This window comes from Paenibacillus sp. FSL R7-0302, from assembly GCF_038006885.1.
Lineage (GTDB): Bacteria > Bacillota > Bacilli > Paenibacillales > Paenibacillaceae > Paenibacillus_AQ.
Genome location: NZ_JBBOWB010000001.1, coordinates 1,152,667 through 1,210,337, shown reverse-complemented (window position 1 = coordinate 1,210,337; position 57,671 = coordinate 1,152,667). Strand labels below are relative to the sequence as shown.

Here is a 57,671-nt window from a genome sequence, read left to right as displayed (position 1 = left end):
TTTTTCGAGCCAATGTTCCCCACTGAAAGCAGGACAGCTTCCTAATGCTTCAGCTTCAACCATCTAAATACATAAAAAGCCGCCAATCCGGCAGCTTTTTATGCACTTATTCTAACATCATTCAACCACTACCTTACCTTTGAGCGTGAATCGAATGCTTGTACTCCCAGTGCTAATGCCCCGCACAAGCCAGCATTATCGCCGAGCATAGGTGCTACAATATAATGTCCGATATCCGATACAATCGGCTTGGCACTCACGTATCCATTTAGAAGGCTGCCTACTTGCTCCCGGATCATCGGGAATAAGTGGATTTGTTTCATCACGCCCCCGCCGAGAATGACTTTCTTAGGGGATAACGTCAGGATGACATTCGATATGGCCTGCGCGATGTAGAACACCTCCATCTCCCATGCCGGGTGGTCTTCCGGCAGGGTATCGCCCTTAGCCTTCCATCTTGCTTCTAGCGCCGGGCCGGCGGCCATACCTTCCAGACAATCGCCATGATAGGGACAATTGCCACCAAAGTCATCGTTCGGATGCCGCCTTGTGAGGATATGTCCACCTTCTGGATGAACAAGTCCATGTACCAGGTTACCCTCGGTATAGACGCCGACTCCTACGCCAGTCCCGATCGTATAGTAGACGCAGCTATCCAATCCTTGTGCTGCACCCCATGTGGCTTCGCCCAACGCGGCAGCATTGACGTCCGTATCCCAACCAACCGGAACATCGAAGACCGATTTTAGCGTACCCACGAAATTATATCCGGACCAGCCAGGTTTTGGCGTTGTCGTCACATAACCGTAAGTCGGACTGGAGAGTTCGAGGTCAATCGGACCAAATGATCCAATCCCTATGCTATCGACTCTCTTCTCCCGGAAGTAGGCGATGACATTCTCCATCGTCTCTTCGGGTCGACGGGTCGGAAAGTGAATCCGATCCTCAATCTCCCCTTCTTCGTTCCCGACACCGCAGACAAACTTTGTTCCGCCTGCTTCAATTGCCCCGATACGCATGAGCTTCCTCCTTGACCTCATCTCTCCATATGCTTCCCAGCTCATTGATTTGGAGCGACACCAGCTTTACGTCTCCGCCAACCGCGTAGAGCTCAAGTCCGTTGCTCTCGGAAGCGGGGAAAATCATGTCCGAGATGACCGCTAGACCCTCACCACCGAACACTTCAATCGAAGACCAATCCATGAAGATGGACATGCGTACACGGTTATTCACAGGCGTCAGCGGTGCCTGGTGCTTAGCTGCGAAGTCCGGATGGAAATTCGTAGTGCCTGAATTCGTGCGATCGACAAACAACTCCATCTTGAGGGTATCGTACCCGACCACCGTTTCTTCATCTGCAGACTTTCTAACCTTCATTCCGAACTCCGTTGCGGTTCCAATTTCGAATTCCGCGGTCAATTCCGCTCTATCAGTGGTGATGTCCGCCAGCGGATTCATATCCGGAACCAAGGTTACATTCTCCAGAGCCATAAGCGGTGAACCTATCCTTCTCAATTCTTCTACCGGTTCTTGCACCAGACGAAGGCCTTCCCCATAGGTTCTCAACTTCAACTCCCGTGGAATGGATGCATTTCCCCGCCACTTGTCAGTCGGAAGCGTCCCGGCATACCGCCAGTTGTTCATCCAGCCGATCCAGAGCTTGCGGCCGTCTCCTTCCGGTATATCGCTCCAGGTGACGGCTGCATAGAAATCGGACCCGAAATCAATCCATTTCACATCATGAACCGAAAGAATAGGCTCGTCAGGTGTAAATGTCTTACCATCGAAGCTGCCGACGAAGTACATCATACCGGAGCCGCCTGCCGGTGGTTCAGGTTCGTTCGGGTTCACTCCATTACAATCGCCCACACTTAGAATGAGCACCCACTTCTTCTGATTGGGATCACCATCGACATGAATCGAGAATAGATCCGGACATTCATAAACGCCGCGATGTGTTCCGATGACGTCAGCGCCAAATGCACTAGCAAATGCCCATTCCTTCAAATTCGGAGAAGTGTAGAACTCCACACGGTCTTGAACAGCCAGAGTCATAATCCAACTAGATGTATCCTCATGCCAGAATACCTTCGGATCGCGGAAATCAAGCGTCGTCTCCGGAAACAAGACCGGGTTTCCTTCATATTTTGTCCAAGTCCGTCCCTTGTCTCTGCTGTAGGCGATGCTTTGAACCTGCGGCTTACCTGGCTGCACCTTGTTGTCGTTATTCGTATAGATCGCCACAAGCCCTGACCCGTACTCATCAAAAAAACCACTAGTGTTTTGTGTATCGACTACCGCGCTTCCAGAGAAAATCGCACCGTCCTCACCTGGCGGCAAGGATGCTTCAAGCTCCTCCCAATGGACCAGATCGGTGCTTACCGCGTGCCCCCAATGCATTCTTCCGAAATCGGGCTGGCTTGCGAACGGCGTGTGCTGATAAAAGAGGTGGTACTCATTCTCGTAATACACCATTCCGTTCGGATCGTTCATCCAGTTTTGTTGTGGCGAATAATGATACTGCGGACGGAACTTCTCTGTATAATTCATGTTTCTCCCACTCCTCCAGAATAATAATAGTCGGAGCATGGCCTGCTATAGCATGAACTCACACTCCGACGGTATGCATTATAATGTAACTGGCTATTTCCCCGCTCTGTCGTAACCTGTTTGTTTGATTTTCAGCCAATCCTGCATGCCAAGACGATCAAGCTCTTTGATGAATGCGTCCCACTCTTTGTCCACGTTCGCGCCTTGCATCCATTCCGTACGCTTCTTCAGAATATATGGCCACAGGTCGGCTTCGGTTTGGGTCAGGCGCTCTGATTCCTCTTTGGAGAAAAACACTCTCGGATATATATGCTCAGCTTTCATATCCGGCACATAGATCTTCTTCAAAATATCAATGCGATAGGCCGCATCGTCCGGCATCGTCGTTACCTTACCGTAATAGGAATCGAGAATAGCTAACGGTCCGCCAGCGCTCGTTTTGACGCGCAGCTCGTTCGGTGAAGCACCGTTCAGCGGCAAGTGCTTCAGCATTTTAGTAGCTTCGTCCATTTCAAAAATATTCTGTTGCGTTTCGTCGCCATAAGTTCCCCAATTGTTCTGTACAGACTGGGACGGATCATACATTGCGTCTATCCATTTAATCGTCGCTTCGATGTTCTTGTTATCGGCTGTGATTACCATTCTGCCGCGGTCAAATCCCATACCGTTCGCACGGGCTACATTCTTCCAGCCGTTCGGCCCTTCCAGTGCCGGCATCGGTTCAAACGGACTGTCCATGCCGCTCACATTCGCCTTGTCCCAGGTGAAGTACAAGCCGTAGCGATCATCTTTTGCTTTGGCTATAAATTTGTTCCAGTCTTGGGTAATGAATTCCGGATCGATCAGACCCGCTGCGTACAGCTCCTGAAAGTACTTCATGCCTTCCTTATAGCCCGGCGCCAATACGGCATTGTTCACCTTGCCGTCATTGTCGACCAGCGTTAGATCCCCGTTAAAGCCAGCTCCGAAGGAACCGAGAAGGAAACTTAAATCCTCGTTGGCCCCGTCATCATTAATAAAAGAAACCGGAATCTCGTCGGCTTTGCCATTGCCATTCGGATCCTTCGTTTTGAACGCGATCAACACTTGTTTCAGTTCCTCCGTCGTCTTTGGCATTTGCAGGCCAAGCTTATCCAGCCATGCCTTGTTAATCCATGGAATATTGTTGACAGAGTGAATACTCTCCTTGCCTTCACCAAGCTCCTCAATCCAAGGGAATGCGAGGATGTGCCCGTCCGGTGAAGTCATCATACCTTTGTATTGGGGTGCCTGTTCCAGCACCTTACTGAGGTTCGGCATTTTCTCAGGCGTAATGTATTCCTCGACAGGAATGATTGTGCCGTCATTGGCCAATTTCAACAAATCGAAATCACTGAGGCCGGCGTTGAAAAGCGCATCCGGAAGCTCACCTGTGGCCAAAGCGAGATTCCGCTTCTCGACGTACACATCTTCCGAATAGACTTTCCAGTCGATATGAATGCCGGTCTTTTCTTCCAGGCGTTTGAAGATCAGCTTCTCATTCGGGTCTTGAGGAGCAAGCGGCGAGTTCGGCGTCATGAAGGTTAGGGTTTGATCACCGGAATTCCCCTTTTCTTTGTCGCCTTCTTTATCGCTGCTGCATCCCGTAATTGCCATAACAGCCCCCAGGGAAATAATGGATACTGTTTTCTTAAAATGTTTCATACTAATTCTCCCCTTTTAAATGTCTTCATTTATATAACTGTAGGCTCTCTACTTGAGGGAACCGACCATGACACCTTTTTCGAAGTATTTCTGGAAGAAAGGATACATTACAAGAAGCGGAAGACTGGAGACTACGATGGCCGCATACTTCATCAATTCGGACAATCGTGCTAACTCAGCCTGTTCCTTAATTGAAGAGACAATATTCGGATCAACCTTGTTCAGAATCAGAATACGCCGAAGTACGAGCTGTAGCGGATATTTATCTTGATTCTCCAAGTAGATCAGAGATTGAAAGAAATCATTCCAGTGACCAACGAAAGCATATAACGCAAGGACAAACACGATAGGCTTGGAGAGCGGAATGATAATGCTAAAGAAGATTGTGAAATCTGAGGCACCGTCAATCTTAGCCGCTTCGTTCATTTCCTTTGGCAAGCCCCGGAAGAACGTACGGGCCAGAATAATGTTCCAGACACTCACTGCACCCGGGATCACGAGCGCCCAGATGGTATCAAGCATGCCCAGACTCTTCACCACGAGATAAGTCGGGATCAGACCCCCGCCAAAGAACATGGTGATAATGAAAAGCGTCATAATTATTTTTCTTCCGACGAAGTCGTCGAGCGCCAATGGATATCCTGCAAAGACGCAGACAGAAACCGTTATCACTGTGAAAACGGAGGAATATAGCAACGCGTTCAGAAATCCACCAATGATTTTGTCATCCGATAAAATCATTCTATATCCCTCAAGGCTATAATCTGAGAAGTCGAAGGATAACCCCTTATTCAGAAGTGCCGTCGGTTCCATGAACGAAGCCACGACCATATAAATCAGCGGACCAATAATCGCTACAACGAGGAGAACCAGCAGGGTGAAGATAACACCGAGCACGACCTTGTCCATCTTAGTTGGTTTAATACTGTCCATGATGATCTCCTTTCCTATACAATTCCATCGCCATCGTTAACCCGTTTCACGATAAAATTCACCGTAAACAGCATAATGAGGTTAATGACGGTATTAAACAATTCCACGGCAGCGGAGAACGAATAGTTCGCCTGCTGGAAGCCGATCCGATAGACATAAGTACTGATTACATCCGATTTCTCCATGTTCATTTCGTTCCACATCAGAATGGCTTTGTCACCGCCACCGGCCATAATGCCGCCTGCCGCGAGAATGATCATGATCGCAATAACCGGCCTGATGGTTGGTATATCAATATGCCTTATACGCTGAAGCAGGCTTGCACCGTCAAGTGTCGCCGCATTATGCAGCTCCGGATCCACATTGGCCAATGCAGCCACATATATAATGGACGACCATCCAGCCCCCTGCCAGATTCCGGAGAGGATGTACATCGGACGGAAATATTCCGGTTCTGACATGAACGAGAGCGGCATTCCGCCAAAGGCCACAACTAATTTATTTACCGGGCCTGTTGGAGAGAATAAGACAAAGAGCATACCCACAACAACAACAACAGAAATGAAGTTCGGCGCATATAAGAACAATTGAATGTTCTTTTTCATCGCGGCCTTGCGTACCTGATTCAACATTAATGCCAGAATAATCGGCACCGGGAATCCCAGCAACAGACCGTAAATGTTCAACTGAAGGGTATTGAATAACAATTGCTCAAAATTGGGTGCATTAAAGAATCGTTCGAAGTGATGAAACCCAACCCAGTCACTCCCCAAAATACCTTTGCGAAAGCTGTAGTCTTTAAAAGCGATCAGAACACCATACATAGGGAGATATTTAAAAATAATAGTCAATACGACTGCCGGAAGGACAAAAAGGTAAAGCCAATAGTTGTTCTTGATATACCTGAGTTTCTCCATAAGTCCTGTGCGATTCCTAGCTTCCGGTCTTTTATTTTGTGTGATTCCAGAAGTTTGTTGCAACTTCTCCTCCCCCTCAATACTCATTTGCAAAACATAAATGTGATTTTGGATACTTCTCGCGCGAAAGTAAGTGCTTCCATAAGTCACTGTCAACAGCTTAGCAAATTCAATTTACAACATCACGATTACTTCGTCAAGACTTTTTACGACTACAAAAGTAAACATATGCACACTTAAAAAGCACTCTTTCATTTTAATAACGTAAAATTCATTAATTTCCCTGCTTAAAACAACGAAATAATAGTTTTCTATTCCGAAAAAGCCATAACGAGGTGAATGCACACCATCCACCTTCTTTGTGCATTTGTTTACTTTTGCACAAAATGTAAACCTTAACACTCGTTCTTTTTCCTTTTTCTCCATTTGTTCATTTGTAACAATTAAGTTGACAATTACATTATTTTATACTACGATTATTTTGGTCGAGAACGCACTACTTCTGCTAAAGGAGCCATTCTCTTTGAACAAAGAAAAAGTAACCATTCAAGATATAGCCGATTCGCTTGGACTATCTAGGAATACTGTATCCAAAGCATTAAATAATAATCCTTCTATACCGGATGAGACACGCAGCAAAGTGGTCAGAAAAGCTATTGATATGAATTACAAGCAGTTCGCCTTGTTCGAACAAGAAGTCACACCTGCCAAAAAAACCGGCAATATCGCCCTGCTTACAGCAAATATGCCGAACAATTCACATTTTGGCACATCACTGCTAAGCGGTCTCGAACAAAAAATCAGCTCCGAAGGCTTTAATTTGTCGATACATATCGTTCGAGAGAATGAACTCGATTCGTCGGCTCTTCCTGTCAATTTCGACAAAAGTAAAGTAGATGGCATTGTCTGTATCGAATTGTTCGACAAGAGCTACTCGGAGTTTATTACGTCATTTGAGATCCCGACATTATTCATTGACGCTTCAGCAGAGCTGACGTTTTCTGAGATGAAGGCAGATCTGCTGCTGATGGAGAACATTCACAGTTCTTTCAGTATAACGAAGAAGCTCATTGATGAAGGAATTACGGAGATCGGGTTTATCGGCGATTCCCGCCACTGCATGAGCTTCAACGAGCGTTGGGACGGGTTCACCAAAGCCATGTATGCCGCCCGGATTGATCTTGATGAATCCTTCTGCATTCTCGAAGACGACCGGCGCATCGCTGACTATAAGTGGCTTAAGCAGCGACTAGCCAGCATGACTAATCTTCCGCCTGCGTTCGTATGCGCCAATGACTACATCGCGATTAATGTCATTCGTATCTTAAAGGACCTTAATATTCAAATTCCTGGTGAGGTTAAGGTCTGCGGATTCGATAATTCCCCGGAGTCGCGAATCGTGGAACCCCACTTGACCACCGTTCATATCCACCGGTCCGAAATGGGCTTTCTTGCGGCCGAGATGCTTCTGTCCAAAATCGAAAATCCCGGTAGACCTCCGCTGGTTACGCATGTGAAGACGATGCCGCTTTTCCGTCAATCGACGGGTCATGAGGAGTAGAGTGTAGAACCATGCCGTGGACTGCGCGTTGGCAGAAGTTGATTGTTGCGCGTGTCGCGAAGCTTACAATAAGGAACCCTTTCAGCAAACGTTATGCTGAAAGGGTTCCTTGTTTTTTATTTCATGCAGCAATTATCCGTAGCAATCAACGGACGCTTAAGCAATTCCCATCCGGTCTTGGCGGATATAAAAGAGGCAAGCTCCCACCCCATCCGGTAATGCGTCTGATAGCCGGGATGGTAACGGCCTCCCCAGCCTTCTACCTCTGGATGAATCAGCCCTAAATCAACCAAGAATATTTTTCCGTTTCCAGTTTGATTACAATAAGCCACGACCTTATCTACACTGGCCAGATAGTTGTTGTTCATGGTTCCAACACAGCAAAAAACATAGGGATCATTGTATTGATCCAGGATAACCTGAATGAATTTTAAATAAGCGGCTATATACTTCTCATCATCAATTGGCGTTGAATAATCGTTTTGACCCAAATTAATGATAATTCCATCAGGAATATATCTGGAGAAGTCCCATGGCGCCGTCTCTTTGCCAAGGGTCCCGAAAAAATGCTCCGGCAATCCATGCTTATTCCCTACCGCATCCTGCCAAACGCCAATGCCGCAAATGGCCATCGTATGATATTCCGCGTTCAACATTCTGGCACTGATCCCGGCATAGGACATATAGCCGTCGTCAAGATGCGGGGCTTCAGCGAGCTCATGCGGATGACCGATCCCTGCTCCATCTGTAATGGAATCCCCAAAGTATTCAAGCCGGATAGGTTTGGCCGCAGGCGGGGCAAGGAAGCTTCCGCCGTCAGGAAGAGAAAAATGATGAAAAGCGATGTTTCCGGTCAAAATCCCTGTCCGCTTGTGAATTTCCAAAGTATGCTCACCATCCGGGAGTCCCTGTTCGATTATGTATGCATGAACCCCCTTCTTCAGATTAATCCAATTACGGGCGATCCCGTCCAATACGATTTCAACGTAATCCTGGCCGCCGGAATCCTCCGCTGTCATAGAGATGGCCGTACCCCGGAAGGCAAGATGAACAGCACTGTTGACCCATCCGCATATCGGATTCCCTTTGTCCGTTAGATCAAATCGCCCCATCAGCCTGGTGTACTTGGTAAAGTCAAAATCCAAAGTAACTCCTCCCCTAAAGGACTCCTCCGGAAAACCTACAGCACTTCCGGAAGAGTCCTTATTCAGTTAATGCATATGACCAGGCTCGCTATTGACCAGTCTTCCCCTGAACCGGAGTAAGCCCTAGCTCCGGATTCCCCAGATCAAGTTTATACATGATTTGATTATAGTTATACCGTGGTGTCGCGACATGATTCGTGAACGTATTCGTATAAGTCCCCTCGAAGTAGATTACCCGGCCGCCATACTTATTGAAGTTCTTATGCTGGGCAACGTTATAGAAAGTATAATTATCGTGCGTAACGATCTTTTTGGCATTAGTCCATGGACCTTGAGGCGCCGGAGCTTCCGCGTACCAGATTTCTCCGAGCACCGATGTCTTCCCCTGCAGCTGCTGCCCGATCATCACATAACGCTGCCGGTAAGCGTTCCATTCGACGGAGCTTGAGGAGATTTGAACCTCTTCGCCGGTATCGGCATCCTTCAATTGATAGTATTGCAGGTCGGACGCTTGGATCACGCCTAAATGGATCAGCTCCTTCTCTTGATCCTGCTTAAGCGGCGGAGTATTCTTTTTCCACCCCCATACAAGCTGGCCGTTTGCGTCGCGTTCCAACGACGTTTGAGCTCCGTTGTACGTCGTTCCCGGTGTTAAAGCTGTAAACGATTCATATTGAGTATAGTCGATGATAGCGTCATAGCTTGCGGGAACGCGCAAATTCGGCATCCGGTGTTCGGTAAAGAGCCAATACCCCAGGCCGTTCTCCTCATAATAGGTCGCCTGGCCGCCCGGATGACGCCAATCGTCTATGGAAGGGAACTGGACGACCTGCTCGAATTCCTTAATATTGTCATTAAAAGCAAGAATGCCGAAAGCATTGAGTCCGGGATTGTGAGTACTATATCCGGCGAGCAGGCGTTCATGTCCTGTACTGTCCTTGGCAGTCATCAAACCGAACACCCAAGCTATGCCGGCACCGTCTGGCAGCTGCGGCACCAGGCTTTTGACGAAACCGTCCGGTGAAGTGAAATAGTCCAGATTCACACCAGCATCAGGATCCAATCCGCCGTTTTGCAGCAGCTGAGAAGTTGCTCCCGTCACCCGGAAGTTCCCCAGCGGATACGCCGGTCTGTCGGTGTCGCCCCAGAACCAGTACAGCTTATCGTTGTACGTGATCGTCTGTACGGAATCCTGTCCCATGACCAGACCGTTTATCAGAGGCTCCTGAATCGGCGCCCCCAGACCAAGGAGCATACTGTCTCGATAAATGCCTTGACCCGTAATCCGGTACAGCCGTTCAGCGATGTTGACCCGGTTCATCTCGATTGTAATCGTGCCCCCGGACGTAATCTGCACAGCCTGCCCGCGATTGCCAAACATATCGGCGGGGATATCATAACCGTGGCTCGACAGATGGAAAAAGACCGACTGATCCATCAATCCGGGTTCACTGAACGCCACTACACCAGCACTATCCGTGTAATACAGAATGTTGTTCGTCGTCTTCAGCTCAACCAGCGGAATGCCCCGGCCCGTCTCGGCATCCACGATCTTGATCTTGAACGGCTCCTGGACCCCTTTCTTTGTGCTGCTCAGATTTTGCCGGGCGCCGCTTTCATCCGCCTGCGCTGCAAACGCGCCGCCCGGCGCCGTCATCATCAGCAGCAGCAGCAGCACAAGGCAAGTCCATATTCCCGCACTTTTCCACTGTTTCATTGTCATTTTGTTGGCCTCCCGATCTTAGTCAATTGGATAGAATGAAATCCCCTGTTTATTCATATCACGCCTTGCGTAGCGCCAATCGAAGGGTCTTCACCCCGAACGGACGAAGCCTAAGCATAACTTCTCCGCCTTCGTGCGGCACTTCTGCAATCTTCTCCTCCAGCATATTGGTTTCACTAACCTCCGCCACGGACAGCCCGATGTGAAGCTTGCAGACTACAGAGGCCCCTTTACTCTCGTACAGACGCACCACCCAATCACCCGATCCGTCTTCGGCAAGCTTGACCGTCTCCGCAATCACATTGGCTTGATCAATGCAGAGTACAGAGTGTGTCCCGCCCCCTCCTCCAGGCACAAGGCTGACAGGATAGTTCAGCTCATATGCTTCGCGCACGACAGGACTATCAAGAAACGCACCGTTCCAGAACGTAAATGCATAAGTAAAATGATGCACCCCTTGATCGGACGTTTCATCCGGCCAGGTCGGAGCCCGAAGCAGCGTCAGGCTCATCGTGTTATCATTGACGGAAATGCCGTATTTGCAGTCGTTCAGCAGTGCGAAGCCGCGGTTGGCCTCAGCAAGGGCAGACCACTTATGCTGAACCACTTCGTAACGATCCGCATCATGCGGACGCGAAGCATGATTCGGCCTCTTGACGTGACCGAACTGAATTTCCTGCAGGGACTCGTTCGTATGAATGCGAACCGGGAAATCGACTTTCAGCAGCTTATTCTTCTCGCGCCACTGAATCGTTGTATGGAACTCCACCCGGCGGCTGCCCGCAAGCAACCGGATATCCTGAATCATAGTCGAATGATTCAATTCCCGCTCCACCCGAATATTCGCGAAGAGCGGTCCATTCGCAGTAACGGAAATCTTGGCGTTGGCGTTTAGCTCAACGGGTGCCAAGCGGTAGCGCCGGTCAATCTCCCAGGCATCGAAATCCGAATTTTGATCCCGGTACATCCGCATGACATTACAGCAGTCTGCTGCCCATTCCGTACCGGTCTCCTTATCGACAACCCGTGTAATCTCACCCTTTTCGTTAATTCCAAGGTCAATCCATTCATTCTCCATATGCGATTCACTTGCAAAGACTGTGGACAGAACAGGAACGGCCGGAACTTCCGGTTCAGTCTTGTAGGTGGACCAGCCCATGGAAGGAGCCTCCAGCTGGACATAGCTGACTCCTTCGTGCAATTGCACTGGTAGAACGGCTCCATTGCTATTCGCAATTCCGTGAACGCCATTAGGTAGTGCAACCAGTTCCTGTCTTCTCCAGGACAGCGAGTTAAATACGGTAACACTGGATGACTCGCCGTCCGTGATGGCATCTCTTGCTTCAGACGCCATGTTGTACATGTCCTTATTCAATTCCATCAGCTCAAGCTGCGCCTCTTCATGGACGCGGTGGATAGACGAGCCTGGCAGAATATCGTGGAATTGGTGCAGCAGCAATACCTTCCACAGACGGTCCATCTCCCCGTACGGATAGACCCGGCTGTTCAAGTGATCCGCTGCAGCCCCCCACAACTCCGCCTCACGGAAGCCAATTTCCGCCTTCCTGTTCAGCTTTTTGATGACCGCTTGTGTTGTATACGTCCCCCGGTGAGCGGGGTAATAGAGCTCTCCCACATACTTGGCATCAGGGATGCCCTTTTCGATCTGATCCCGGAAAAATTCGATTGGCGAGCCGTGCTTCGTCTTGGGAACGCCCTCCAAATTGCCGAGCCTGCGCATAAACTCAAGATCGTCCCGGCTCGAGCCTCCGCCTCCGTCGCCATGCCCGAACTGCGTGAGCCGTGTAGAAATCCCTTCAAGCTGGACGCGGTCTTTCCACTGATTGATCAAGAATGACGGACTGATCCGAATCGGGTAGTAATCCCCATAGTTAAGCAGATGCGACAAGATTTGCGAACCGTCGATCCCTTCCCACAGAAACGTATTATGCGGGAACGGATCTGCCACATTATCATAAGTACCGAACAATTTAACGGTACCGAAATACTTTATCCCGCAACCCTTCATGATTTGCGGCAGGTTCCCGGAATAGCCGAACACGTCAGGCAGCCACAGCATTTCATTGTCTACGCCGAATTCTTCCTTGAAGAAGCGTTTGCCGTGCATCGCCTGGCGGATCAGGCTTTCGCCGCCAGTAAGATTCGTATCAGGCTCTATCCACATGGAGCCTTCGGGAATGATTCTGCCTTCCTTCACCGCTTGTTTGATCCGCGTATACAGTTCTGGATACAGCCTCTTGACCAACTGGAACAAATAGGGCTGGCTCTGCATGTAGGTATATTCCGGATATTCATCCATGAGCGCAAGCTGATTGGACAGGGTCCGTGCAATCTTACGCTTCGTCTCGGCAATCGGCCACAGCCAGGCCACATCCAGGTGGGACTGTCCCATAAGGTACAGGGTAGGCGCCGTAGAACCGTTGACACAGGATAAAAGCGGTTTCATGATCTCCCTGCACTCTTTTACGTTCTCTCCCAGCAATTCCTGACGCAGGGTTAGGTCCAACGCCGCAAATACCTGGGTCAGACAACGGTCTATCTCCGCAACGCGGAGAGATTTGACATCAAGATGATTGCGAAGATCATACAGGCATTCCAAATCAATGAAAAACTGGTACACCTCCTCTTCAAAAATACAGAGCTGTGACTCTCCGAACACCGGCTGGGAATTGGAATGGCCGGCGTACGCCTCTGCGACAATCTCGAATGGTTCGCCGCTTTTTGCCGAACGGGTTAAGGTTATATAATGATGGTTAAGATCCTTTGCGCCACTCACGATGCCGTCAACATACACCGTCGCTTCGGATCCAAAATCAAGCATGGCCACCAGCCGTTTGCCTTCGGCCTCCTTAGGGACGATAATCGTGGAGCGGAACCAGCCGTACCCCCAATTCTCCCCCCACTGTTGTCCCCTGGGAATGCTCTGGAACGGTTGTTCATCCATTTCATGAATGAACAGCTGTTCCTTTGTCGTAAAACCTGAAAACTCTATTGAAGAAACCTTTGTAATCATAAATTGATTTCTTTTATTCAGAAGCTTTTCGACATGGAATAAAATCTCCTTTTTCTCATTCAAAGCTCTTCTCACATCCTAGTTATCTTAATTTGCTGTTACTCTTTGCGCAGCATCGTTATAAATTTTCAGAGCTTCATCAATGGCGCCCATTTCTTGGACCTTATCTATGAATTCCTGCCAATCATCGAAGCTGCTCTTGCCGGCCACGAATTTAGCCTGTTCTTCCGTAACAAACGTTTTAACCGGGTTCATAATCTCCGAGATCCGTTGGTTCTCATCGCCTGTGAGCTGAATCGAAGGTTCGCTCAGCCAGGAAGGAACGTATTCGTTCTCAGGCATGGGTAAGCTTGTCAGGAAGGGCGACTTCTCAATCGGCACCTCTTCATACTTGCCGTTGAACACGGTATAGTCTGTCGCGGCAAAATCTACAAACGCTCTTGCATCACTAACCATTTGCAGGCCAGGATTATGATTCCGGCTTGCCCGCATGCCATATTTATCACCTTCCAGCCATGGATCTTTGGCATTTTTCAACGAGTCTACAAAGGTCGGAATACCATTCTCCCCCATCGTATAGGTCGTGCCCTCAATTCCCCAGGTGATGAGTCTGATCATGTCCTCCGAATATTGATAATCAATGAATTTGATCAACTCCTCGGGGTTTTTCACTTTTGAACTTAGGCCATAAGCTGCCCAGCCCAAATCAGGAGTATTGCCATTCACCACTTCCTGCCAGGCTTTCCCGTACTTCGGATTGTCAGGATACAGGGAAACTGCAAAAATCTTGCCATCGTTGGCCGTTCTTGTGTATTCCGCCGGAGTGGTGAACCACTGCGTCAGCCACATGAGGTTGTCGCCGTTCAGCGCCTTTCTTTTCAGCGTATCATCTGTATCAATCGTATACTCCGGATCTAACAGCTTATCCGCATACAGCTTATTTGCAAATTGGAGCGCATCTTTAAACCCTTCTTCCAGAACCCCATATACATATTTCTCACCGTTCCAGAAAATTTCATCCTTGATATGGTTCGCAGAGAACAGCGATCTCAGGCTATTCCATTTGGTTGCGACGGGATATTTGTCGGGATAGAGTTTTTTAAGACTTTTGGCTGCCTCATAAAATTCATCAAGCGTCTTTGGAATTTCGATATGATTCGCTTTGAACACGTCATAGCGGTAAGAGGACGTATTCTGAATGAGCATGCCGCGATCCTCAGGGAACCTCGGAGTGGAAGTTTCCATAAAGGTATACATCTCGCCGTCAGCATTCGTTACCCGCGTCATTCCATTTTTCACCTTGCTAATGTAGTTCATATAATTCGGCATTAACTCTTTATATTGGGCTAATTCGAGGAGCTGGCCCTGAGCAGCCATTTCACTCGTATCATAAAATAACGGCGTCACGAAGAAGTCTGTCAGGTCGTCGCTCGCAATCATGAGTTTGACCTTCTCGTCATACTCGGAAGACGGAATATAGTTATAATCAATCTCCACCTTTTTACCCATGTATGCTTCCATACGTTTGTGCCATTCCTTGCCTACGAGACTATTCGGATTATCCACACCATACGTAGGCAGAGTCACCGAAAAGCGCATCACTTCCTGATTCCCACCATCAGTGGCAGAATTTTTGGATTCATTCGAACATCCTGAAACAATCATCAGTGCGGCCAACCCGAGGACAAGTATTTTCGCCAGCTTGTTCATTTCATTCCCCCCTAATTTGTACGATAAATCTCAGCCTTTGACGGAGCCTACGAATAATCCCTTGGTGAAATGCTTCTGAAAGAAGGGATATATGCACATAATCGGAAACATGGTTATAATAATGACACTCATTCGTACCGCCTTCGGATCAAGTGTTTCTCCCGGGGCATTGACAGCAACAGCACCGCCTCCTACCCGGCCTTGAATCGCAGTCGTATCCAAAGTGAACAGATAGTTTCTTAATACCATCTGCAAAGGGTACTTATCCTGATCCCGCAAGTATATCAGGGCTTCGAACCAGCTGTTCCAGCTTCCGACCAGACCGAACAGAGCAAAGGTTGCAAAAAGCGCTTTCGACAACGGGAGTATAATTCTGAATAGGACCACTAAATCATTCGCCCCGTCGATATAAGCAGAGTCCTTCAGCTCAGAAGGGATATTTAGAAAGAAGGTACGAAATAAAAATACGTTATAAGCGCTGATTGCGCCCGGGAGAATCATGACCCATACCGTGTCTAACAGGTTCAGACTGCGCATAAGCAGATAGGTCGGAATCAAACCGCCGCCGAAAAACATCGTTATCATAAGGAAGAAGGTCAAAAATTTCTTACCTGCAAATCCAGGGATCGTGAGCGGGTACGCCATCATTGCCGTAAAAAACAGCATGATCCCCGTCGAGCCTGTCGCATAAATAATTGAGTTCAGATACCCTTTAAAAATGTACGGATCATGAAATACCGTCGTGTAGGCTTCCAGATTAAATCCCTTAGGCCAAATCGTTACGCTCCCGGAAGAGATGTAACTTGCACCGCTTAGCGATGTCGCGACAATGTGCAGAATCGGATACAGTACAACAACCAGAATCAACAGCATGATCACAACATTTATTACATCGAAAGCTCTGGAGCCTAAGCTATCCCTTTTCAACTTCCCACCACCTAGAACAGACTTGTCTCTGACACTTTGCGGCTAATCCAATTGGCCAAGTAAAGAACAATAAAGGAAATAAGCGACATAAACATTCCGATTGCTGTGGTGTACTCATATTGCGCACCCAGTATACCTTGACGATAAACATAAGACCCAATGACATCCGCTACTTCATATGTCTCAGGGGAATAGAGCAGAATGATCTTCTGAAAATCACTCCCAAGAACTCCTCCTACGGCGAAAATCAGCAAAATGATTGTGGTCGGCTTGAGCGAGGGCCATGTAATGTGCACAACCTTCTTCCACCGGCCTGCCCCGTCTACTTCAGCCACATCATAAAGCGTTGGATCTATTCCGCTTAATGCGGCAAGGTAGATGATCGTGCCGAACCCGACGCCTTGCCATATACCGGAGGAAATGAAGATGGACCGGAAAAAATCCGACTCCAGAAGAAACATAACCGGCTCTCCGCCGAAAAAGGCGACAATATTATTAAACAAGCCGTCTCTTGCCGTAAATTCCTTCAGCATTCCCGCAACAATGACGACGGAAATAAAATGCGGGAAATAAGATACCGTCTGAACCATCTTCTTAAATCTTTTATTCCTTAGTTCATTGAACAGCAGAGCCAATATAATCGGCGCCGGAAACGACCAGAATAAAGTATACAAACCAAGAAGCAACGTGTTCTTCAACACTCTAAACGCCATGGGATCATTAAAAAAAGAAAGGAAATACTTGAATCCCACCCACTCGCTCCCCCATATCCCCTTAGAAGCGTTAAAATCCTTGAAAGCGATTAGAATTCCGTACATCGGAAAATAATGAAAAATTAACAGCGTCAGGAAGCCGGGAAGCACCATAAGGTAGAGATAGCGGTGCCTGATCATTCTGGCTATGAACCTGTTATTACTTGTCTTCACATTAACGCCTCCTGACTGTCAACGTGTTGTAGTCTGATACGGCTGGTACTAGGCTCACAGACACCTGAACTCCACGATTCAGCCGTTTGCAAGCGCATTCATTTTCACCTCCAGATCAGAACCCAGTTCGTCGAAACCGGGTTGTTCGTGCTTTCCGTTTCATCAGATTAGACCATCATGATGCCAAATGTTATTATGCTAAATAGAAAATATCACATACCTTTTGATGCGTCAATATATAAAACCTAAACAGAAATAATATTAATTTGGTATACTATCTGTGAATTTTGCCGAATTGCCGGTACCGATGAGGCGTCAAATTATGTCTCCGTTTAAACAAGTCGTAGAAGTAGCTAACATTCTCAAGTCCAATCTCCAAACTGATATCTACGATTTCCATATCCGTATTCAGCAGCAAATTCCCGGCGTAGGAAATCCTTAATTCATTGATATATTGGGTCGGAGACATCCCGAGATGCTCCCTGAACATTCTGCATACGTAAGCATGCGATTTGCCGGACAGCTGAACAAGCGCGGCCGTTCCCCGCGTAAATTGTTCTTTCTTATTCACCTCTTTGCATAGGGCCTTTAACCATTCCGGCTGTCCCGCTAGTTCGAACGGCTCCGCTTCAGCCGTTATATAACGGGAGAACAGGTCGGTCAAGATGGCTCTTACCTCTGCTTTGATAGCCAGCTTCTTCTCCTGCGGGATCAGATTGAGCTGCTCCAGCCGATACCGCACATATTCTTTTTCCGTTTTGGACAGCAAAGCCGACGGCGGCATGGCCGGCTCAAGAAGCCTCCCACTCGGGAATCCCTCTCCCAAAAAAGCAATCATGTCATCCAGAACCTCCCGGTTAAACGACAAATTGATGAACTGGCAATCACTATCTGCCGTCTGCTCATAGCAATGCACATCCCGGTCCCGTATGAACACGAGCGTATTTTCCTGCAACAACTGACGATTGCTGTTAATAACATGCACAACGCTTCCCTTCAGAATGAGAAACAATTCAAAAAAGTCATGACAATGCAAACCGATCGTCTCGCGCACCGAAGCGATCAGCCGGTAATGGGCCTGAATTTCAGAATCAATGCCGTCCGCCGCGAGAAGCTTCAACATTGGCGATATTCCTCCTTGTTCGTAAATGTACTTTGATAAAGACAAGCCTTGCAATGTCAAACCACCATAATACATCCAAAAATGGAGCAAGAATTGGGATATAGCTATCCATTAGGATAGAATTGTTATTGAAGCCTGAAAGGAGATTGCGCAAATGAACTTATTGCAGCTGCGTCAGCAATTTGAAGCAAACAAGCGGATCTATGAAAGCGCTAAGCTTGTCTTCCACGGGGTGGAAGACTTCGATGTCTACAATCCTACGATCCCGTTTGAATGGAACGGCAAGCGCTACATTTATGGACGCCTGGAAAGACGCCAGGAGTGGGCACGGTCTTGGGTTCGCCTGTTCGAGCAGAGCGGTCCGGATGACTGGACAGCCGTGCCGGACACCATGATTTACCAGCTTGAAGACCCTTATATTAGCATCATCCACAAACAACTTGTATTGGGCGGTACACATGTCCGTTATAAGCAGGGGCAGCTTGATACTTTCTACGGGTACTTCTACAAAGGCCGTGATATTCATGATCTCTTCTACTTCACGACCGGTCCGGATTATATGAAAGACATTCGGCTCGTAGAGCTTCAGGATGGCAGAATCGGCGTCTTCTCACGACCACGCGGAGAAGGAATACGCAAGGAATTCGGAAGTGAATCTTTAGTTGGATTCACGATCATCAACAGTCTCGACGACCTGTCTCCGGAGGTTATCGGGAACGCCCCTAACATCCGAGGCCTGTTCCACGAGGATGAGTGGGGGGGCTGCAATCAGGCCTACTTGCTTGAGAGCGGGAAGATCGGCGTCATTGGTCATATCTGTTATGCCGAAAGAGATATATCGACCTATATGAACATGGCTTTCGTATTGGACCCGCAGACGAATCAATTCTCCGGGTTGAGAATCATCGGCACACGTCCATGTTATCCGGAGGGTCCCGCCAAGAAACCGCATCTGACGGACTGCACATTCACCGCCGGCATAGAAATGCGTCCCGACGGCAAGGTCAATCTGTATAGCGGCATCGGCGATTGCGAAGTTGCTCGTATTGTCATCGACTACCCGTTCGAGAAGGAAGGCGCCATTGTTACTCTCTAAATCAAACACTCAAGCGTCGGGCTGCTGGATTTGCCAGCAGCTCTTTGGGTTGTCCGTTAACGGCGTAGCTGACTGCAGTAAAGATGTTATGTTAAGTTAATGAAACAGCATACTTTATTTGACCCCATAGTAATACATACCTGCACAAATTTCAATTATTTTATCTAATAAAGCCCCAATATTACTTAATCCCCGTGAATCCTCTCCTTATTCGATAAAAATTCATCCAAAACACTTTGCAAGTAAGTATACTTTTTGAAACAATGTACGCTATAATTGAGGAAATGTCGATATGAGGTGAACTTACTTGAGTAAGAAGGACTTAACTCTGCCAAAGTACCAGATGGTTAAAGACTATGTCTTATCCCAGATTGAGAATCAGGAATTTACAGAAGAAAACCGGATTCCCAGCGAGTCGGAATTCTCCAAGCTGCTGGAAGTCAGCACTATTACTGTGCGCAAAGCACTGTCAGAGCTGGTAAACGAAGGCGTGATCTACCGTGTCAGGGGTAAGGGGAGCTTCGTCGCCAGTCAAGCGGCCGTCCCGGAAAAGACCTCGAATCTGGTGGCTTTTGTCATTTCCGGCGTCGAACTGTACGATAGCTCGTATATGCAGATCATGAGGGGCATCCAGTCCTTCCTGGGCAAACATGGCTGCAAGCTGATCATTGAATTCGTGGAGAATGATTTCGAGCAGGAGCGTGCACTTGTGCTGGAGCTGATTCGAACAGAACTAAGAGGACTACTCATCTATTCCTCTGATCCCGAAGCAGCAAAGGGCTACCTCGGGGAGATTCGCAAAACAGCAATTCCCTTTGTTATGCTGGATCGCTCGCCTTCCGGCTATCCAGTCAACGTCGTCACTTGTAATAACCACGACGGCGCTTATGAAGCAGTAGAATACTTGATACAGCAAGGTCACCGGCGAATCGGATTTGCAGCTTACGACTATCATCTGAGTCCGGAGATTGACAGATATAACGGTTATCGCAATGCCATGTTGAATGCGTCCATTCCGATATCCGAGTCTCTCTTGTTCCTGGATAAGGACATGGATCACTCTATGCTTACACACCTGATTCAAAGCGGGGAGCTGACCGCTCTTTTCTGCGCCAACGATAAGCGGGCCCTTGAGGTAATAGAGCAGCTGACCGCACTTGATATCCGTATCCCTGAACAGGTATCCCTGATCGGCTTTGACGATTTCGAGAGCTCCAAGTTCGCCAAAGTCGCCTTGAGCACAGTGAAGCAATATTTCGACGTTCTTGGCTATGAGAGTGCCAAACTGCTGTTCGAAATTACCGAAGGCTCGTCCTATGGCAACAAGAAAGTCATGTTGCCTACCAGCCTGGTTATACGTGAGACCACTAAGCCATTCCAAGGTAATGCTTGATTCACCCGGTCCATTCTATCCTGATTATATTGGACCGCAAGCTTTTACCCGCTCTAACTTCCAACCTCCCAGTATCTTGGGTGAAGCCCGGTCTTGGATTATATTATCCTTGTTCCGATTCGTATGTATAAAAAAGACGCATTCAGCAGAATGCGTCTTTCTCTACTACTATATATGCCGAGGACGGGGGTCGAACCCGTACGGTACTCACGTACCGCAGGATTTTAAGTCCTGAAATGGCCTTCTTGGTACCCTTTCTACACCACGGGAAGATCGAGCATAAAGCCTTTAGCCATGCGGGTTTAAGGCTCTTTTTTATGTTCCGTACTCCCTGCGTTCGGAGATTTGAATATGTAGCCATGTTAGCAAAAATGTTAGCAAAATGAAGTGCAAAAGCTTTGCGTTAATACCCTTTGTTAAAAACCGGAAACTTCTCCTATATAAGCATTCTGCCGTTTTTTCACCCCTATTGAACCTCTTCTCTCCACTGACAAAGACTTTTTCGAGTTTTATTACTCCGCATTTGGTTACACCGCGATGCTCAGCAAGAAAAATGTGACTGTACCACTTAGCATAGCATGTTTCTATATTTTTCTTTTAAAAAAGGCGTCTGAGTGGATTTAAACTGCCTTAAGTACTCAATTAAAGTTTCTTTTTGAACCGGATCATTTAATTTCACATACACTCCCAAGCATATAGCCTGATATATCGCGATACAAATGTCATTCTCAATTTCTTTGTTAATATCATCCCTTGAAACATTTGGTACTATTTCATCAATAACAACATTAATTTTAAATTCCTCGAATCTTAAATAATAAAGCATTTTATTTAGCGTAAGTGCTATGGATTTGACGTACACACCTTTAATGTAAAGCTTGAAATCGTAAGAAGTCCTTCTGTTTATCAAATAATATTGTTTGGGTGAATTATCAATTAGCTCCAAAAACACATTATTTCCAGGAAGGTAAAAAATATTAAAGGAGTCAAAGTCAATTAATGTGTGATTGCACGTAGTACCTTGTCCATATTTATATAAAGCACTAAAATCTAATTCATCCATAATAGATTCATGATAAGATAATACCCCTTCTTTTGCTGTGGCTATTTTGTCATCAGGAGCTAAAATCGTAATAAAATCCGTGTTATTTTTTTCGATATAGTGCTTTAATGCCTCATCTAAATCATCAAAAACCTCAATTATTTTATCTAGGCTTTTTCCGTCATCAATAATCGGAATATTTATTACCTTAAGTTCTCCATTACTAACTAGATCCAAAATGTTAACCCCAGATTCTGAGAAGTCAATTATTTCATTGTCAAAGTAGTAGGGAGTACCTTTTAAATTAATATCTTCAAAAGTTGAGTTGAACAAGTAATTTATCGGACTCTTAACTACGAGTTCTCCTGTTATACCCTCTAGAAAGTCCGAAAGATTAATGCCTATATCGTTTACATTAGCGTTTTGTTCAGAAGAGACTAAGTTATTGATAATATCTTTTTTTTCCTCGGAGTTTTTATCTATCAGTTCAATGCCGACTCCATCAGATAGGAAATATAAATTTAGAAACTCTTCTATCTCCGCTATGCCTTTTGGCCATACTTTCATAAATTGATCATATTTAAGAATTATATCTGTACCGAAATGTTTAACATCTTCACTTTCTTTTATTGAAACAAATTCATCTTCTTTTGATAATTCAACTTCATATCTTGTGGAGTTCTCAAAATGCCTTGTCCTAACATTAACAATATCAGATAGCATAAAACCAGCCAAAAAACCAATCCCATAATTACCTATCGGTTTATGTTTTAGACCTTTTAAAAGATAATCATCAGAAGTGTAGTAAGAAGACCCCACATTAAGAAAATATTTTTTAAGTATTTCAATAGTCATACCACTACCATTATCGCTAATAATAACTTGATTTTTGTCACTATCTAATATTACTTTAACTACTGGTTTATATACTTCATCACCAAATTCTCTAACTTTATCTTCAATTTCTTTTCTCGTTTTACATGCATCTATAGAATTCTGTATCAATTCTCGTAATCCATTTTTTCTATGCCCATATATTTGTTCACCCATTAATAGATTTGTAATTTGTCGAAAATCAATAATAAATCTTAGATCTGCAAATGTGTACCCTTCAGATTTAATTTCATTTCGTACATGCGATTTAAAATTCACTACATATTGATTCTCCATTTTACTTGTTATTTTGTTTATATTTTCAATTTCAGAATTAATCCAATCTACATATTTTAGTATTTTCCTATGTATAACTGAATCGTTACATTTACCAAATAACTCAACTATCTTGTAACCTCTTGAAGTATCAACAGTTATCTTGTTAGAATTATCCACACTAAAATGCTGCTTCCATTCCTCTTGACTTACACCCGTTGGTTCTAATGTTTTAAACAAACTTGGAGGAGTTCGTTCACTGTCAAAATCTAATAAATCAGCCAATCTTAAAACCATTGCACAGAACCGTGTATTAATGGTATATATTCCCTTTAAAGAATATGTAGTTAGATTTTTATCTATCCAACTTACATCCTCCGTATGTGCTTGACATATTTTTGAAATCTCCTCAGTAAAATTAGTATTTGGCATTGTTGGAATAATAAGAATCCCCTCAAGCTCATTTTTTATATATTCTGCTGACCGCAATGCATGAACTCTTCGTATATAATCTTGGATGGCTTTTATGTGATCATTGTGAAACTTTTTCAAAAAAGCTTCATAACTATAACTATTATAACTAAGTTCCCCTGTCTTAATTTTTTCAACCTCACTAGTTGTAGCTCCCATACCTATATCATGTAACAACGCTGAACAAATTAAAAAAGTAATCTCAAGATCGGAAAGTAACTCTATGCTTGGTATAATATCGCCCATATAATGTATTATTCTAAGTGAATGATTGATATTATGCAGTGTATAGTCAGGAAAAACTTGTGCTACTCGTGTATCCAATATATCTTTTACTTTGCGATATACATTGACCACAACTGAATACAAATCATCGTTTCGTTCTTTTAAAGCTAATATTAATGCCGGGGGATTAGTCTCAAAGTGCAGTTGGCTTAGTTCTTTCAATTTAGCACCTCTATTCAAAATAGTCATTATAAGTAAATGCCCTGTTATATAAGCTAAACTTAAGAAAGATTATCAGATAATTGATCAAACCCCTGCGGATTAAGGATTTCATTATAATGCAGCAAGCTAGATTCTTAAAGTAATAGTCTTTGTTGTTACTTTTTAAAGCTTATACCATAAGAAATTCACAAAAGTAAAATATAATATTAACGTGCAATACATAAATTAGTCGAAGATAGAATCAACTAATTTATGAACTATCAGCAAATCCATAAATATGAATAGCCGGATTATTCTTCATTCAAATGAATATTACTTTGAAGAACTGATTAAAACCTTCTCATAATATTTATAAGCTTTAAATTGGTAGACCTTATCTTCCATTTTCAAATAGAAAAAAATAGCTATAAGAAATATTGGAATATACAATTGAGCCAATAATAAAAACAAAAAAAGGAGAAAAATCAAAGAGATAATAATTACGAATACAGGAGTATGTAAATCGTTTCCTGAGAATGCCTTAAGGTAAAAAAATAGTGTCGCTATTAAAGCAACTACTAAAGAAGATATCCTAAATCCTATCAATGGTTTCTTTTTCAGTTTCTTTTCAAATAGTTTATGTGGATTCATACGATATTTCTTTCTTTTATGAACCTTTAGACTAGCAGCATTTAGGAATTTCAAATATTTCTCGGGAGGGTTTATTACTGCTTCTTTAAGTGAATCATTTTCAAATTGGTACAGGAAGTTGCTTGTGTGAAATGGCCTTGCAAATATCTCTTCATTACTTACCAATTTCAATTTAGCAATAGACAAACCACTTAACATAAGAGTATTGGCTTCTAGTTTAGTGAATACATCTAAGTCAGTCCTCATTTTTGATATATAATGCTGAGTAAGCTGATTAATATTGTATTTTGTACTTGGCATTTTTCCATTGATGTATTTTGGTATTGTATCAGTAAGCTCTTCTCGAATGTTTATATCTATGACCGAATCAAATCCTTGATTAAGATCCTTTTTAATTTGCTTCTTTTGCTGTTCAAGGAAAATATCGTTTGTGCGAAAAAGCATGCTTGTTATGGAAGAAGACGGTTGGTGTATGTGATCAATATGTAATGAAGCATCGCTAATAATTATATAATTGCATTTCTCTTCTAAAAGAGCGACGACCCCCGAATTATCACTTATTCCACCATCAACAAGTGATAAAACTGAAACATCTAGATCAATTTCAAATGGCGGAAACAACCCTGGAACGCAAGATGAAGATCCAACTGCGTTACCTAAACTCATTTCTTCATAATTAAATTTATATCCTTCAGGATGATGTTTTGTTATTTCATTTGCAATTTCGTAAATATTTGTTATTGCGTCTTCTAAACTGGTGGTAAAGCGACACGGCCGTCCCAAATTAATATTAGTTGAGTTTAGTATAATTTTAGGCAATCCTTGGGAAGCACAAAATTGCTTCATGGTAACTTTTTTCTCACCATTTATTGCGAATTTATTAAAAAAATATTGATCTAATAAATCTGCAAAAACATGACTAGCTTGTTTTTTCCTTAACCCAGCATTGCTTATTACATATTCAATATAAAAGCGATTACGAATACCCTTCTTTACGGTGTTATAAAAATCATTAGAAATACAATCCATAATTTCGACATAGTCATCATTAACTAAATTATCTTTTTTTTCATTTTTCTTTTTTTGTAATGCTAAATAGTAATATGCTCCAATGATAGAACCTCCTGATACAGTAGAAATCACATCTATCTGGGATAACAATCCTGTTCGAGCTAACTCACTTAATACCCCGATGTGGAAAAATGATGCTCGAAACCCACCGCCAGATAGTGCTAGACCTACTTTTTTTTGATTTAAGGTATAGTTAGTTGTTATAGAACTCATACTATATTTCTCTCCAATCACATTTTAATTAGAATGAAATATAAACTTTAGGTTTGAAGAACCTCTGTGTAATGAACCCATCCTAAATTGCTTAACTTTTCAAAATTATTTAAGTAAACCTCATTATCCATAGTTATACATAATAATTCAGTTGGCCTTGTCATCGCTACATAAGCCACTTTTATATGCTTTTCTTCATATGCCTCTAATTCTAATTTTTCTTTGCTTCCTCCAGTTAAATATTCAATGATACTTTCTACTGTCTTAGAATGATACACGGTTTCTAAGTATAAAGTGGCTGTATGGGTCTGACCCTTAACTCCATGAACGCTATCGAGCTCTATATTTAAATCATGAAAAACATAAGTATTTTCCTTAACCAATACTTTCTCATCTATTGGAGTAGAAATAGTCATTACTTGCAGAAACTCATCACTTTTTAAATTGATTTGGAAATTAAATAAACGACTTAAGACAATAAAAATAACATATTTAAAATGTTTTATTATAGATTTTCCATTTTCAATTCTTAAGATAGCCTTCGCAAAAAATCTAAATGTAAATTTGAAAAGCTCATCATCTTCTTCTCGCAGGAATTTCAAAAAATTAGTCTTTGAATAATACTTACCTTCTTTAGTTTTAATATCATTTAATCTCAATATCTTTAAAAAAATAAGAATAAAACGATTATAATAAGCCTGCACTCCTTCTTTTTGTATAATACTTTGATCAATTTTCATCAAGAAGCTTTGAAGATTGGGAAATTCTTTGCTAATCTTTGTTTGCGTAGGAGTTTTAGTAAATCCAGGAAAGTAACTTTTAATTGAAAGTTTTTCATCATTTCTTGTTTTCACCATTCCTACTGCTTTGAATATAGATTTACTACTTTTATCTAAAAAATAATTTTCAAGTATTTGAGCATATGCCTCTAGTACATGGGAGACATTATCGTTTTTATAGGTGATTATGATAGGAGCACGCTCTACATTCTGAGAGGGATTTCTTCCTATCATTCCATAAGGTGACACAGCAACAAAATCAGCAACCGCAGCTATTTTCCTACTCATTCTATTACTATTTAAGATGAAGAGAGGTTCAGTAGGTTGCCAAGCACAATTGGAATCTTCAGATTCATAAATGGTTTGCTGTGGATCACCAAAGCATTGAAATACAACCTTTTCTTTATCAAAAAGTTCATTTAAAATTTTCTGTTGAAGTTGACTTGTGTCTTGCATTTCATCAACAAATACAAATGAAAAACGTTCTGAAAATATTCTTTTTAATTGATCTCCAAACTGAGTTGCATATTTAAGTGCAAGCCCTTGTATGTCATTAAATGAAGCAACCCCATCCTGTAATAACTCCTCAATTAACCTGATATACTCTTTATAAGAATCTAGAGTAGGATTCCTTAACATATTGGTTCTTCGGTCATATGATACCTCTTTAATAATGTAATCAGAATAATCTAATTCTAAAGATAATAGCTTTTGTTGCTTTGCTTTGTTAATTTGATCAGAATTTCTTGAGGCTTTTATTTCCCCATCAATTTTACTATAAAGAAAAGCATCTAGTTTGCTTCCACTGAAAGGAGGAAACAAGCTATTGTACTTTTTTGATAATCGTATTTTATATTCATCATCTTCTAGAATTTTCGATATCCTTGTGGAGTAGTATTTTATTGCAGCAGGGGTTGCCACGTATTTACTTATAAATGAGTGAAGTGTGCCAACAAAATTTGGATAAGCCATTAATTCTCCAGCTTTATCTCCTAGTCGTTCTTTTATTTCGTCTATAGCCACATTTGTATGAGTAAGAATACATATGCCCTTATTGTTTTCTAATGGAAGTTGTCTCGATAGAATAATTAATTTTGCAAGTAAAATTGTAGTCTTACCACTACCAGGACAAGCAACAATATCTCTGCTTCTCATACACTTAATCGCTTCAATCCTAGGTTCGTCAAAGCCATTTGTAATATTAAGTAGAGCAGAAGCATATTCAATATCTTCATTTGTTATGGTTAAACTACTCATCTATAGCTACTCCTGTCACATAATCTATAGCATTCACTAAGTATTTTAAATACTTGTCTTCTCTAATTGCTTTAACTTCTTCTTCTAAAAAAGTGCGTTCTTTTAGTATTTCGGAAAAACACTGGGCTACAACAGTTTTTGATATATTCTTTTGCAAAACTAAATTCCGAACTATCTCTGAGGCTACATATAAAGGATTTTTGTCAATTAGTGTCCATTTATTTATGTTTTCAGTAGCTCCCTTTAAATACTCGCTTATTTTTTTAATACCTCTGTGATTTCTTTGTTCGGATAATGCTTTATCTTCATTAATGTAAGCTCGGGCCATTAATATCGCTGCACACAATTCTGTTTTTAAAACACTACACGCAATATCAAACTCAAGAGTCCACTCCGAAGAAACAAAAGCTTTAACATTATCCTGAGAATATTTAGATACTTTATCTGATCTTTGTGTGTGAGAATTTCTATCAGTAATCATTTCAATCGAATCATCAACAATTTTAGATACTGCTTCATCACAGTCAGTAATTATAGCTACAGGAACAGACATGAGTGGGGCTTGAGTTCTTAAAAATATACTAGAATATCGCAACAAAGCTGTACTGCCTACATTTACGACTGAGACACCATTCTTCGCAAAAGATTTTCCAAGTTTTTGAGCAAAAGTTGGTAAAAAAATATTTTCTGCATCTCCCTCTACTATTACAATACCCTTTGCAAAAAAGAGATTTGCCTTTGTTGAATCTAAAAATCTTTCCAGAAATTTATAATCACCCGCATGAAGTTGAGTATTACCATCTGCTAAAGAGAATGCTTTTCCCTCTGTGAAGATAATTAGATTATTTAACTTAATACTTGAAGCTAAAGTAACGCTATGCGTAGTAAGTAAAATTTGCATTGGAGACCCATTATCATTGCTTAAATCTTGTAGATAATTAATGACTCTAATTTGAGCTTGAGGGTGTAAATGCGCCTCAATTTCCTCAATTAATGCAAGGTTAATTCCTTCTTTTTTTTCAATTTGTAAGAGTAAAAGCTCCACTGCTATATATAATTGATTCATTGATCCTAATCCCGATTTTGTACTTAACAGTTGCAGGTCAATTTTTTCGAGTATTGATTTAAGTCCGACTTTTGTTAATTCAATATCAGATTTTAAAAGGTTCTTATTATCAGAAAATCGAGAAAGATAGGCATTAATGGACTTTAAAATCTTTTTTTCTTCGGCATTCATCTCGTCGTATTTAAAATATTCTTTGATTTCTAGATTCGCCTTTTTTATTATTTCAACTAATTTGTGATTATCTCCAGTTGAAAACTCAGGATGGGAGTATAAGATCTGAGATAATCTAGAATTCCTTTTTGCGGCAAGTTCATTTTCAGCATCTCTTAAAGGTCTTAGATATATAGTTCGTAAAAGATCACGAGCTCTACTATGTAATATTTGCCCCTCATTATCACTTCCTGCGCGAATATCATCAATTATTACTTTCCCCTGAACACCTTTTTTAGCACTCAGGAATACTCGAAGTAAGTATTCTTTATCCTCATCGATTGTTATCCATTCCAGAAAATCTTTAGCTTGGTTAATAGTGAAACCTTTAAAAATACATTCAATTTTCAATTCACTTGAATCACTGTGGAAGTCTTCCGCTTCTAATCTGTTGTATTCGCGGCTTTGGGTTAACAAGACAATTCTAATTGCGTCTATGACGGCTGTTTTCCCAGCATCATTTTCACCTATAAAAACATTCAATCCCTTGTTCAAATTCAAAACTAATCCAGGATTACCGTCCACTGCTTCACCAAATTTCCTAAAGTTTGTAATCCTGACTTCTGATAGGTACATATCTGATATCCCCCTAAAATCAATCCGCTAATAAATATATAAATGTTGAAAATTATAACAACTTCCCCAGTCTTCTTGTGGATATTAGTTTACGTGTAATAAGTATAAGTCCTTGATCATAATTGTTGGTGGCAACCGCTTCCACAGTTAGAAGGAGCATGGTCATTTATAAAATTTAACAACTCTGCTTTGTAGATAGAACTTCACATTCCTTGAGAAAATCCTTAACTTTTAGCTCTAAGTCTTCAAGGCTATCATCATTTGAAAAGCAGTAGTCACAATCTTGAGAAACTATCTCCTTGGCTTCGAGTTCAGTTATATGCTCGAAGTCTTTCTCATAATTTTTTTCGTCATTTCTTTTTTTTAATCGTTCTTTTCTTGTTCTCTCATCTGTTTTAATTCCCACAACTATGAAGCCTTTCTTTCTCCAATAATTTAAATCCTCTTTTGTTCGCCCTCCACAAACAATAGGGAAGATGTTCTCATTTCCAAGTTGATTAGTTAGAGTATCCGATTTATTTTTTGAGGGGTCACAATTAGAATGTTCAAAAATTAAAGATAATACATAATCATTCATAATGTTTTGATCAATCTCCCTTAACTTGTCTGCTATCGTTTGCCCAAGCTCCCTTTCTTTATCAATCCAATTATGATTTACTTTTACAATTCTCATAATATCCCTGCATAACATCCCCAATTTGTATACTTCAGAATTTTTTATACTTCTTTTTAATAGATCAGCTAATTCATCTTTACCCGATCCCATTTCACCAAAGATGATGATGCCTGAAATCATAATTAAAATCCCCCCTTAAAAATCTTGAATGGCAAAGACTCTTTATTAGCTTTTTTAACATCTTCTAGAAAATCAGAATACTGATAACTCCTTGGAAAGTAAGAGAACTTTTTGAGATAAAAGTAGTCTTCTTGATTCATAAGAGATTGCGACAATTGATTGGATAAACTGATTGACATAGGGTAATCAATTTGAACACTAAGATTCATATAAGAGTATCCTAAGAGTTCAGAAGTATCTATGATACTAGCTCCTAGAGATATAAAATACTCATTGTCATTTTCAGGGCCATAGGCAACGACTGGATTCACAGATACTCCTTTTATATATTGTATGTTTGCTTGAATCCACTCTTTTGTTTCAGCCACACTATCAAGGCTCTCCCCTGCAAAGAGTAGTATATTCACTTTCACGTCAACACCTTCTTCATGGCAAGCCTCAATTAATGTCTTTGCTTTTTCCAAATAATCCTCTGGTTTCTTAGCCTTCTTCATTGCCTTCAATTGTCGTATACTGGCAGACTCCAGACCTAAGTCAATAACCTTTAAACCTGCGTGTGCCAATTCATGAATTATTTCAGGCTTTAAAGCATCCACACGACTTTCACATCTCCAACGAACACTCATCAATTCTTTAGTATATATTGCTCTTAATTGTCTCGCCCAAGACAGGCTTGGAAGAAAAAGTGAGGCTTCAAAGTAAAAATTGATATCTTCACTTTGATACATATTTATAGCATTTTTTAATTGCTTAATTATCATTTCAGGTGGTTTGAGGGAAGAGATGGGGATATCTTTCTCCATACAAAAAGAGCACCCCCTACCACAACCTCTGGATACTTCTATAGATGGTTGATAATTTTTATAATCAAACAAAAGTGTATAGTCAAGTTCATCAAAACAGTTCGTCATCGTATCGTCTTTGATCTTATGTATGCTATCCCACAAATCTGAATGAATTGCGTTTTCGATCACATCATCCGCTAATCCGCTAACCCACAAATCAACATCTGGAATTTTGCTTTTAATCCATTTCTCAGAATCGCCTATTACCCATCTTCCACCACCAACAATTTTTATTGAGTACTTGCTTTTGAGTAACTCACAAAAACTCTTTGCCCAAGATATAGAGTAATAGCTAGGAATGGACAATAAAACAGGGTATTCTAACTCTTCAAGTTTTATCCCACTATTTTTGATTCTATCAATTATTTCAAAAGGACTGTCATATTCACCTTGAAACATTTTGACAGTATAACCTTTGTTTTTGAGTATGGTAGCAAGCCCTAAAAGCCCATAATTCAGGTATCTATTCATTCTATTAAAAGGATTATATTCTTTTTTGGCTTCTGTCAATCCAGACGAAATTAAAACTATGGTATTATCCTTCAAATTTATACAGCCCCTGTTATAATTTTTTATAATTGAAGCATTACGAGTTTTCTTCAAGCATTGAGTCGGTGTTTCACACGAGAATCCATTTATCCACATAACACTAAGTCTTCTCACAGCTAGAGCAGAAAATAGCTAAAAGCGAAAGCCTAAGTAAGTGGCTTGAGCAAAGTGAATACTTATTGACAGATTAGCCACCTCCTTAAGGAAACGCGAATAGACAGACTTTAGAACTAAGTCAAAATACATAATTCGTCAAAAAGTTACCACAACCTTCCAAACACGCGTTCTATTTAAGGTAATTATGTAAATATGTCGCAAATTCGAAAATTTGAAATCTATATTATACAAATGATAATTAGAAATCACTTGGGAGGATAAACATTATGCGACTGGCTAAGGAGAATGATTTGAGAAATTTATTATCTGAATCTCTAAGAGAAAGCAACAACAGCTACACAATTCAAGAGCTTTTCGAACGTTTCCCTACAGCTACAGAACCAATGGATGTATCAGAACAGCAGTTAGTAACTATAAAGGGTATCGGCAAAGGAAAAGCCCGGCAAATTACAGCTATGCTAAAGCTTGCTAAGGCACTCACCTACCCGGAGCAGTCTAGCAATTCTATCCGAAGTCCCAAAGACGTTTATGATCTCCTCAAACCCGAACTCCGTTTTGAACAGAAAGAACACTTCATTTGCCTCTTCCTCAATACCAAGAACCGTCTCATCTTCAAAGAAATCATCTCTATAGGCTCTCTGAACGCCGCAATCGTCCATCCCAGAGAAGTATTCCATGCAGCTATTAGACGCTGTAGTGCCTCACTCATATGCGCTCACAACCACCCGAGCGGAGACCCGGAGCCCTCCATGGAAGACGTTAATCTGACAAAACGACTCATAGCAGCTGGGGAAATCATAGGAATAGAAGTCCTTGATCATGTAATTATTGGCGGCAATCGCTTCTACAGTTTGAAAGAACATGGGCATTTCTAAAGTTCACTAAACCGCTTTTATTGACATGTCCTTCAAATAATCAGATGTAAAAACGTCTCTTAAGTGATTTATCCACGGTTTAACCACACTCCGTATCAATTCTCTACTATAAGCATTGAAATCCGCACTATATCCTGTTGAGCCTTCTACCAATAAATTCTATCGTTTGATTAGGGGTGAAGGGAAATGAACAGCATCGAATCAATTGGGGAAAATATCAGGATTTTGCGGTTGAAAAATGGTTTCAGTCAGGAGCAGCTTGCACTATGTGCAGGGGTAAACACATCTTACATTGGGCAGATCGAACGTGGAGAAAAGAACCCTACGATTAAAATACTAGAACAAATCTCGGCTGCTCTCGAGATCACCTTAGTTGACTTATTGACTTTGTATGATCTCCAAACAAAAAAGAGCACCCCCAAAGGCACTCTCCCACTCCCAAATCCCTACTCCCCCGGCACATACTCCACCAACTCCGACAGCTTACACTGAAACGTATCACACAATCTAACCAGCGTCTCCAGCTTAACGGTCTCCAAGTCCGTCTCCCGATACAGTTTATTAATCGAATTCCGGCTCAGGCCTGATTTCTCCATTAGCTCGGTGATGTCGTCGATCCGGTGTTTGGCCATTAGGATTCTTAAGTTACTTCTCAACATGAGGCGTAGCTCCCCTCTAGTTATTATGTATGTATAGTTATGCTCCACTTCCCATTATCCTTATAGAGTTAATTTTCAACTTTACAATAACACTCACGGAGTTATATAATAACCTTATAAGGTTAACGACAGGGAGGTGTACGCTGTGTATAAATCTTTAGAAGCTTTAACCGATCCCTTGATTCGTATCCGGCTGGAAGCGATGTACCGGGAACTGCTGGATACAGATCCTACATATAAAATGCTGCTGCAAGAAAGTGATCAGTACTTCCACCAGCTTAGGAACGTCCTACCCGAGGACCAGCAGGATTCTGCTTTCCAGTATGAAGACACGCAGTTCTCTCTTCAAGTTATTACCGAACGCGCCATCTACCTGCAAGGCTTCAAGGATGCGCTCTATCTCTTCAATGAGCTGCGGAGTTCCTCTTCTACATAATTCTATCTTAGCTGCACATTCCCCTGTTTCAATCCTTAACTCTGTTTCTAGCGTGTACGCTGTTTCTGTCCTGTAAGCCGCTTCTAACCTGTATGTATAGAAAAGACGCATTCAGCAGAATGCGTCTTTCTCTACTACTATATATGCCGAGGACGGGGGTCGAACCCGTACGGTATTTCTACCGCAGGATTTTAAGTCCTGTGCGTCTGCCTGTTCCGCCACCCCGGCATGTTGTGTGTGCGTTCTTACGCGACAAGAAATATAATATCACGTATCTGGAGGATACGCAATTGCTTTTTCCAATATTTCTGTATAAGCAGCAAATAGCCCGTTCAGTCGAGACTGACACGGGCTTTACTGCTTGGCGCTGCTGTTCCTTATTTGCAGAACTGCGGTGCCCCGCTCAGACTAGTGGCGGTCGCGCTCACCGGTTCTGCTGCGCATGCCAGCCAGACCCAGGAGGCCGAGCAGACCGAGCCAGCCCCAGTTGGAGGAGCGGTTGTCGTTGTTGGCTGTGGTGGTTGTGCTCTGTGCCCGGTAGCGGCCCGTTCTGTTATCGTTGGACAGCGGGGAGACGGAGCTGTTGTCGCCGGTACGGATTTTGTCCTTCATGATGGATTCGGTCTTGTGCATCGAATCTCTGGTCTCATTCATCATGGTATTGCCCCGGCTGTCCATCATCCGGTCATCCAGATTGCCCATATTCCCCATGTTGCCCATCCGGCCGTCAGTAGTTGTGCTGTGCATGCCCGGAGCGGTGGTGCTCATAACGCCCGGAATCGTAGTGGTCATACCGCCCGGCGCTGCTGCGGAGATGTCACCTGCTCCGAGCAGACTCATGGACAGGACCGTACCGCAGGCAAGACTTGTGATCAGCTTGTTCAAAATGTTGTGCCCCCTTCATGGATGTGGTTAATCGCTGATAATTTCCCCATCCGGCACAGCATCTATGCAGAGAAGTTATTCCTTCACAATGTTCACGGTCTTGCTGGACGCATTATACGTGACTTTGGCTCCAAGCGCTTCCGCAATCGCACGAACAGGCGCATAGGTAACCGCATCGTCCATGACGCCGGTCGTCAGCTTCTTACCGTTGAGCGTAATATTTACCGGGATATCCTTGTTCACCTCTGGCTCACCTCCGGTTATACGGCTTAGTGCGGCTGCACTCTGCTGGGCAGTAGGCCGCCGGCCTGCCTTCAGGTCCTGGATGCTAAAGCCGAAGCTCATCTGCAGATGGGCGTAATCCTTGAAGGAGGTCCAGTCCCCGCCCCATTCGAATCCCAGCTTCTTCCCCTCCTGTACCACCTCTTGCCAGTCTGCCACCTTGTCGCCATCCCCGTCACGATTCATATCCCAGGACACATTCCTGCCATCCGGCAGCAGCAGCGCGAAGTCTATCGCGAGGCCGTAATTATGGAAGCTGTCGCCTCCCCGGGCATTCGTTACAATGTCGCCCTTCTTGGTTCTCCCTTGAGCATATAGCTCATTCTGCTGCGCTATCGTGCGCATGCCCTGCGTAATGAGGATCTGCACCCCCCGGTTATAGCTCCGTCTAATCAGCTCGTTCGCCCCGGCCAGTACGGCCGGATGCAGCTTCGCCAGCCTTGCGGCCGACTTCTGCTTGACCTGCTCCAAAGTAAGCATCTACTCACCCCCTGGTATAGTATATGCCCGCTTTGGCCGGGCGGTTTACGCCGATGACCATTTTTTTCGCAAAATGAGCTGTGCAAGCACCTGATCTCCCCGGATGAACTGTGCCCCTACAGGCCAGAATAAGAATGCAGACCGCAAGTCAGGTCATTCTAACGGAAAGGGGGATGAACATGGAGATATACAGCGACAGCTACAGAATAGCCCCGCTTAGCGATCAGGAGGATGTGGTCGAGGTAATCCGCCAGGCGGAGTCGGAGATTGCCCGGATGACCGGGAACCCGGAGGTCACGCTGATTGCCTATGAGAAGACGGGCACCGCCGCAGGTAAATGAAGCTTGGACCCGTGCTGATTCCAGGCAGAACGGTTATCTTTTAGACAATATAAGCCTCCACAATGTCATCTACCAGCAGCCACTTCCATTCCTCCGCCCACCGCAGCTTGAATTCACGCGAGTGGGTGTGAATGGAGGTCACGAACCCGCTCAGCTTCCTCTGCTCCAGAGGGCCATACAGCACCAGCGTAACCCGCACATGACTCCGCAGCGATAAGGCCAGCGTATGCTCAATCTCCTCCAGCTTCTGCTCGTCCAGCATCGGCCTCAGGCTATGCCAGGTCTCCCGTTCGTCCCTCCTGATCCCGCCCTTATGCTCCGTCAACATGATCCGGCTGCTCTCCCGCAGACCGCCCGCTTCAAGCTTCTTGCCCATTGCTATTCCCCCACTCTGTTGTTAATTACCCGGACTACATCATCTTGCCGCCCACAAACCGAACGTATGTTTGTATTATATCTGCGATCCAGCTTGTTAGGCAAGCAGAAATTAATGTCAGGCCAAGGACGCTGAAGGAGAGCTTCAGTTGATCATAATACAGGGTTGAACTAGCACCACACCTGCATGAAAACAGCCATCCCGTGGTTCTAGTATTTTAGCTAATCTGATGCCATCATTAGGGGAAAGGGGTAGAAAGGACGGAGATGAAATTTATGATTAGAGCTGCAAATGTGGAGGATCGGGAGGATATTTCCAGACTATTAACGCAATTAGGTTACCCGGATACCGAGCTTTTTATGAAGGAGAATATAGAAAGACTTCTTGCTGACTCCAATGAGGAGTTAACGGTCTATGAAGCGGAAGGATGTGTTATCGCCTGTCTTTCCCTGCATTATATCCCGCAGCTGGGCATGAGAGGAGATATCGCCTCCATTAGTTATCTGGTTGTGGATTCCTCCGTTAGAGGTAAGGGAATCGGACAGGAACTAGTGGAATTCGCCTCAGCTTCCGCCCGCCGAAGAGGATGTGCCAGTATCCAGGTTCATTGCCATGCCAGAAGAATAGAGGCTCATACATTTTATGAAAGACAAGGCTTCAGGGAGGCCCCTAAGTACTTCTCAAGAAGGTTGGACCAATAATTCAATCCACAGCAAAAAGACGCCTACAGTAATGCTGTACAGCGTCTTCATCCGAACCCTTTGGCGTATAACAAGTCTTGTCTCTGCTTATTTCACTGACGAAGTCCCTGCGCTTCCAGCACCCGGTTCCTGCTTGGCATCTGTGCCTGCATCTGACACGGTTCCCGGTACGGCTTGCTCCGGTTCAATCAGTCCTGCGGCTTCTCTGGCTTCATTCAGCTTGGAGATGCCGTAGAGCATCGCTATGTCCGCCTGCTCATTCATCGTGTTGAATTCCTCAGCGGTCACATCGGGCGATACTGCGCCCTTGGAAGCCTTCTCCTTGATCTGATAGGCACTCTGAAAAGCAATCACAGAATCTCTAAGCAGCTTCTCGATCGTATCCGGCAGGCCACCCGCAATCTTGATATCGTTCACATGATCTGCAAGCTGAGATGCGGTATCCTGGAAGCTGTCCACAGCCTTCTGGAATTCTTTGTCTGTCGCTTGTCCGGTGGAATAAGAGGTTAGCGTGGTGTTGAAGTTCTCAAGCGAGGATTTGCCCATTTCGTCGAATTTCGACATTTCATTGTAAAAGCTCTGTACCGTCTCCTGTACCTCTTCCGGGGACGCCGGTTCAGCACTGTTATTGCCGCAGGCACTGAGTATCATGACGGCCATTAGCAGTCCTGCAAGTAAAGCTTGTCTCATAGTTAATATCCCTCCACTTAACAGAATAATATCGATTTTTGTTAAGTGCAAATGAAATTAATGTTAAATTCGGCGTAATGAAACATATGTCAGCAGATAAGCGTATTCATAGGGAGAAACGGCGGTCAATAACCCGTTGATGACTGGCAATTCCTGTTATACTATAATGAATTTATCCGTTCAAGGAGAGGAAGATCTATCATGGCTTATTGCACAGCATGTGGTGCGGAATACAAGCAAGGTGCCAAATTCTGCGGGGAATGCGGGGCAGGCACAGAAGAGGCCGGTTCTCCGGCAGCAGCACGGCGTCCGGCGGCTGGCCATAGCTCCGGTCCCGAAAAAGAATTATGGCAGGGCAAGCCTGCCGGCATCTCCGACCGTCTCAAGGGGCTGATCGGACTGAATACCACCAAGTATACGATTACGTCCCAGCGGATTATGGTGAAGAGCGGACTAATCGGCAAGGATGTCGAAGAAATCGAGCTGCTGCGGGTTAACGATTTCTCCGTCACCCAGTCGGTTATGCAGCGTATGCTGGGCATCGGGACGCTGATCATTTTGTCGGATGATGCTTCATCTCCACAGCTCCCATTCTATAGAATCCGTAAGGTTCAATCTGTCAAGGATATCCTGCGCCAAGCCGTCCGTGACGAGAAAATCGCCAACAACATCAGCTACCGCGAGCATATCTGACGCTTCGTTACTCTTTGTTATGGAAGGTAGAGGGCTCCTGCCGGAATTACGCCTTTGGCCTGGCTGGGGCTCTCCCACATCAGTACCGCCCGCGCATCCCCCTGGTTCTCATAGTACTCCACCTTCAGCTCATGCAGCTTCCCTGCAATCAGACTCACTGTGCCTTGCCGCTCCTGCCCGCTCTGCTTAATCCAGCTGTCAATAATCAGCTTCCCGTCGATCCATACCCGGATTCCGTCATCTGAATATGAATAGATCGTGTAGGTCTCACTGTAGGCAGCGCTTATTCGGCCGCTCCAGCGTACGGAGAACAGATCTGCGTGAACGGCCGGATCAGGCGCCGCCTGCCTCCAGGCGAAGTTAATATTGGCATCTGTCCGGGTGAGGGCAGGCGTGCCGCTGAGCGTAATATTGTTATAATACTGCCCATAGAGGCCCGGCTTGGGGAGTACCCCTCCTGAAGAAGCATACGCCGCCGCTTTGGCCGAATAGTCATCTCTGGAGAATACGGCACTATTCCGCATAAAAGCCTGAATCACTGCATCCTTATTGCGCTCGTACAGCATCTTGCCCCAGGTCATCTGATAGCTCCATTTGTTCTGCGTGCCTGCCAGCACAGCTGGCGGAGGAAGCTCTCCGTTCTCGCCGATGGCGATCAGCTTGCCGCGCCCCAGGTCCCAGAGCGTATCATGATGGCTTGCCTTGTAATCCCCCTCGAAAATATCCGCCGCCAGCACATCCACTCTGCCGCTGCCCGGATAATATTTCGCCGGCTCCTCACTATTCTTGTTCTTGGCATTCGGACTCCACACCCACAGCAGATTGTGCAGCTTATGATAGACGGTGTACCGCTGGAACATGATCTCCCAGAGGGTCACGAAGGAGGACTTCTGCCCCCACCAGAACCAGCCGCCGTTCATCTCATGATAAGGTCTCCAGAGGACGGGGACACCGGCGTCATTGAGCTTTTTCAGGAAAACAGCTACCTTATCGAGCTCGGCAATCAGCGCGGTATATTCGGGGGTTCCGGGTGTGATGTACTTGCTGAAATTAGCTTCGCTGAGGCTCATGGAGACATTCGTCCAGGCTGGTGCGCTGCCCGGCAGGTTGGCATGATAGGTCATCGCTACAATGCCCCCTGCCTTATGCCAGCGGATCGCACTGTCGGTTACTCCCTGCCGCTGGCTGCTGATAAGCTTCTCTGTTTGGCCGCTGATCGGCCCCATCTCATAACCGTGTAGTCCGGCATAGCTGCCAGCCGTATTCTTCAGCTTGTTGTTGATATCATCCGGGCTCTCCAGGTAATCATGCTGACCGCTGATCATTCCCTGGCCCTGCAGCCAGTACAGCGTCTCCAGCAGCTTCCGTGCGGGAGCTCCCAGCTCCGCGTCAGCGGGAGCCATTTGTATTTTGCGAAAAGCCGCTTGCCACTGCACATCACCAATCAGCCGCGAGGCCGAATCCAGCAGGTCCCTGAGGTTGCGCTGTTCCACATTTTCCACCATCCTTTTCATTGTGTTTGTACATATTATGACGAATTATGGAACTTCAGCACGGCAGATGCACAGAATTCGGGCTGTCACAATCCGGTATTCTTACGCTATACTATTCTGGGCACAGGCCTTATACCCATACCAACCTACAAAGGAGCAGATATGAAAGCCAAAAAGTCCATCATCAGTCTCATCATTATCGCCCTGCTCAGTCTTGCCGCCTACCTGCTGGAGGAGAACGGGCAATGGCTGCCGCAGACCCCTTCTGCGAATCCTTCGGAGGTCGTGAAGCTGAAGTTCCCGGCAGACCGCTACCCGGAGACCGCAAAGCACATCCAGAAGGCCATCCGCAAGGGAGAGTCAGCGATCTGCACCATCAACCGCAAGGACGCGGAGGAGAACCGCAAGGCGTCTCTGAAGGGAGTCCCCACGAAGAAAGGCTATGACCGGGACGAATGGCCGATGGCTATGTGTGCAGAAGGCGGAGCCGGGGCGCATATTGAGTACATAACGCCCAGTGATAACCGCGGAGCGGGAAGCTGGGTCGGCAATCAGCTGGAGGCGTTCGCTGACGGTACGCGTGTGAAGTTTATTTTCAAATAAGCCGGCATGTGGGGGATGTTATTCAATTTCACCGCGATACAGCGTAGAATGAAATGGGATAATATAACTTAGATGGAGAGCCGGAAGTGTTCTATATCTGTTATCGGGGCAAAAGGCTGTACGGCCCTATGTCCGAAGCTGAAGCCTTACAGGAATGGTTCGCGCTTGCAGGAACAATCAAAGAACTCTATATCATTGAAACCGATGCAGCTACAGGCAGAATCAAACGCCAGATCGGGCCAACGGCCCGTGCTCATAAGAAGAAAAAGAAATAGCCCTATCCGGCACTGGCCGGACAGGGCTACACTGGCTATTGGCGATTCTAGAACAAACAGGCTTTAGTGATGATAACCAGCAGAATGAACAGAACCAGAATGGCACCTGTCGAAGTCCAAGGGCTTACTACCGGAACGATTGGAGGTCCCTGATTCACTCCACCTACGTTATTTCCACAACCGCAACCATACTCTGCTCCCATAATTAATTCCTCCTCTTGAATATTGAATACAGCACAGAATATGTGGAATTCCGCCCCGTTGCATGGGCCAATTGGCAAAGAAATACCATTCACCTAACGGACAGGCGTCCAGTGGTCGATATAGAGTATGAAGCAATAGCTTCAAAACAAATGGAGGGAGAAATGCCGGATGGATATTGCTGCATTATCCGTAGTGATGAGCCAGTCATCCTTACAGCAGGCCGCAGGGCTGCAGGTGATGAGCCTTGCCAAGGAGCAGGCGCAGAGCAGCGCCCAGGATATGGTTCAGATGCTGAGTCAGGCCACGCACCCCACCTTGGGAAAAACACTTGATATTCGGGCGTAATTCCTTTATGCTTACATACATAGGAACACCCGTTCCATATTTCAGCCGGTGAAGAGTACGCGCTGAACTGCTGCTTAGCCCTTACGGGCTTTTCTTTTGGCCAATAACACGAACATACGATCTTATATCTGGGGTGATTGATTATGCAAGGCTATTATCAGATGACCGCTTTGGAGAAATGGACAGAGGATCTGTACCAGCGCATAGGCATCCGCAAGCCGTCTGACATCTCCATCGATTACATAGCGAAGCGGCTCAATATCTGGGTACACTATCTGGATGTCAGAAGCAAGGCGATTGAGGCTGCGGCCGGAATGTACAGCATGTTCATCGACAACCGTCTTCCTCCCGAGCTGCAGCGGCTGGAATTCCTCCACGAGCTCTGTCATCTGCTGCGGCATGCCGGCAAGTCTACGCTTATGCCCGGAGTGTTCACTCAGGCGCAGAGAGATGAATCCGACCGGTTCATCCTGTATGCCTCCATGCCCTATAGTATGATCTCAGCGAATACGCTGCCCGAGCTTCGTGAGGATGCCGTTGCCGAGCTGGCTGTAGCGTTCCAGGTACCCGTCCCACTTGCTCTGCAGCGGATCGACCAGATCCAGAGACGGATTTTCCAGGGGCAATTAATGGCTGTTATGGAACGTAACGAAGACAGAAATATCATCCACCGACATATTCGCTAAGCAGTGCGGGGATAATACGCTATAGACCCAGAGGGCGGAGATTCCCCTCTAACACAGGGTTAGATTCTACTGTAAAGGGGATCACCATCGACATGGAAGCTATGCAAGTGATTCAATTACTGCTGACTCATCCGGAATACAGCGTGGATGCCGTCCACCCCGAGATCCCGGATTTTGTCGGCATTGAGACGATTGAAGTGGACCACGAGACCCAGACCTTCTCCATCCTGCTGCAGGAGCCTAAGGAATACGGCTGAGTGCAGGATTTTACAGAATAACAATTACATAGAATAGCCCCGCTAACACGAACCGGTACAGCGCGAACCATTCCAGACGTAGCCGCTTAATCAGCTTGATGAACGTGACTACTGCAACCATGGCTACAAGGAAGGACGTCACGAACCCGATCAGCATCAGGGTCAGCGCATCTGAACTGAGTAGATCTCTGCTGTCATACAGGTCAAGGAGGCTTGCTCCGAACATCACCGGCACGGAGATCAGGAAGGTGAAGTCCGCAGCGGCTTTCTGGCTGGTTCCCAGCAGCAGACCGCCTGAGATCGTCGAACCGGATCTTGAGAAGCCGGGCCACAGCGCCAGACACTGGAACAGCCCTATGCCGAAGGCTTGTTTATAATTCAGACCGTCCACGGTCTCTGCCGTTACGGTACTCCTGCTGCGTGCGGCGAAGATCATCAATAGGCCACCGGCGATCAGTCCGATTAAGACCGGCTTGGGGCCAAATAACTGGCTCTTGATCGTGTCCTTGAATAGTAGATAGATGATTAACGCTGGTACCATGGCCAGGATCATATGAATTGCATTCAATCCCTTACTCTTGGCGAAATCCATCTTAAGCATATTCACGCCAATGTTCACATACTTCTTCCAATACAGCAGCAGCACGGCCATTACCGCACCTAGCTGGATTACGATTTTGAAGGTAACCGCAGCCTCCCCCTCAAAATCCAGCAAATCTCCTGCCAGGATAAGGTGCCCGGTAGACGAGACCGGCAAGAATTCAGTCAACCCCTCAATAATCCCTAATATGATTGCTTTGATAGCTTCAGTCACTGGTGAATAGCCCCTTTCGGAAGTGAATCAATATATTTCCAGTATAAGAGGCAGGAAGGAAATTCCCCATCGTTTGACCTTACAATAACGGATTAGGTGTGACATAAATGTCATGTGGCGTTGTGATCACAAAAAAGCCACCAAGCTTCTGGTGGCAAAATTTCATTATGCTCTATTCGTAAAATAGCCGTTATGCTAATTGTGTAATAACAAGATGTGCTGAAACGGGTCTTGTTCCTCCGGCAAGAGGAGTAATTGTAAGTGCAGCGGCATTTCCGGCAGGATTGCGAACGGTTAGAATACTGTTAATGACCGCTGTTTGCACGATCGCCATTTCTACGATTTGTGAGGTACCTGTTGCCCGCCCAACTACGGTATAAGCGAGATCTGCACCATTTAAAGTCAAGATTAGTTGTCCGGCTTCGGTCACGCTAACCTGAAACAGCACCTGATACGTCCCAATGGCCGCTAAATTAAAAGAACTCGGCCCGGTCCGGGCAATTGTTGTCCCGCTGGTAGGGCCATCTTGTGGAAAGCTAACATCTGTACCCGGCGCTACCGTTGCTGCATTATCAGGAGGCATCAGAGCAAAGAAATCAGCAAATCCTAATACGCCACCTGCTGCTCCTGTTGCCCCGGTCGCCCCTGTTGCGCCGGCTGGTCCTGCAGCCCCGGTTGCTCCTGCAGCTCCTGCGGCTCCGGCTGGCCCAGTGGCTCCTGTTGCTCCAGCCGGCCCTGCAGCTCCTGCCGCTCCGGCCGGACCAGTAGCTCCGGCAATGCCTTGTGGCCCAATCGCTCCCGCCGGACCAGGTTCACCCTGAGGGCCCTGGGGACCTATGAGGCCCTGGGCTCCCGGAACTCCCTGCGCCCCTTGAGGGCCGACGGGCCCCGCTGCTCCCTGGGGGCCTATCGCTCCAGATGGCCCGGGCACACCTTGGGGGCCTTGGGGCCCTGGAGGCCCGCCGGCAGGTCCCGGAGGACCTTCTGTTCCCTGGGGGCCTCTTGCCCCCGGGATTCCCGGTATACCTGGGGAGCCCTGTGCTCCTTGGGGCCCTGTGGGACCAATAACGGTTGGAGTAGTGACATTGACTTCAGGCGGTGGACAGGTTACTTTAACAACCTTTTTAATCACTTTCTTAACAACTTTCCGGTGTTCTTTTCTTTTTCTTTTTGGAGAAACGAGGGTGACGATTTTTTTAGGATGACATTTTTTATCGTCTGGACAACTCAATACGGACACCTCCCTAATAAGATAGTGTAGTGTACGCATCCCATCTGGTTTAGAAATGGACGAAAAACCAGTTTTTACTAGTCAGCAACCTAATTCCAAAAAAACGGGCGTTAGCCATAGTAGTTACGCCCTTAAATACATCACAATGTCCCACACCAAATTTTATTATTTTTCGTATTTTAGAATTGGACAACTGATACTTCCCTGTCAGACCCGAATTTCTAATTCGGGTCTGTTTTTTTGTTCTTCTCCTTCAAACTCATGCTGCATCAATTAAGCTGACGTTATAAAGATGTGCAACTTCAGATGCTCAATTCACGTAAAACTGATAAAGGAGCTGGTAAAAATGGTTGTCTTTGCTATTCTATTTGTACTGATTGCGATGCTGAATATCTTCTTCCCGGCCATGGGCTGGCATATGCGTTATGGCTGGATGGTCAAGGGCGACTCCGGCCCCAGTGAAGCCTATCTCATGATGAGCCGAATCACAAGTGTGATCGTTCTTATTCTCTTTTTCTTGTTCTTTTTGCCCTCTATGTTTGGTTAGGGGGATAAAACAATAAAACAGGAGCTGCTGGCGCTTCCCTGCCAACCACTCCTGAAGTCCTACAGAGATCATGAGTGTTGTTAGCCAGTCGGAGAGTTCCTTCAATAATTCGAACCGCAATTCAAATGACGGAGCAATTTTGGTCGGCGGGGGCCAAAATGTCTCTTCTGCTGATAATCATACATCTTTGTTTTTGCCTATCCTTCTATTCGGATTATCTCTTATCTTTGCTGTTCCTCTCATAGTCATAGCGACTCAAAGAAAAAGGGCCTCCGTCACATTACGATGAGAGCAGGCTGGAATTAATGAAACGAAAAAGATTGTTATTCCTTCTTCTATTCCTTGTGCTGTTAGCAATGGTTGGATGCAACAAGGAAGATTCTGCCGAGGAAAAGACCGACGAACAAATTGCCGCCGATTATCTTCAAGCTCTTGGTTACACGATTATTGTCCATGAAGGAGAGGCGGCAAAATATACCTTGGAGCAGGAAAGGCTTGAAACTCCGGATTATATGCAGCTCTGGGCAGTTCAGGAGGAAGAGCCTGATGCCTTCTTCGGGAAAGAAATCGTCTCTTATCAATTCACTGTAAGGGATCATCCACTGGAACAGTTGTATAGCCCATATGATTACACTATTTCTGTAATAGTAATGCTTGTAGACAGTGAGGTCATAGGCGGAATTTCCGGTCCAGTAAGTAAAATTAAAAATCTTGTCATGGCAGGCGGAGAGTATTCAATAGATGGAAAGACGCTGAAGGAGATTAAGGGAATGGATTATTCACAATGGCTTGACTACTGGGCGAAAAAGTACGGAAAACGGACTGAGTAACCCTTAACAGGAAAATCAGAGCTGCCCAAGATTCGGTTCCATGATCTTAGGGATTCACATGCCTCCATGCTACTGAACAATGGAATCAATGCTAAAATCGGTGCCGAGCGTCTTGGAGCCAGCAGCATCCAGATCCATCTGGATCGGTACTCTCACCTGCTCCCTGGTATGCAGAGAGATGCTGCTGATCTGATCGATTCCAAAATGAAATTGAGCAAGAATTCCGGCGATGAAATAGCGCCGTGACCAAAATGTGACCATCTGCCTTTTTACCAGGTTACCGGGCTATTTATCATCCTCAATTAATCTGCCTACATACAGCAAAAAACCCTTACAAAGTAAGGGTTTGAGTGAAGTGGGCCCTACAGGACTCGAACCTGTGACCAATCGGTTATGAGCCGACCGCTCTAACCAACTGAGCTAAGGGCCCGGACTAGGATATCCGTATTATACAAGTGCTGTCCGGTGTAATAAGGTAATTGCGGGGGCAGGATTTGAACCTGCGGCCTTCGGGTTATGAGCCCGACGAGCTACCGGGCTGCTCCACCCCGCGTCAGTTAATAATTATTTAAACAGCGACAATAGATAATATACAATATAGCCATGGATAAAGTCAAGGATGATTTTGGATTTTATGGCTAAGGCAGAAAACGCACACCATAACGCCCCTTGCGCGAACGGTATATTTCCACAAAACGCGGATCATGATAGCCATAGATCCAGCCGTCCTGCTCCAGTCTTTTGGCAAGGCAGCCCGCTTGAAATCTGGTCCTGAACAGCTTGGCAAAATAGATCCAATTCATGATGCCCTCTTCTCCTTCATCGCAATAATATATGTCCCGGTGCTATTTATCATGCCCAGTTTTGCAAGAAAATTAGAGGATTGCTCTGCGGAGTGGATGGCAATTTCTGCCCTTATGCTTAGGTGACTGGTTGAAGGATAACGCTGGCATGGAGCAGATTACTTGGGGGGGGGGGGATGGAGTCTAAGAAATGAGTTGAGAACAGAATATGGAGTATGCAACTAATTGTAATGAGCAGTTGAGGGGAAGTAGTTGGATTTTATACACTTGCTTGGGCGGAAATCGCCTCTTCAAAGGAAATAAGTGGATTTAGGTCATTTAGTTCTGGCGGTATCTGCGTTATTGTCGATTTCAGGTTTCAACAAGTGTATTTTTTCCAACTAAAGCCTCTATAAGTATGCTGGGCCAGTGAATAGATGCTGTTTTTCCACTTCTTTTCCCTAAGAGCCCAAAAACTAATTAAAGCATAAAAAAGAAGCCCCTTCCCCCGGCTAAGGGTACAAAGCTTCTTCTACGCACTCTACGCTTTACACTTTACGCTTTACGTATTCTCCACGCACTATCTTCCATCCTCAGCGTCTTCTCCTGCCCTACACGCCGAAGGCGGCAGGGTCCTGGCGCCAGGATTGCAGCAGCGCTACATCGCTCTCCGCAATCTTGCCTTGGGCTAGCGCCACATTAATCAGCGTGCTGTAGTTGGACAGGCTCTGGAGCGGAAGCTCCGCTGCAGCGAATGCGTCTACCGCGCGGTCCAGCTCGTAGCTGAAGATGGCCAGCACGGCCAACGGGAGGCCGCCTGCTTCCTGAACGGCCTGCGCGGCTTTGATGGAGCTGCCGCCGGTGGAGATCAGGTCCTCGATGACGACGACCTTCTGGCCGGGCGTGATGAGTCCTTCGATCTGGTTCTGCTTGCCGTGGCCTTTGGCCTTATCGCGGATGTAAGCCATCGGCAGACCGAGCTTATCGGCCACCCAGGCCGCGTGCGGGATACCGGCGGTTGCTGTCCCGGCGATCACCTCGGCGTCCGGATAGCTGGTTCTGATCAGCTCTGCGAAGGCCTCCGCAATGTAGTTGCGGACAGCCGGAAAGGCCATGGTCAGACGGTTATCGCAGTAGATCGGCGATTTGATGCCGGAGGTCCAGGTGAACGGCTCCTGCGGGCGCAGGGCTACCGCTCCGATCTCCAGCAGATGACTGGCGACCTGTTCACTTCGATTCTCTAATATGCTCATGCTTGGCTCATCTCCTCAATAATATTCAGTGCTGCAGCTCGCGGATCTGCCGCTGCTGTAATCGGCCGGCCTACTACCAGGTAGTGGCTGCCTTGGCGGATAGCCTGTCCGGGAGTCATGACCCGGGACTGGTCGTCCAGGGACGCCCCGGCGGGCCGGATGCCCGGGGTAACCGTGCGGAATTCCGGTCCGCAGGCTTCGGCAATCACCAGGGATTCCTGCGGGGATGCTACGACTCCGTGCAGGCCTGCTTCCGCTGCAAGCTTGGCATAACGCACCACCGCATCCGTCACTGGTCCGGCTATGCCGATTTCGCGGTTCATCACTTCCTGACTGGTGCTGGTAAGCTGGGTTACCGCGATAATCAGCGGCATGTGCAGCGACGGCTGGAGGCTGACGGCCTTCGCCGCCCCCTCCACCGCAGCAGCCATCATGGCCGTTCCTCCGGCAGCATGTACGTTGAACATGTCCACGCCCAGCCCGGTTAGGCTCTCAGCGCCACCCCTTACGGTGTTGGGGATATCGTGCATTTTAACATCGAGGAATACCGAATATCCGCGCTCCTTCAGTTCCCGGATGAACTCGGGTCCGGCTGCATAGAACAGCTGCATACCCACCTTCATATAACAGGGAATGCCTTCGAGCTGTTCGATCAGCTCCCGCGCCTGATCTGCATTCGGATAATCCAAGGCGACCATCAGGCGTCCGGCCATTTCATTACGCTTTTCTACCTGTCCGATGTTCTCATGTTCATGCTGCTGTGCTGCTGTCCCGTCCATTCGCTTCCCCTCTTTCTTGGTTCAAGTGGTCTCCTAACCAACCATTTTCAGGTCCCGGGCATAGGGGAACGGTCTGCGTTAACGCAAACCGTCCCTGTAGCAGCCTGTTACAGCTGCCTCACCCTCTATCTTATTGTCCGACAAAAGCAGGCATCGACTGGGACGAGAAGTTAATCGTCTGCAGCATTCTCAGCAGCGCCGTTACCGTATCGAGCGAGGTCATACATACGACGCCGTTCTCTACCGCTTCACGGCGGATGCGGAATCCGTCACGCTCAGGTGTTTTGCCCTTAGTCAATGTATTGAAGACGAAGTTCGCTTGACCGCCGCGGATCAGATCCAGAATGGTCGGCTCGCCTTCATCCAGCTTATTAACATTCATCACGTTCAGCCCGGCCTGCTCCAGCGCCGCTGCTGTACCGCCGGTGGCGATGATTTTGTAGCCCATGGCATGGAAGCCCTTCATCAGCTCAACCGCTTCAGCCTTGTCTTTGTCGGCTACAGTTACAATGATTGCCCCGGTAGCCGGGATCTTCATCCCTGCGCCGATCAGGCCCTTGTAGAGCGCCTTGGCATACAGCTTATCGCGGCCCATGACCTCACCGGTGGATTTCATCTCCGGTCCGAGCGTAGGCTCGACTCTGCGCAGCTTGGCAAAAGAGAACACCGGCACTTTGACCGACACATAGTCGCTCTCCGGCCAGAGGCCTTCAGTGTACCCGTCTTCCTTCAGCTTGCCGCCGAGAATGATCTTGGTCGCCAGGTTCGCCATCGGAATACCGGTCACCTTGCTCAGGAACGGAACCGTACGCGAGGAGCGCGGGTTAACCTCGATCACATACACTTCGTCCTGATAGATAACAAACTGGATGTTCACCAGCCCGATGGTCTTGAGCTCCTTGGCAATCTTGATCGTAATCTCGGCAATCTTCTGCTTGAGGCCTTCATCCAGATATTGCGGCGGGTAGACAGCGATGGAGTCGCCGGAGTGAACCCCTGCGCGTTCCACATGCTCCATGATCCCCGGAATAACTACGGTCTCGCCGTCGCAGATGGCGTCAACCTCAACCTCTTTGCCCAGCATATAGCGGTCGATCAGCACCGGATGCTCCGGATTGACTTTTACCGCTTCAACCATGTAGCTCAGCAGTTCTGTGTCGTTGTAGACAATTTCCATGGCGCGTCCGCCCAGGACATACGATGGACGAACCAGCACCGGATAACCGAGTGATTGCGCGGTTTCGACGGCCTCATCAATGTTGATTACGGTCTTGCCCTTCGGTTGTGCGATATCCAGACGGGCCAGCAGCGCTTCGAACTTCTTGCGGTTCTCGGCTTCGTCGATGCTCTCCAGGCTGGTACCCAGAATGTTCACACCCGCAGCAGCAAGCGGTGCAGCCAGGTTAATCGCGGTCTGTCCGCCGAACTGCACGATAACTCCGATCGGATTCTCTTGGGCAATGACGTTCATGACATCCTCGAAGAACAGCGGTTCAAAGTACAGACGGTCAGAGGTATTGAAATCCGTAGATACGGTCTCTGGATTGTTATTGATAATGACGGCTTCATAGCCAGCCTTCTGGATAGCCCATACCGCATGCACAGTGGAGTAGTCGAACTCAATCCCCTGGCCGATACGGATCGGACCGGAGCCGAGTACAATCACCTTCTGCTTATCGGAATGAATGACCTCATTCTCTGTCTCATAGGTAGAGTAATAGTATGGCGTAGTTGCCTCAAATTCAGCGGCGCAAGTATCGACCATTTTGAACACCGGAACCAGTCCCTGCTGCAGGCGCAGCACGCGTACCTCCGACTCCTTGGTGAATGCTCCGCCCGGACGGCCTTCGGCACGAATCTCAGCAATCGCCCGGTCTGTGAAGCCCTTGCGCTTGGCCTGATACAGTGTGTCAGCAGAGAGTGTCTCTTCAGCACGGATCTCCTCTTCGAAGCTCACGAGCCCTTCGATCTTGGAGAGGAACCACCAGTCCACATTCGTAATATCCTGAATCTCCTGCAGCTCATAGCCGCGGCGGAAGGCTTCGGCGATCAGGAACAGGCGCTCATCATCCGGCTTGGCAAGTCTATAGCGCAGCACACTATCTTCAAGCAGCTCCGCTCCCGGCAGGCGGAAACGGTGGACACCGATCTCCAGCGACCGGATGGCCTTGTGAATCGACTCCTCAAAGGTACGGCCAATCGCCATGACCTCACCGGTCGCCTTCATCTGGGTACCCAGCTTGCGGTTCGCCGAGGTGAACTTGTCGAACGGCCAGCGCGGGATTTTGCTGACGATATAGTCCAGTGTAGGCTCGAAGCAAGCATACGTCTGGCCGGTTACCGGATTGACGATTTCATCCAGTGTATAGCCGAGGGCAATCTTGGCCGCCATCTTGGCAATCGGATAACCGGTCGCCTTCGAGGCCAGCGCCGAGGAGCGGCTGACACGCGGGTTCACTTCAATGACGTAATACTGGTAGCTCTGCGGGTCCAGTGCGAACTGAACGTTACAGCCGCCTTCAATATTCAGCGCGCGGATAATCTTCAGGGAAGCACTGCGCAGCATCTGATATTCACGGTCAGACAGCGTCTGGCTCGGGGCCACTACGATACTGTCGCCCGTATGTACGCCCACCGGATCAAAGTTCTCCATGTTGCAGACTACGATACAGTTGTCGTTCGCATCACGCATAACCTCATATTCGACTTCCTTCATGCCGGCGATGCTCTTCTCGACCAGACATTGGCCGATCGGGCTATAACGGATACCTGCCTTGACGGTCTCACGCAGCTCTTCTTCGTTGTCGCAGATCCCGCCTCCGGTTCCGCCCAGCGTGTAAGCAGGGCGAACGATCAGCGGATAGCCGATTCCTGCGGCGAAGCCCAGAGCTTCTTCCACACTGGTAATAATCGCACTTTCCGGCACTGGCTGATCCAGCTCGCGCATCAGCTCGCGGAACAGATCGCGGTCCTCCGCTTTCTCGATGGATTCGAGCTGTGTACCCAGCAGCTTCACTTTCTCTTGCTCCAGGACTCCGGCACGGGCCAGTTCTACAGCCATGTTCAGGCCGGTCTGCCCGCCGAGTGTCGGCAGCAGTCCGTCCGGACGCTCCTGGCGGATAATGCCAGTCACGAATTCCAGCGTGATCGGCTCGATGTATACTTTGTCCGCCATATTGGTATCGGTCATAATCGTCGCCGGGTTGCTGTTGATCAGCACGACCTCGACGCCCTCTTCTTTAAGAGCCTGGCAGGCCTGAGTGCCTGCATAGTCGAATTCGGCAGCTTGACCAATAACGATCGGGCCGGAGCCGATAACCAGAATTTTTTTGAGTTTGTTGTTCTTAGGCATGTTATAGAGCTCCTTTCACGGCTTCAAGCTGGGGTGCGGATGATTTCGGTGCCGTGATTCTGGCATTCGCTGCAAGCTGCGCCTGACGCGATCCGGCCGGCCGCTGTGCCTTGTGGTCTGCGATCAGCTGCAGGAAGCGGTCGAACAGATAACTGCTGTCATGCGGCCCCGGCGCCGCTTCCGGATGATACTGCACCGAGAAAGCGGGGTAGCGGGTATGCTTCAGTCCTTCAACGGTCTTGTCATTGTTATTGATATGGGTAACTTCCAGGTCAGTGCTGGCAATGGATTCCTCATTCACGGTGTACCCATGATTCTGGGAGGTGATGAAGCAGCGTCCGCTCTCCAGCTCCTTCACCGGATGGTTCCCGCCGCGATGGCCGAACTTGAGCTTCTCTGTATCAGCGCCGCAAGCCAGAGCGAACAGCTGGTGCCCCAGGCAGATACCGAAGATCGGGTATTCGCCGAGCAGCTCGGAGATCGTCTGTACCGCATAAGGCACATCCTTCGGGTCTCCAGGGCCATTCGAGAGCTGAATGCCGTCCGGGTTCAGGCGGCGGATCTCGTCTGCGGTGACATCATGAGGGACAACCACCACATCACAGCCGCGGTTGTTCAGCTCGCGCAGAATACCGGTCTTCGCGCCGTAATCAACCAGCACGATGCGTTCTTTGGTGCCCGGGCTGCTGTAGGCTGCTGTAGTTGAGGTACGTGCAACCTGATTGCGCAGCTCTTCAATGGTAGTGTCACCCATCATCTCCATCAATTCTTCCACACGCTTGTTCGAAGTGGTGAGAATTGCCTTCATGGTGCCATAGTGGCGGATAATGCGGGTAAGCATACGGGTATCAATCTCGCTGATGCCGGGAATGTCATATTCCTTCAGCAGATCGTCTACACTGTATTCAGCACGCCAGTTGCTGGGTACGGATTCGTGACGCCGCACGACAAAGCCGTGTACAAAAGGGCGAACGGACTCGAAGTCATCACGGGTAATGCCGTAATTCCCGATCAGCGGATACGTCATGGTGACGATCTGCCCACAGTACGAAGGGTCCGATAGTACCTCCTGATAGCCTGTAATTCCTGTGTTAAAAACAACCTCGCCCGTCTTCTCGCCTTCCGCGCCAAATGCGGTGCCTGTAAACAGTGTTCCGTCCTGAAGCAGCAATCTCGCCTGCATGCCTTCCACTCCTTCTTGTTTCTGTAGTCTGATTCTTATGTCACAGCCATGCAGCCGGGCTGCATGGGCTACTGCTTACTTCTGTTAAGCCTCACTCCATACGGCTCTGCCGTCTACCCAGGTCTTCACCGGCCAGCCCTTAAGCTTCCATCCGGTAAAAGGTGTATTACGACCCTTGCTTGCAAACGTAGCAGGATCTACTGCTCTCTCTTCATTCAAGTCAATCAGGGTCAGATCGGCAGGCGCCCCTACTGTAAGGCTGCCTGTATTCAGTCTGAACACCCGGGCCGGATCAGCGGTCATCCGCTGCACCAGCAGGGACAGATCCCATTTGCCTGTGGCCACAAAAGCGGTATACAGCAGCGGGAATGCTGTCTCAAAGCCGACGATGCCAAACGGTGCAAGCTGCATGCCCTTGGCTTTCTCCTCTTCACTGTGCGGGGCATGGTCGGTCACGATAATATCCAGCGTGCCGTCCAGCAGCCCTTCGATGCAGGCTTCCACGTCGCGGCGCGAGCGCAGCGGCGGGTTCATTTTCCAATTGGCGTCCATGCCCGGAATGTCTTCCTCCGAAAGCAGCAGATGATGCGGACACACCTCGGCGGTCACCTTAATGCCAATTTGCTTCGCCTGGCGGATCAGCCGGACCGACTGCTCGGTGCTGACATGGCACACATGATAGTGGACGCCCGTTGCTTCAGACAGCAGAATGTCACGGCCTACATGAATGGCTTCCGATTCGTTCGGAATTCCCTTCAGGCCATGCTTGTCGGCAAAAGTGCCTTCGGCTACAGGCGCTCCTTCCACCAGCGAGTTATCCTCACAGTGGGCAATGACCGGCATATCCAGTCCCTTGGCCAGCTTCATCGCATCCTTCATCATCTGCGCGCTCTGTACGCCTACGCCATCATCGGTGAAGCCGATCGCTCCTGCTTCCTTGAGTGCCGCAAAATCCGTCAGCTCGCGTCCCAGCTCATTCTTGGTAATGGCCGCATAAGGCAGCACCTTAACTAGTCCCGCTTCGCGTGCCTTATCCTTCACGAGCTGTACGATCTCTGCACTGTCTGTTACCGGGCGTGTATTCGGCATGCAGGCAATCGTTGTGAATCCGCCTTTGGCTGCCGAACGTGCGCCGGTCTCTATCGTTTCCTTATGCTCGAACCCCGGTTCGCGCAGATGTACGTGCATATCAATCAGTCCCGGAATCAGCAGCTTGCCTTCCGCTTCAACGGTCTCCCCGGCTTCCTCTACCGCCTCGGCGGCATCCTGAATCTTCGAGATAATACCGTCCTGCACAACAATATGCTTGCGCTCCAGCACGCCTTCTTCGTTCAGTACACTGGCATTTTTGATGATCACGGTTAGGATTCTCCTTTGTGCCTTCCGGCCGCAGCCGTAAGCTCTGTAGTTATTATATAATAAAAATTCATCTTTGTGTATATTTATTAATACTCTTATGTGAGGTTTTTTTCTGCTATTGCAGCGCCCGCTCCATGACAGCCATCCGTACCGGGACTCCGTTCGCCATCTGCGGGAAAATCCGGGACTGGCTGCTCTCCACCACCGCATCGTCAATCTCCACATTGCGGTTCACCGGCGCCGGGTGCATGATAATCGTTGCCGGATCAAGCCTGGACGCCCGTTCCTCAGTCAGCCCGAAGTGCTCCCGGTACTGCTCAGCCGATAAAATAATACCCGAAGCATGCCGCTCCAGCTGCACTCTCAGCATCATGACCACATCCGCCTTCAGCGCTTCTTCCATGGACACGTATGGAGCGTAGGCCGCAAGCTCAGGAGCCTGCATATTCGCCGGGGCGCAGAACTGCACGCTTGCCCCCATTTTGGTGAGTGCCCAGAGGTTGGACCGTGCTACCCGGCTGTGCATAATATCCCCGATTATTGAGACCTTCAGGCCCTTCAATCCGCCAAAATGCTTGCGCATCGTGTACAGGTCCAGCAGCGCCTGCGTCGGATGCTCGTTGTTGCCGTCCCCGGCATTGATCAGCGGAACGCCAACCTTCTCGGCAAGCTGCTGCAGCACACCGGCAGGCTTCAGCCGGACTACTCCAGCATCGATCCCCATTGACTCCAGTGTGCGCACGGTGTCGTAGATCGACTCGCCCTTCTCCACACTGGAGGCCGCAGCCGTGAAGTTCAGCACTTGCACACCCAGGCGTTTCTCGGCCATCTCGAAGGAAAAGCGGGTTCTTGTACTATTCTCGAAGAACATATTGGCAACAAAATGTGCTCTCAGCACCGGCGTGAGCTTCTCGCTCTGATGATCCCAGTAGGCTGTTCTGTCTAGCAGCTGGGTAATCTCCGACCCCGCCAGCTCCTTCATCCCCAGCAGACTGCGTTCCTTCACTTTGGTTGCCGTCATCATTGTTATCGTTCCTCCCGGTTTGAAATAATGTACACTTCGTCCTTGCCGTCATATTCGCTCAGGGACACTTCAATCTGCTCATGCCTGGAGGTAGGTACGTTCTTGCCGATATAGTCGGGGCGGATCGGCAGCTCCCGGTGACCGCGGTCAGCCAGTACAGCCAGCTGGATCATCCGGGGCCGTCCGCAATCCATCAGCGCATCCATTGCCGCGCGGATCGTTCTTCCGGTGTACAATACATCGTCGAACAGGATCACTTTCTTGTCCCGGGTGCCGCTGGTGCCCGGAGGCAGGATCAGATTGCTGTTGACAACTGCCTTGTCCATCGCTTCCCGGTTGTCCTCGCCGCCTTCACGGTCATCGCGGTAATGGGTGATGTCCAGCTCCCCGTAAGGGATGTCCACGCCCTCAATTTCCTTAATGCGCTCCGCGATCCGCTGAGCCAGATAGATCCCCCGGGTGCGGATGCCGACCAGCAGGCAATTCTCGATACCCTTGTTTTTCTCCAAAATCTCATGTGCAATGCGTGACAGTGCCCGGCGAATCGCCGTTTCGTCCATAATGACATTTTTTTCAGTAACCATCCTCTTTGCCATCCCCCTGCTTGATCGCCTGTTCAAGTTCCCCGGATAACAAAAAACTCCTTGCCCAAAGCAGGCAAGGAGTGAAATCCGCAGATTCAAAAAGATGGCGTGTCCGCGCGCATAAAAAGACCCTCCGTACTCATACGGATTCCTTCTTTACATGACGCGAACCTCGATTCACGTTACCTTGCCAGCCTCACGGGACTGAATTAAAGGCGCTATTCAACTATAGGGAATTATGACAGATGGATGGGGGGATGTCAAATTTTCTGGGCGGGAAGTTGAAGGAAGGGCGGTTTAGGTGCGGGGCGGCTGGGTTTAGGTGAAGGGCGCGGCTGCGGTGATTTTGGACTTTCGGTCGCTGTTGTCTCCAGATTGATTTGAATAAACCGCTTAGCGGATTAAATCCGGAGACAAAGGCGAACGCTGCCGCTCCTACAGTTCCAAAATCCCCTCCGCCGCTTCCACCTAAACGGTGAAAGAGATTTGTCTTCCCCCTTGGGGAGGGGGCAGAAGTGAAGAAGCACTATGGCGCTGCGCTGATAGTGCGGACTACACAACTGCGGAATTCAGGAATTGCACTAATGGCACAAGACACCGTATCAGCGGCAATATGCCAGCTCATTTAAAAAAAGTGACCGCCACAATCAAACTCATTAACAACACAGGGATACCGTAGACAATCATGTATCCTATATATTTCACGGGTCCGGGAAGGCTGGTTAGATCAACTCGCCGAAAAGGCCCCCCGCCTTCGATCAGCTGCTGAGGCAACAATTGTTCATCAATATAACCGATACTGCTTTCAGCAATATCAGCTTTCTTATGGGTTTCAGTATGTGCGGGTGTAGTGTTCATCTTCTCTCTCCTAATGGAATTATAATGTCGTACAAGATCCAACAGCACAAGAGTCTGATTATTAGTTCTCATATTATACATTTTTTTACATGGGCGATCCACCCTAATTTCGTTCCAGCCCCTGCTCTGTTATGATAAAACTGGAATGGAACTGGAGGCGAATGAAATCATGAACATGGAGTTTATTACTATAGAAGAATGGGATGAAGCGTGGTGGGGGCGGATGGAGCAGATCTACCATGAGGCTTTTCCCAGCGGAGCTAAGACGGAAGCGATTCTGCGCAGTATGCTGAACCGGGGGATTGGTTACTTACATGCGGGGGTGCATCAGGGGGTAGTTGTCGCGATGGCTGTTACGGGTGTTGTGGGACAAGCTGCGGACAAGATCCTGATTATCGATTACCTCGCAGTAGATAAGGCATTGCGCGGAGAGGGAACGGGGACCTGGATGCTGGAGCAGATCAAAGCTTGGGCTGTGCAGGAATACGGCATCCGCGGAATCATCATTGAGGCAGAATCCGGGGCTACGGAGTCGCACAAGGAACGTATTCATTTCTGGGAGCGGAACGGGTTCGTCCTGACCTCCTATGTGCATCAATATCGAATGGTACCGGAGCCATATCAGGCGATGATGCTGCCGCTGGGTAGATCGGTGAATGTGCCGGATGATGGCGAAGGATTGTTCCGTTATATCAATGCTTTTCACAAGGTAGCTTACAGGAAAGGATAACGGCACTGCTTCCCTACATGTTGCACATTATGCAGGAATTCTTCCGCTTAACTAAGCTGCTGGGCCAATTGTTGCAGTTTTTGCAGGATTCATGCCAAAGATTTATCATTACCGAATGGATTATT

At 46.8% G+C, this 57,671-nt stretch carries 57 protein-coding genes and 3 tRNA genes (1 of these 60 running past the window's edge); 17 read left to right on the top strand and 43 right to left on the bottom strand.

The window, feature by feature from the left end:
- From MKY96_RS05275 to MKY96_RS05245, 7 genes are all read right to left on the bottom strand, one after another.
- Positions 1–63 carry the 5' end (the start) of a hypothetical protein gene (locus MKY96_RS05275; protein ID WP_340938981.1) on the bottom strand. The gene continues 99 nt to the left of window position 1, outside the view, so the window shows 63 of its 162 coding nt (coding positions 1–63); it begins with the start codon at positions 61–63; the stop codon falls past the left edge of the window.
- Between the two features lie 65 nt (positions 64–128).
- The gene (locus tag MKY96_RS05270; RefSeq protein ID WP_340944453.1) at positions 129–1,019 is read right to left on the bottom strand and encodes an ROK family protein; all 891 of its coding nucleotides are present in this window, start codon (positions 1,017–1,019) and stop codon (positions 129–131) included.
- Positions 1,000–2,550: a glycoside hydrolase family 32 protein gene (locus MKY96_RS05265; protein ID WP_340938980.1), complete on the bottom strand. Its 1,551-nt coding sequence runs from the start codon at positions 2,548–2,550 to the stop codon at positions 1,000–1,002. The genes MKY96_RS05270 and MKY96_RS05265 overlap by 20 nt, the downstream gene beginning before the upstream one ends.
- A gap of 93 nt (positions 2,551–2,643) precedes the next feature.
- The gene (locus tag MKY96_RS05260; protein WP_340938979.1) at positions 2,644–4,233 is read right to left on the bottom strand and encodes an ABC transporter substrate-binding protein; all 1,590 of its coding nucleotides are present in this window, start codon (positions 4,231–4,233) and stop codon (positions 2,644–2,646) included.
- A 48-nt stretch (positions 4,234–4,281) separates the two neighbouring features.
- Positions 4,282–5,166, bottom strand: a complete 885-nt coding sequence (locus MKY96_RS05255; protein WP_340938978.1) for a carbohydrate ABC transporter permease — start codon at positions 5,164–5,166, stop codon at positions 4,282–4,284.
- A 14-nt stretch (positions 5,167–5,180) separates the two neighbouring features.
- A complete protein-coding gene (locus MKY96_RS05250) occupies positions 5,181–6,170 on the bottom strand; it encodes an ABC transporter permease (protein WP_445671418.1) in 990 nt (329 codons plus the stop codon).
- Positions 6,171–6,257: 87 nt separating this feature from the next.
- Positions 6,258–6,509 (bottom strand): hypothetical protein, encoded by a 252-nt coding sequence (locus MKY96_RS05245; protein WP_340938977.1) that lies wholly within the window; start codon positions 6,507–6,509, stop codon positions 6,258–6,260.
- A 97-nt stretch (positions 6,510–6,606) separates the two neighbouring features.
- Between MKY96_RS05245 and MKY96_RS05240 the strand changes: the two genes are divergently transcribed.
- Positions 6,607–7,644 carry a LacI family DNA-binding transcriptional regulator gene (locus tag MKY96_RS05240; RefSeq protein WP_340938975.1) on the top strand — a complete coding sequence of 346 codons (1,038 nt, stop codon included), beginning with the start codon at positions 6,607–6,609 and terminating at the stop codon, positions 7,642–7,644.
- Between the two features lie 116 nt (positions 7,645–7,760).
- Here the strand turns inward: MKY96_RS05240 and MKY96_RS05235 are convergent, their stop codons facing one another.
- The 7 genes from MKY96_RS05235 to MKY96_RS05205 form a co-directional block, all read right to left on the bottom strand.
- Complete coding sequence (locus MKY96_RS05235; RefSeq protein ID WP_340938974.1) at positions 7,761–8,789, bottom strand: SGNH/GDSL hydrolase family protein; 1,029 nt, start codon at positions 8,787–8,789, stop codon at positions 7,761–7,763.
- Between the two features lie 88 nt (positions 8,790–8,877).
- Positions 8,878–10,512: a hypothetical protein gene (locus MKY96_RS05230; RefSeq protein WP_340938973.1), complete on the bottom strand. Its 1,635-nt coding sequence runs from the start codon at positions 10,510–10,512 to the stop codon at positions 8,878–8,880.
- Between the two features lie 58 nt (positions 10,513–10,570).
- Positions 10,571–13,477, bottom strand: a complete 2,907-nt coding sequence (locus MKY96_RS05225; protein WP_340938972.1) for an alpha-mannosidase — start codon at positions 13,475–13,477, stop codon at positions 10,571–10,573.
- Positions 13,478–13,633: 156 nt separating this feature from the next.
- Positions 13,634–15,256, bottom strand: coding sequence for an extracellular solute-binding protein (locus MKY96_RS05220; RefSeq protein ID WP_340938971.1), 1,623 nt, complete (start codon positions 15,254–15,256; stop codon positions 13,634–13,636).
- Between the two features lie 30 nt (positions 15,257–15,286).
- The gene (locus MKY96_RS05215; RefSeq protein ID WP_340938970.1) at positions 15,287–16,183 is read right to left on the bottom strand and encodes a carbohydrate ABC transporter permease; all 897 of its coding nucleotides are present in this window, start codon (positions 16,181–16,183) and stop codon (positions 15,287–15,289) included.
- 11 nt (positions 16,184–16,194) lie between these two features.
- Positions 16,195–17,109 (bottom strand): ABC transporter permease, encoded by a 915-nt coding sequence (locus tag MKY96_RS05210; RefSeq protein ID WP_340938968.1) that lies wholly within the window; start codon positions 17,107–17,109, stop codon positions 16,195–16,197.
- A gap of 274 nt (positions 17,110–17,383) precedes the next feature.
- Positions 17,384–18,232: an AraC family transcriptional regulator gene (locus tag MKY96_RS05205; protein WP_340938967.1), complete on the bottom strand. Its 849-nt coding sequence runs from the start codon at positions 18,230–18,232 to the stop codon at positions 17,384–17,386.
- Between the two features lie 154 nt (positions 18,233–18,386).
- Here MKY96_RS05205 and MKY96_RS05200 point away from each other — a divergent pair, with 154 nt between their 5' ends.
- Both MKY96_RS05200 and MKY96_RS05195 read left to right on the top strand, forming a co-directional pair.
- Positions 18,387–19,328, top strand: a complete 942-nt coding sequence (locus tag MKY96_RS05200) for an MTP-1 family protein (protein ID WP_340938966.1) — start codon at positions 18,387–18,389, stop codon at positions 19,326–19,328.
- Between the two features lie 343 nt (positions 19,329–19,671).
- On the top strand, positions 19,672–20,721 hold the full coding sequence (locus tag MKY96_RS05195; protein ID WP_340938965.1) for a LacI family DNA-binding transcriptional regulator: 1,050 nt from the start codon (positions 19,672–19,674) through the stop codon (positions 20,719–20,721).
- 568 nt (positions 20,722–21,289) lie between these two features.
- Here MKY96_RS05195 and MKY96_RS05190 read toward each other — a convergent pair.
- From MKY96_RS05190 to MKY96_RS05165, 6 genes are all read right to left on the bottom strand, one after another.
- Entirely contained in the window at positions 21,290–23,830 is a 2,541-nt protein-coding gene (locus tag MKY96_RS05190) for an HD domain-containing protein (protein ID WP_340938964.1), read from the bottom strand.
- Between the two features lie 312 nt (positions 23,831–24,142).
- The gene (locus tag MKY96_RS05185; protein ID WP_340938963.1) at positions 24,143–25,744 is read right to left on the bottom strand and encodes a patatin-like phospholipase family protein; all 1,602 of its coding nucleotides are present in this window, start codon (positions 25,742–25,744) and stop codon (positions 24,143–24,145) included.
- 47 nt (positions 25,745–25,791) lie between these two features.
- Positions 25,792–27,780 carry a UvrD-helicase domain-containing protein gene (locus MKY96_RS05180; protein ID WP_340938962.1) on the bottom strand — a complete coding sequence of 663 codons (1,989 nt, stop codon included), beginning with the start codon at positions 27,778–27,780 and terminating at the stop codon, positions 25,792–25,794.
- Positions 27,773–29,632, bottom strand: a complete 1,860-nt coding sequence (locus MKY96_RS05175) for an ATP-dependent nuclease (protein ID WP_340938960.1) — start codon at positions 29,630–29,632, stop codon at positions 27,773–27,775. Before MKY96_RS05175 ends, MKY96_RS05180 begins: the two co-directional genes overlap by 8 nt.
- A 175-nt stretch (positions 29,633–29,807) precedes the next feature.
- Entirely contained in the window at positions 29,808–30,428 is a 621-nt protein-coding gene (locus tag MKY96_RS05170; protein WP_340938959.1) for an AAA family ATPase, read from the bottom strand.
- 2 nt (positions 30,429–30,430) lie between these two features.
- Positions 30,431–31,876 (bottom strand): B12-binding domain-containing radical SAM protein, encoded by a 1,446-nt coding sequence (locus MKY96_RS05165; RefSeq protein WP_340938957.1) that lies wholly within the window; start codon positions 31,874–31,876, stop codon positions 30,431–30,433.
- A gap of 329 nt (positions 31,877–32,205) precedes the next feature.
- On the opposite strand from MKY96_RS05165, the gene radC reads away from it, so the two are divergent.
- Entirely contained in the window at positions 32,206–32,814 is a 609-nt protein-coding gene (gene radC, locus MKY96_RS05160) for a RadC family protein (protein ID WP_340938956.1), read from the top strand.
- Positions 32,815–33,000: 186 nt separating this feature from the next.
- Positions 33,001–33,306 (top strand): helix-turn-helix domain-containing protein, encoded by a 306-nt coding sequence (locus MKY96_RS33870; protein WP_445671417.1) that lies wholly within the window; start codon positions 33,001–33,003, stop codon positions 33,304–33,306.
- On the opposite strand, the gene MKY96_RS05155 is transcribed toward MKY96_RS33870, so the two are convergent.
- Entirely contained in the window at positions 33,261–33,473 is a 213-nt protein-coding gene (locus MKY96_RS05155; RefSeq protein WP_076154267.1) for a helix-turn-helix domain-containing protein, read from the bottom strand. The two genes, MKY96_RS33870 and MKY96_RS05155, sit on opposite strands and share 46 nt — an antisense overlap.
- Positions 33,474–33,618: 145 nt before the next feature.
- On the opposite strand from MKY96_RS05155, the gene MKY96_RS05150 reads away from it, so the two are divergent.
- Entirely contained in the window at positions 33,619–33,909 is a 291-nt protein-coding gene (locus tag MKY96_RS05150; RefSeq protein WP_340938955.1) for a hypothetical protein, read from the top strand.
- Between the two features lie 144 nt (positions 33,910–34,053).
- Here the strand turns inward: MKY96_RS05150 and MKY96_RS05145 are convergent.
- The 3 genes from MKY96_RS05145 to MKY96_RS05135 all read right to left on the bottom strand — a co-directional run bounded on the left by MKY96_RS05145 (position 34,054) and on the right by MKY96_RS05135 (position 35,556).
- A tRNA-Leu gene (locus MKY96_RS05145) sits at positions 34,054–34,137 on the bottom strand.
- 180 nt (positions 34,138–34,317) lie between these two features.
- Positions 34,318–34,794: a WGxxGxxG family protein gene (locus MKY96_RS05140; protein WP_340938954.1), complete on the bottom strand. Its 477-nt coding sequence runs from the start codon at positions 34,792–34,794 to the stop codon at positions 34,318–34,320.
- A gap of 75 nt (positions 34,795–34,869) precedes the next feature.
- A complete protein-coding gene (locus tag MKY96_RS05135) occupies positions 34,870–35,556 on the bottom strand; it encodes a M15 family metallopeptidase (protein WP_340938953.1) in 687 nt (228 codons plus the stop codon).
- A 179-nt stretch (positions 35,557–35,735) separates the two neighbouring features.
- Between MKY96_RS05135 and MKY96_RS05130 the strand changes: the two genes are divergently transcribed.
- Positions 35,736–35,897 (top strand): hypothetical protein, encoded by a 162-nt coding sequence (locus tag MKY96_RS05130; protein WP_340938952.1) that lies wholly within the window; start codon positions 35,736–35,738, stop codon positions 35,895–35,897.
- Positions 35,898–35,937: 40 nt separating this feature from the next.
- Here MKY96_RS05130 and MKY96_RS05125 read toward each other — a convergent pair whose 3' ends face one another.
- A complete protein-coding gene (locus MKY96_RS05125; RefSeq protein ID WP_340938951.1) occupies positions 35,938–36,273 on the bottom strand; it encodes a YolD-like family protein in 336 nt (111 codons plus the stop codon).
- A 266-nt stretch (positions 36,274–36,539) separates the two neighbouring features.
- On the opposite strand from MKY96_RS05125, the gene MKY96_RS05120 reads away from it, so the two are divergent.
- A complete protein-coding gene (locus tag MKY96_RS05120) occupies positions 36,540–36,974 on the top strand; it encodes a GNAT family N-acetyltransferase (RefSeq protein ID WP_340938950.1) in 435 nt (144 codons plus the stop codon).
- Positions 36,975–37,061: 87 nt separating this feature from the next.
- Here the strand turns inward: MKY96_RS05120 and MKY96_RS05115 are convergent, their stop codons facing one another.
- Positions 37,062–37,664 (bottom strand): hypothetical protein, encoded by a 603-nt coding sequence (locus MKY96_RS05115; RefSeq protein WP_340938949.1) that lies wholly within the window; start codon positions 37,662–37,664, stop codon positions 37,062–37,064.
- A 201-nt stretch (positions 37,665–37,865) separates the two neighbouring features.
- On the opposite strand from MKY96_RS05115, the gene MKY96_RS05110 reads away from it, so the two are divergent.
- A complete protein-coding gene (locus tag MKY96_RS05110; RefSeq protein ID WP_340938948.1) occupies positions 37,866–38,357 on the top strand; it encodes a PH domain-containing protein in 492 nt (163 codons plus the stop codon).
- Between the two features lie 17 nt (positions 38,358–38,374).
- Here the strand turns inward: MKY96_RS05110 and MKY96_RS05105 are convergent, their stop codons facing one another.
- On the bottom strand, positions 38,375–39,871 hold the full coding sequence (locus MKY96_RS05105; RefSeq protein ID WP_340938947.1) for a glycosyl hydrolase: 1,497 nt from the start codon (positions 39,869–39,871) through the stop codon (positions 38,375–38,377).
- 141 nt (positions 39,872–40,012) lie between these two features.
- Between MKY96_RS05105 and MKY96_RS05100 the strand changes: the two genes are divergently transcribed.
- The gene (locus MKY96_RS05100; protein WP_340938946.1) at positions 40,013–40,453 is read left to right on the top strand and encodes a NucA/NucB deoxyribonuclease domain-containing protein; all 441 of its coding nucleotides are present in this window, start codon (positions 40,013–40,015) and stop codon (positions 40,451–40,453) included.
- An 86-nt stretch (positions 40,454–40,539) separates the two neighbouring features.
- Positions 40,540–40,728: a hypothetical protein gene (locus tag MKY96_RS05095; RefSeq protein ID WP_340938945.1), complete on the top strand. Its 189-nt coding sequence runs from the start codon at positions 40,540–40,542 to the stop codon at positions 40,726–40,728.
- A gap of 47 nt (positions 40,729–40,775) precedes the next feature.
- On the opposite strand, the gene MKY96_RS05090 is transcribed toward MKY96_RS05095, so the two are convergent.
- The gene (locus MKY96_RS05090) at positions 40,776–40,931 is read right to left on the bottom strand and encodes a hypothetical protein (RefSeq protein WP_155991357.1); all 156 of its coding nucleotides are present in this window, start codon (positions 40,929–40,931) and stop codon (positions 40,776–40,778) included.
- Positions 40,932–41,100: 169 nt separating this feature from the next.
- Between MKY96_RS05090 and MKY96_RS05085 the strand changes: the two genes are divergently transcribed.
- From MKY96_RS05085 to MKY96_RS05075, 3 genes are all read left to right on the top strand, one after another.
- Positions 41,101–41,277 (top strand): YjfB family protein, encoded by a 177-nt coding sequence (locus tag MKY96_RS05085; protein ID WP_076076056.1) that lies wholly within the window; start codon positions 41,101–41,103, stop codon positions 41,275–41,277.
- Positions 41,278–41,420: 143 nt separating this feature from the next.
- A complete protein-coding gene (locus MKY96_RS05080) occupies positions 41,421–41,963 on the top strand; it encodes an ImmA/IrrE family metallo-endopeptidase (protein ID WP_340938943.1) in 543 nt (180 codons plus the stop codon).
- Positions 41,964–42,055: 92 nt separating this feature from the next.
- Entirely contained in the window at positions 42,056–42,220 is a 165-nt protein-coding gene (locus MKY96_RS05075; RefSeq protein WP_340938942.1) for a hypothetical protein, read from the top strand.
- A 10-nt stretch (positions 42,221–42,230) separates the two neighbouring features.
- Here the strand turns inward: MKY96_RS05075 and MKY96_RS05070 are convergent, their stop codons facing one another.
- The 3 genes from MKY96_RS05070 to MKY96_RS05060 all read right to left on the bottom strand — a co-directional run bounded on the left by MKY96_RS05070 (position 42,231) and on the right by MKY96_RS05060 (position 43,811).
- Positions 42,231–43,034: an undecaprenyl-diphosphate phosphatase gene (locus MKY96_RS05070; protein ID WP_340938941.1), complete on the bottom strand. Its 804-nt coding sequence runs from the start codon at positions 43,032–43,034 to the stop codon at positions 42,231–42,233.
- A 190-nt stretch (positions 43,035–43,224) separates the two neighbouring features.
- Positions 43,225–43,617: a hypothetical protein gene (locus MKY96_RS05065; protein WP_340938940.1), complete on the bottom strand. Its 393-nt coding sequence runs from the start codon at positions 43,615–43,617 to the stop codon at positions 43,225–43,227.
- A gap of 23 nt (positions 43,618–43,640) precedes the next feature.
- Positions 43,641–43,811, bottom strand: a complete 171-nt coding sequence (locus MKY96_RS05060; protein WP_340938939.1) for a hypothetical protein — start codon at positions 43,809–43,811, stop codon at positions 43,641–43,643.
- A gap of 800 nt (positions 43,812–44,611) precedes the next feature.
- Here MKY96_RS05060 and MKY96_RS05055 point away from each other — a divergent pair.
- Positions 44,612–44,812: a DUF6199 family natural product biosynthesis protein gene (locus MKY96_RS05055; RefSeq protein WP_340938938.1), complete on the top strand. Its 201-nt coding sequence runs from the start codon at positions 44,612–44,614 to the stop codon at positions 44,810–44,812.
- A 305-nt stretch (positions 44,813–45,117) separates the two neighbouring features.
- Positions 45,118–45,642, top strand: a complete 525-nt coding sequence (locus tag MKY96_RS05050) for a hypothetical protein (RefSeq protein ID WP_340938937.1) — start codon at positions 45,118–45,120, stop codon at positions 45,640–45,642.
- A gap of 69 nt (positions 45,643–45,711) precedes the next feature.
- On the opposite strand, the gene MKY96_RS05045 is transcribed toward MKY96_RS05050, so the two are convergent.
- The 12 genes from MKY96_RS05045 to MKY96_RS04990 form a co-directional block, all read right to left on the bottom strand.
- Positions 45,712–45,903 carry a hypothetical protein gene (locus tag MKY96_RS05045; RefSeq protein ID WP_340938935.1) on the bottom strand — a complete coding sequence of 64 codons (192 nt, stop codon included), beginning with the start codon at positions 45,901–45,903 and terminating at the stop codon, positions 45,712–45,714.
- Positions 45,904–45,998: 95 nt separating this feature from the next.
- A tRNA-Ile gene (locus MKY96_RS05040) sits at positions 45,999–46,072 on the bottom strand.
- A gap of 49 nt (positions 46,073–46,121) precedes the next feature.
- Positions 46,122–46,195, bottom strand: a tRNA-Met gene (locus MKY96_RS05035).
- An 85-nt stretch (positions 46,196–46,280) separates the two neighbouring features.
- Complete coding sequence (locus MKY96_RS05030; RefSeq protein ID WP_019909365.1) at positions 46,281–46,445, bottom strand: hypothetical protein; 165 nt, start codon at positions 46,443–46,445, stop codon at positions 46,281–46,283.
- 590 nt (positions 46,446–47,035) lie between these two features.
- Complete coding sequence (gene pyrE, locus MKY96_RS05025; RefSeq protein ID WP_340938933.1) at positions 47,036–47,677, bottom strand: orotate phosphoribosyltransferase; 642 nt, start codon at positions 47,675–47,677, stop codon at positions 47,036–47,038.
- Entirely contained in the window at positions 47,674–48,390 is a 717-nt protein-coding gene (pyrF, locus tag MKY96_RS05020) for an orotidine-5'-phosphate decarboxylase (protein WP_340944450.1), read from the bottom strand. Before pyrF ends, pyrE begins: the two co-directional genes overlap by 4 nt.
- Before the next feature lie 196 nt (positions 48,391–48,586).
- Complete coding sequence (gene carB, locus MKY96_RS05015) at positions 48,587–51,808, bottom strand: carbamoyl-phosphate synthase large subunit (RefSeq protein ID WP_340938932.1); 3,222 nt, start codon at positions 51,806–51,808, stop codon at positions 48,587–48,589.
- 1 nt (position 51,809) lies between these two features.
- The gene (gene carA, locus MKY96_RS05010; protein ID WP_340752336.1) at positions 51,810–52,991 is read right to left on the bottom strand and encodes a glutamine-hydrolyzing carbamoyl-phosphate synthase small subunit; all 1,182 of its coding nucleotides are present in this window, start codon (positions 52,989–52,991) and stop codon (positions 51,810–51,812) included.
- 84 nt (positions 52,992–53,075) lie between these two features.
- Positions 53,076–54,350, bottom strand: a complete 1,275-nt coding sequence (locus tag MKY96_RS05005) for a dihydroorotase (protein WP_445671416.1) — start codon at positions 54,348–54,350, stop codon at positions 53,076–53,078.
- 115 nt (positions 54,351–54,465) lie between these two features.
- Entirely contained in the window at positions 54,466–55,374 is a 909-nt protein-coding gene (locus MKY96_RS05000; RefSeq protein WP_076076017.1) for an aspartate carbamoyltransferase catalytic subunit, read from the bottom strand.
- A 2-nt stretch (positions 55,375–55,376) separates the two neighbouring features.
- Positions 55,377–55,958, bottom strand: coding sequence for a bifunctional pyr operon transcriptional regulator/uracil phosphoribosyltransferase PyrR (pyrR, locus tag MKY96_RS04995; RefSeq protein WP_340944447.1), 582 nt, complete (start codon positions 55,956–55,958; stop codon positions 55,377–55,379).
- 621 nt (positions 55,959–56,579) lie between these two features.
- Positions 56,580–56,816, bottom strand: coding sequence for a hypothetical protein (locus MKY96_RS04990; protein WP_340938931.1), 237 nt, complete (start codon positions 56,814–56,816; stop codon positions 56,580–56,582).
- Between the two features lie 169 nt (positions 56,817–56,985).
- Between MKY96_RS04990 and MKY96_RS04985 the strand changes: the two genes are divergently transcribed.
- Positions 56,986–57,546 (top strand): GNAT family N-acetyltransferase, encoded by a 561-nt coding sequence (locus MKY96_RS04985; protein ID WP_340938930.1) that lies wholly within the window; start codon positions 56,986–56,988, stop codon positions 57,544–57,546.
- Positions 57,547–57,671 lie beyond the last annotated feature (125 nt).

Excerpts from the sequence above, each read along its gene's own strand:
- MKY96_RS05120 (WP_340938950.1), top strand. The coding sequence starts at position 36,540 with ATGAAATTTATGATTAGAGCTGCAAATGTGGAGGATCGGGAGGATATT.
- MKY96_RS05125 (WP_340938951.1), bottom strand. The coding sequence starts at position 36,273 with ATGGGCAAGAAGCTTGAAGCGGGCGGTCTGCGGGAGAGCAGCCGGATC.
- MKY96_RS05075 (WP_340938942.1), top strand. The coding sequence starts at position 42,056 with ATGGAAGCTATGCAAGTGATTCAATTACTGCTGACTCATCCGGAATAC.
- MKY96_RS05055 (WP_340938938.1), top strand. The coding sequence starts at position 44,612 with ATGGTTGTCTTTGCTATTCTATTTGTACTGATTGCGATGCTGAATATC.
- MKY96_RS05105 (WP_340938947.1), bottom strand. The coding sequence starts at position 39,871 with ATGAAAAGGATGGTGGAAAATGTGGAACAGCGCAACCTCAGGGACCTG.
- MKY96_RS05090 (WP_155991357.1), bottom strand. The coding sequence starts at position 40,931 with ATGGGAGCAGAGTATGGTTGCGGTTGTGGAAATAACGTAGGTGGAGTG.
- MKY96_RS05205 (WP_340938967.1), bottom strand. The coding sequence starts at position 18,232 with ATGTTGAAGCTTCTCGCGGCGGACGGCATTGATTCTGAAATTCAGGCC.
- carB (WP_340938932.1), bottom strand. The coding sequence starts at position 51,808 with ATGCCTAAGAACAACAAACTCAAAAAAATTCTGGTTATCGGCTCCGGC.
- MKY96_RS05200 (WP_340938966.1), top strand. The coding sequence starts at position 18,387 with ATGAACTTATTGCAGCTGCGTCAGCAATTTGAAGCAAACAAGCGGATC.
- MKY96_RS05115 (WP_340938949.1), bottom strand. The coding sequence starts at position 37,664 with ATGAGACAAGCTTTACTTGCAGGACTGCTAATGGCCGTCATGATACTC.
- MKY96_RS05155 (WP_076154267.1), bottom strand. The coding sequence starts at position 33,473 with ATGTTGAGAAGTAACTTAAGAATCCTAATGGCCAAACACCGGATCGAC.
- MKY96_RS05135 (WP_340938953.1), bottom strand. The coding sequence starts at position 35,556 with ATGCTTACTTTGGAGCAGGTCAAGCAGAAGTCGGCCGCAAGGCTGGCG.
- MKY96_RS05225 (WP_340938972.1), bottom strand. The coding sequence starts at position 13,477 with ATGGATGAACAACCGTTCCAGAGCATTCCCAGGGGACAACAGTGGGGG.
- MKY96_RS05185 (WP_340938963.1), bottom strand. The coding sequence starts at position 25,744 with ATGAGTTCTATAACAACTAACTATACCTTAAATCAAAAAAAAGTAGGT.
- MKY96_RS05230 (WP_340938973.1), bottom strand. The coding sequence starts at position 10,512 with ATGACAATGAAACAGTGGAAAAGTGCGGGAATATGGACTTGCCTTGTG.
- MKY96_RS05195 (WP_340938965.1), top strand. The coding sequence starts at position 19,672 with ATGGTTAAAGACTATGTCTTATCCCAGATTGAGAATCAGGAATTTACA.
- MKY96_RS05000 (WP_076076017.1), bottom strand. The coding sequence starts at position 55,374 with ATGATGACGGCAACCAAAGTGAAGGAACGCAGTCTGCTGGGGATGAAG.
- MKY96_RS05270 (WP_340944453.1), bottom strand. The coding sequence starts at position 1,019 with ATGCGTATCGGGGCAATTGAAGCAGGCGGAACAAAGTTTGTCTGCGGT.
- MKY96_RS05100 (WP_340938946.1), top strand. The coding sequence starts at position 40,013 with ATGAAAGCCAAAAAGTCCATCATCAGTCTCATCATTATCGCCCTGCTC.
- MKY96_RS05085 (WP_076076056.1), top strand. The coding sequence starts at position 41,101 with ATGGATATTGCTGCATTATCCGTAGTGATGAGCCAGTCATCCTTACAG.
- pyrF (WP_340944450.1), bottom strand. The coding sequence starts at position 48,390 with ATGGCCGGACGCCTGATGGTCGCCTTGGATTATCCGAATGCAGATCAG.
- MKY96_RS05170 (WP_340938959.1), bottom strand. The coding sequence starts at position 30,428 with ATGATTTCAGGCATCATCATCTTTGGTGAAATGGGATCGGGTAAAGAT.
- carA (WP_340752336.1), bottom strand. The coding sequence starts at position 52,991 with ATGCAGGCGAGATTGCTGCTTCAGGACGGAACACTGTTTACAGGCACC.
- MKY96_RS33870 (WP_445671417.1), top strand. The coding sequence starts at position 33,001 with ATGAACAGCATCGAATCAATTGGGGAAAATATCAGGATTTTGCGGTTG.
- MKY96_RS05045 (WP_340938935.1), bottom strand. The coding sequence starts at position 45,903 with ATGGTCACATTTTGGTCACGGCGCTATTTCATCGCCGGAATTCTTGCT.
- MKY96_RS05050 (WP_340938937.1), top strand. The coding sequence starts at position 45,118 with ATGAAACGAAAAAGATTGTTATTCCTTCTTCTATTCCTTGTGCTGTTA.
- pyrR (WP_340944447.1), bottom strand. The coding sequence starts at position 55,958 with ATGGTTACTGAAAAAAATGTCATTATGGACGAAACGGCGATTCGCCGG.
- MKY96_RS05110 (WP_340938948.1), top strand. The coding sequence starts at position 37,866 with ATGGCTTATTGCACAGCATGTGGTGCGGAATACAAGCAAGGTGCCAAA.
- MKY96_RS04990 (WP_340938931.1), bottom strand. The coding sequence starts at position 56,816 with ATGAACACTACACCCGCACATACTGAAACCCATAAGAAAGCTGATATT.
- MKY96_RS05220 (WP_340938971.1), bottom strand. The coding sequence starts at position 15,256 with ATGAACAAGCTGGCGAAAATACTTGTCCTCGGGTTGGCCGCACTGATG.
- MKY96_RS05250 (WP_445671418.1), bottom strand. The coding sequence starts at position 6,170 with ATGAGTATTGAGGGGGAGGAGAAGTTGCAACAAACTTCTGGAATCACA.
- radC (WP_340938956.1), top strand. The coding sequence starts at position 32,206 with ATGCGACTGGCTAAGGAGAATGATTTGAGAAATTTATTATCTGAATCT.
- MKY96_RS05080 (WP_340938943.1), top strand. The coding sequence starts at position 41,421 with ATGCAAGGCTATTATCAGATGACCGCTTTGGAGAAATGGACAGAGGAT.
- MKY96_RS05265 (WP_340938980.1), bottom strand. The coding sequence starts at position 2,550 with ATGAATTATACAGAGAAGTTCCGTCCGCAGTATCATTATTCGCCACAA.
- MKY96_RS04985 (WP_340938930.1), top strand. The coding sequence starts at position 56,986 with ATGAACATGGAGTTTATTACTATAGAAGAATGGGATGAAGCGTGGTGG.
- MKY96_RS05175 (WP_340938960.1), bottom strand. The coding sequence starts at position 29,632 with ATGTACCTATCAGAAGTCAGGATTACAAACTTTAGGAAATTTGGTGAA.
- MKY96_RS05180 (WP_340938962.1), bottom strand. The coding sequence starts at position 27,780 with ATGAGTAGTTTAACCATAACAAATGAAGATATTGAATATGCTTCTGCT.
- MKY96_RS05255 (WP_340938978.1), bottom strand. The coding sequence starts at position 5,166 with ATGGACAGTATTAAACCAACTAAGATGGACAAGGTCGTGCTCGGTGTT.
- MKY96_RS05245 (WP_340938977.1), bottom strand. The coding sequence starts at position 6,509 with ATGGAGAAAAAGGAAAAAGAACGAGTGTTAAGGTTTACATTTTGTGCA.
- MKY96_RS05260 (WP_340938979.1), bottom strand. The coding sequence starts at position 4,233 with ATGAAACATTTTAAGAAAACAGTATCCATTATTTCCCTGGGGGCTGTT.
- MKY96_RS05065 (WP_340938940.1), bottom strand. The coding sequence starts at position 43,617 with ATGCCTCCTGATAATGCAGCAACGGTAGCGCCGGGTACAGATGTTAGC.
- pyrE (WP_340938933.1), bottom strand. The coding sequence starts at position 47,677 with ATGAGCATATTAGAGAATCGAAGTGAACAGGTCGCCAGTCATCTGCTG.
- MKY96_RS05030 (WP_019909365.1), bottom strand. The coding sequence starts at position 46,445 with ATGAATTGGATCTATTTTGCCAAGCTGTTCAGGACCAGATTTCAAGCG.
- MKY96_RS05130 (WP_340938952.1), top strand. The coding sequence starts at position 35,736 with ATGGAGATATACAGCGACAGCTACAGAATAGCCCCGCTTAGCGATCAG.